Annotated in this window: 57 protein-coding genes and 5 pseudogenes (1 of these 62 only partly in view); 42 read left to right on the forward strand and 20 right to left on the reverse strand. The window is 37.0% G+C overall.

The genetic code is table 11. From position 1 onward, the window contains the following. The 3 genes from ABH959_RS24655 to aceA all read left to right on the forward strand — a co-directional run. A protein-coding gene (locus tag ABH959_RS24655) for an S-layer homology domain-containing protein (protein WP_113937642.1) crosses the window boundary here: on the forward strand, positions 1-443 show its 3' portion. It extends 223 nt beyond the left edge of the window; 443 of the gene's 666 nt are visible here — the last part of the coding sequence; its start codon lies beyond the left edge, outside the window; it ends in the stop codon at positions 441-443. A gap of 186 nt (positions 444-629) precedes the next feature. Next, entirely contained in the window at positions 630-2,219 is a 1,590-nt protein-coding gene (gene aceB / locus ABH959_RS24660; protein ID WP_113937643.1) for a malate synthase A, read from the forward strand. A 25-nt stretch (positions 2,220-2,244) separates the two neighbouring features. Beyond that, positions 2,245-3,522, forward strand: a complete 1,278-nt coding sequence (aceA, locus tag ABH959_RS24665) for an isocitrate lyase (RefSeq protein ID WP_002125874.1) — start codon at positions 2,245-2,247, stop codon at positions 3,520-3,522. Positions 3,523-3,658: 136 nt separating this feature from the next. Here aceA and ABH959_RS24670 read toward each other — a convergent pair whose 3' ends face one another. Further along, a complete protein-coding gene (locus ABH959_RS24670; RefSeq protein WP_404493317.1) occupies positions 3,659-4,153 on the reverse strand; it encodes a DUF6584 family protein in 495 nt (164 codons plus the stop codon). A gap of 279 nt (positions 4,154-4,432) precedes the next feature. Between ABH959_RS24670 and cspA the strand changes: the two genes are divergently transcribed. Both cspA and ABH959_RS24680 read left to right on the forward strand, forming a co-directional pair. After that, complete coding sequence (gene cspA / locus ABH959_RS24675) at positions 4,433-4,636, forward strand: RNA chaperone/antiterminator CspA (RefSeq protein ID WP_002011282.1); 204 nt, start codon at positions 4,433-4,435, stop codon at positions 4,634-4,636. Between the two features lie 26 nt (positions 4,637-4,662). Then, positions 4,663-4,924 (forward strand): annotated as a pseudogene (locus tag ABH959_RS24680) (hypothetical protein). Positions 4,925-4,974: 50 nt separating this feature from the next. Here ABH959_RS24680 and ABH959_RS24685 read toward each other — a convergent pair. Continuing rightward, positions 4,975-5,160 carry a hypothetical protein gene (locus tag ABH959_RS24685; protein WP_219301615.1) on the reverse strand — a complete coding sequence of 62 codons (186 nt, stop codon included), beginning with the start codon at positions 5,158-5,160 and terminating at the stop codon, positions 4,975-4,977. A 302-nt stretch (positions 5,161-5,462) separates the two neighbouring features. Between ABH959_RS24685 and ABH959_RS24690 the strand changes: the two are divergent. The 8 genes and pseudogenes from ABH959_RS24690 to ABH959_RS24725 all read left to right on the forward strand — a co-directional run. After that, positions 5,463-5,540 (forward strand): annotated as a pseudogene (locus tag ABH959_RS24690) (RNA-guided endonuclease TnpB family protein); the annotation flags it as partial. A gap of 49 nt (positions 5,541-5,589) precedes the next feature. Continuing rightward, a complete protein-coding gene (locus tag ABH959_RS24695) occupies positions 5,590-6,171 on the forward strand; it encodes a competence protein ComK (protein WP_002011279.1) in 582 nt (193 codons plus the stop codon). A gap of 316 nt (positions 6,172-6,487) precedes the next feature. Continuing rightward, positions 6,488-7,081, forward strand: a complete 594-nt coding sequence (locus ABH959_RS24700) for a TVP38/TMEM64 family protein (protein WP_002011278.1) — start codon at positions 6,488-6,490, stop codon at positions 7,079-7,081. Between the two features lie 208 nt (positions 7,082-7,289). Beyond that, positions 7,290-7,853, forward strand: a complete 564-nt coding sequence (gene lepB / locus ABH959_RS24705) for a signal peptidase I (RefSeq protein WP_016119804.1) — start codon at positions 7,290-7,292, stop codon at positions 7,851-7,853. A 117-nt stretch (positions 7,854-7,970) separates the two neighbouring features. Further along, positions 7,971-11,486: a helicase-exonuclease AddAB subunit AddB gene (gene addB, locus ABH959_RS24710; RefSeq protein ID WP_016093092.1), complete on the forward strand. Its 3,516-nt coding sequence runs from the start codon at positions 7,971-7,973 to the stop codon at positions 11,484-11,486. Then, entirely contained in the window at positions 11,483-15,208 is a 3,726-nt protein-coding gene (addA, locus tag ABH959_RS24715; RefSeq protein ID WP_404491212.1) for a helicase-exonuclease AddAB subunit AddA, read from the forward strand. The genes addB and addA overlap by 4 nt, the downstream gene beginning before the upstream one ends. Before the next feature lie 23 nt (positions 15,209-15,231). Beyond that, positions 15,232-15,509: pseudogene (locus ABH959_RS24720) on the forward strand (RNA polymerase alpha subunit C-terminal domain-containing protein). 95 nt (positions 15,510-15,604) lie between these two features. Continuing rightward, positions 15,605-16,312 carry a DNA alkylation repair protein gene (locus ABH959_RS24725; protein ID WP_404491211.1) on the forward strand — a complete coding sequence of 236 codons (708 nt, stop codon included), beginning with the start codon at positions 15,605-15,607 and terminating at the stop codon, positions 16,310-16,312. A gap of 55 nt (positions 16,313-16,367) precedes the next feature. Here ABH959_RS24725 and gerPF read toward each other — a convergent pair whose 3' ends face one another. From gerPF to ABH959_RS24760, 7 genes are all read right to left on the reverse strand, one after another. Further along, a complete protein-coding gene (gene gerPF / locus ABH959_RS24730; RefSeq protein ID WP_001141570.1) occupies positions 16,368-16,583 on the reverse strand; it encodes a spore germination protein GerPF in 216 nt (71 codons plus the stop codon). Positions 16,584-16,625: 42 nt separating this feature from the next. Continuing rightward, positions 16,626-17,012: a spore germination protein GerPE gene (locus ABH959_RS24735; protein ID WP_219301620.1), complete on the reverse strand. Its 387-nt coding sequence runs from the start codon at positions 17,010-17,012 to the stop codon at positions 16,626-16,628. 14 nt (positions 17,013-17,026) lie between these two features. Continuing rightward, positions 17,027-17,221, reverse strand: coding sequence for a spore germination protein GerPD (gerPD, locus tag ABH959_RS24740; RefSeq protein WP_001052805.1), 195 nt, complete (start codon positions 17,219-17,221; stop codon positions 17,027-17,029). A gap of 6 nt (positions 17,222-17,227) precedes the next feature. After that, positions 17,228-17,842 (reverse strand): spore germination protein GerPC, encoded by a 615-nt coding sequence (gerPC, locus tag ABH959_RS24745; RefSeq protein WP_002064204.1) that lies wholly within the window; start codon positions 17,840-17,842, stop codon positions 17,228-17,230. A gap of 67 nt (positions 17,843-17,909) precedes the next feature. Continuing rightward, a complete protein-coding gene (gerPB, locus tag ABH959_RS24750; RefSeq protein ID WP_001012506.1) occupies positions 17,910-18,116 on the reverse strand; it encodes a spore germination protein GerPB in 207 nt (68 codons plus the stop codon). A 14-nt stretch (positions 18,117-18,130) separates the two neighbouring features. Then, complete coding sequence (gene gerPA, locus ABH959_RS24755) at positions 18,131-18,352, reverse strand: spore germination protein GerPA (RefSeq protein ID WP_001111190.1); 222 nt, start codon at positions 18,350-18,352, stop codon at positions 18,131-18,133. 96 nt (positions 18,353-18,448) lie between these two features. Then, positions 18,449-18,628, reverse strand: a complete 180-nt coding sequence (locus ABH959_RS24760; protein ID WP_002087032.1) for an aspartyl-phosphate phosphatase Spo0E family protein — start codon at positions 18,626-18,628, stop codon at positions 18,449-18,451. 243 nt (positions 18,629-18,871) lie between these two features. Between ABH959_RS24760 and ABH959_RS24765 the strand changes: the two genes are divergently transcribed. Beyond that, positions 18,872-19,774, forward strand: a complete 903-nt coding sequence (locus ABH959_RS24765) for a fumarylacetoacetate hydrolase family protein (RefSeq protein ID WP_404491210.1) — start codon at positions 18,872-18,874, stop codon at positions 19,772-19,774. A gap of 34 nt (positions 19,775-19,808) precedes the next feature. Here ABH959_RS24765 and ABH959_RS24770 read toward each other — a convergent pair whose 3' ends face one another. Then, positions 19,809-20,093: a hypothetical protein gene (locus tag ABH959_RS24770; RefSeq protein ID WP_404491209.1), complete on the reverse strand. Its 285-nt coding sequence runs from the start codon at positions 20,091-20,093 to the stop codon at positions 19,809-19,811. A 106-nt stretch (positions 20,094-20,199) separates the two neighbouring features. After that, positions 20,200-21,390 carry an ornithine aminotransferase gene (gene rocD, locus ABH959_RS24775; protein WP_219301624.1) on the reverse strand — a complete coding sequence of 397 codons (1,191 nt, stop codon included), beginning with the start codon at positions 21,388-21,390 and terminating at the stop codon, positions 20,200-20,202. 150 nt (positions 21,391-21,540) lie between these two features. Here rocD and ABH959_RS24780 point away from each other — a divergent pair, with 150 nt between their 5' ends. Further along, a complete protein-coding gene (locus ABH959_RS24780) occupies positions 21,541-21,909 on the forward strand; it encodes a YisL family protein (RefSeq protein ID WP_404493318.1) in 369 nt (122 codons plus the stop codon). Between the two features lie 57 nt (positions 21,910-21,966). On the opposite strand, the gene ABH959_RS24785 is transcribed toward ABH959_RS24780, so the two are convergent. Next, the gene (locus ABH959_RS24785) at positions 21,967-22,521 is read right to left on the reverse strand and encodes a DUF2777 domain-containing protein (protein ID WP_242309824.1); all 555 of its coding nucleotides are present in this window, start codon (positions 22,519-22,521) and stop codon (positions 21,967-21,969) included. Between the two features lie 242 nt (positions 22,522-22,763). Here ABH959_RS24785 and asnB point away from each other — a divergent pair, with 242 nt between their 5' ends. The 11 genes and pseudogenes from asnB (at position 22,764) to ABH959_RS24840 (ending at position 35,467) form a co-directional block, all read left to right on the forward strand. Further along, positions 22,764-24,611: an asparagine synthase (glutamine-hydrolyzing) gene (gene asnB / locus ABH959_RS24790; protein WP_404493319.1), complete on the forward strand. Its 1,848-nt coding sequence runs from the start codon at positions 22,764-22,766 to the stop codon at positions 24,609-24,611. A gap of 192 nt (positions 24,612-24,803) precedes the next feature. Further along, positions 24,804-25,243: pseudogene (locus ABH959_RS24795) on the forward strand (ferrochelatase). A gap of 59 nt (positions 25,244-25,302) precedes the next feature. Further along, positions 25,303-26,769 (forward strand): catalase KatB, encoded by a 1,467-nt coding sequence (gene katB / locus ABH959_RS24800; RefSeq protein ID WP_113937656.1) that lies wholly within the window; start codon positions 25,303-25,305, stop codon positions 26,767-26,769. Between the two features lie 97 nt (positions 26,770-26,866). Beyond that, positions 26,867-27,145 (forward strand): hypothetical protein, encoded by a 279-nt coding sequence (locus ABH959_RS24805; protein WP_113937657.1) that lies wholly within the window; start codon positions 26,867-26,869, stop codon positions 27,143-27,145. An 807-nt stretch (positions 27,146-27,952) separates the two neighbouring features. Continuing rightward, positions 27,953-28,303, forward strand: coding sequence for a YtxH domain-containing protein (locus tag ABH959_RS24810; protein ID WP_002087015.1), 351 nt, complete (start codon positions 27,953-27,955; stop codon positions 28,301-28,303). Between the two features lie 56 nt (positions 28,304-28,359). After that, positions 28,360-32,949 (forward strand): cation-translocating P-type ATPase, encoded by a 4,590-nt coding sequence (locus ABH959_RS24815; RefSeq protein ID WP_404493320.1) that lies wholly within the window; start codon positions 28,360-28,362, stop codon positions 32,947-32,949. A gap of 13 nt (positions 32,950-32,962) precedes the next feature. After that, positions 32,963-33,265, forward strand: coding sequence for a hypothetical protein (locus ABH959_RS24820; protein WP_002087012.1), 303 nt, complete (start codon positions 32,963-32,965; stop codon positions 33,263-33,265). Further along, positions 33,255-33,488, forward strand: coding sequence for a hypothetical protein (locus ABH959_RS24825; protein WP_002134941.1), 234 nt, complete (start codon positions 33,255-33,257; stop codon positions 33,486-33,488). Before ABH959_RS24820 ends, ABH959_RS24825 begins: the two co-directional genes overlap by 11 nt. Before the next feature lie 132 nt (positions 33,489-33,620). Beyond that, the gene (ytaF, locus tag ABH959_RS24830; protein ID WP_404493321.1) at positions 33,621-34,238 is read left to right on the forward strand and encodes a sporulation membrane protein YtaF; all 618 of its coding nucleotides are present in this window, start codon (positions 33,621-33,623) and stop codon (positions 34,236-34,238) included. A 126-nt stretch (positions 34,239-34,364) separates the two neighbouring features. Next, positions 34,365-34,601 (forward strand): hypothetical protein, encoded by a 237-nt coding sequence (locus ABH959_RS24835; protein WP_002134945.1) that lies wholly within the window; start codon positions 34,365-34,367, stop codon positions 34,599-34,601. 224 nt (positions 34,602-34,825) lie between these two features. Further along, the gene (locus ABH959_RS24840) at positions 34,826-35,467 is read left to right on the forward strand and encodes a helix-turn-helix domain-containing protein (RefSeq protein ID WP_113937661.1); all 642 of its coding nucleotides are present in this window, start codon (positions 34,826-34,828) and stop codon (positions 35,465-35,467) included. A 132-nt stretch (positions 35,468-35,599) separates the two neighbouring features. On the opposite strand, the gene ABH959_RS24845 is transcribed toward ABH959_RS24840, so the two are convergent. Beyond that, positions 35,600-36,835 (reverse strand): ammonium transporter, encoded by a 1,236-nt coding sequence (locus ABH959_RS24845; RefSeq protein WP_113937662.1) that lies wholly within the window; start codon positions 36,833-36,835, stop codon positions 35,600-35,602. Between the two features lie 157 nt (positions 36,836-36,992). On the opposite strand from ABH959_RS24845, the gene ABH959_RS24850 reads away from it, so the two are divergent. Beyond that, positions 36,993-38,354, forward strand: coding sequence for an alpha-amylase family glycosyl hydrolase (locus ABH959_RS24850; RefSeq protein ID WP_113937663.1), 1,362 nt, complete (start codon positions 36,993-36,995; stop codon positions 38,352-38,354). A gap of 17 nt (positions 38,355-38,371) precedes the next feature. On the opposite strand, the gene ABH959_RS24855 is transcribed toward ABH959_RS24850, so the two are convergent. Beyond that, positions 38,372-38,863 carry a YajQ family cyclic di-GMP-binding protein gene (locus ABH959_RS24855; protein WP_002030284.1) on the reverse strand — a complete coding sequence of 164 codons (492 nt, stop codon included), beginning with the start codon at positions 38,861-38,863 and terminating at the stop codon, positions 38,372-38,374. Between the two features lie 284 nt (positions 38,864-39,147). On the opposite strand from ABH959_RS24855, the gene ABH959_RS24860 reads away from it, so the two are divergent. The 6 genes and pseudogenes from ABH959_RS24860 (at position 39,148) to ABH959_RS24885 (ending at position 44,745) form a co-directional block, all read left to right on the forward strand. After that, entirely contained in the window at positions 39,148-40,002 is an 855-nt protein-coding gene (locus tag ABH959_RS24860) for a CvfB family protein (RefSeq protein ID WP_113937664.1), read from the forward strand. 152 nt (positions 40,003-40,154) lie between these two features. Beyond that, a pseudogene (locus ABH959_RS24865) lies at positions 40,155-41,927 on the forward strand (RHS repeat domain-containing protein); the annotation flags it as partial. 194 nt (positions 41,928-42,121) lie between these two features. Continuing rightward, on the forward strand, positions 42,122-42,475 hold the full coding sequence (locus ABH959_RS24870) for a hypothetical protein (RefSeq protein WP_078184084.1): 354 nt from the start codon (positions 42,122-42,124) through the stop codon (positions 42,473-42,475). Positions 42,476-42,885: 410 nt separating this feature from the next. Then, a complete protein-coding gene (locus tag ABH959_RS24875; RefSeq protein ID WP_113937665.1) occupies positions 42,886-43,329 on the forward strand; it encodes a WapI family immunity protein in 444 nt (147 codons plus the stop codon). Positions 43,330-43,468: 139 nt separating this feature from the next. After that, positions 43,469-43,954: a hypothetical protein gene (locus tag ABH959_RS24880; RefSeq protein WP_113937666.1), complete on the forward strand. Its 486-nt coding sequence runs from the start codon at positions 43,469-43,471 to the stop codon at positions 43,952-43,954. Between the two features lie 86 nt (positions 43,955-44,040). Further along, positions 44,041-44,745 (forward strand): hypothetical protein, encoded by a 705-nt coding sequence (locus ABH959_RS24885; RefSeq protein WP_404493322.1) that lies wholly within the window; start codon positions 44,041-44,043, stop codon positions 44,743-44,745. A gap of 153 nt (positions 44,746-44,898) precedes the next feature. Here ABH959_RS24885 and prsA read toward each other — a convergent pair whose 3' ends face one another. Beyond that, positions 44,899-45,756 carry a peptidylprolyl isomerase PrsA gene (gene prsA / locus ABH959_RS24890; protein ID WP_113937668.1) on the reverse strand — a complete coding sequence of 286 codons (858 nt, stop codon included), beginning with the start codon at positions 45,754-45,756 and terminating at the stop codon, positions 44,899-44,901. A gap of 130 nt (positions 45,757-45,886) precedes the next feature. Continuing rightward, positions 45,887-46,018 carry a DUF3941 domain-containing protein gene (locus tag ABH959_RS24895; protein ID WP_001120851.1) on the reverse strand — a complete coding sequence of 44 codons (132 nt, stop codon included), beginning with the start codon at positions 46,016-46,018 and terminating at the stop codon, positions 45,887-45,889. Between the two features lie 100 nt (positions 46,019-46,118). Between ABH959_RS24895 and ABH959_RS24900 the strand changes: the two genes are divergently transcribed. Further along, entirely contained in the window at positions 46,119-46,976 is an 858-nt protein-coding gene (locus ABH959_RS24900) for a YitT family protein (RefSeq protein ID WP_113937669.1), read from the forward strand. A 26-nt stretch (positions 46,977-47,002) separates the two neighbouring features. On the opposite strand, the gene ABH959_RS24905 is transcribed toward ABH959_RS24900, so the two are convergent. The 3 genes from ABH959_RS24905 to ABH959_RS24915 all read right to left on the reverse strand — a co-directional run bounded on the left by ABH959_RS24905 (position 47,003) and on the right by ABH959_RS24915 (position 48,256). Beyond that, the gene (locus ABH959_RS24905; protein ID WP_002011309.1) at positions 47,003-47,200 is read right to left on the reverse strand and encodes a DUF3813 domain-containing protein; all 198 of its coding nucleotides are present in this window, start codon (positions 47,198-47,200) and stop codon (positions 47,003-47,005) included. Beyond that, positions 47,201-47,341, reverse strand: a complete 141-nt coding sequence (locus ABH959_RS24910) for a hypothetical protein (protein WP_000516816.1) — start codon at positions 47,339-47,341, stop codon at positions 47,201-47,203. A gap of 105 nt (positions 47,342-47,446) precedes the next feature. After that, positions 47,447-48,256 carry a Cof-type HAD-IIB family hydrolase gene (locus tag ABH959_RS24915; protein ID WP_002011310.1) on the reverse strand — a complete coding sequence of 270 codons (810 nt, stop codon included), beginning with the start codon at positions 48,254-48,256 and terminating at the stop codon, positions 47,447-47,449. Positions 48,257-48,746: 490 nt separating this feature from the next. Here ABH959_RS24915 and ABH959_RS24920 point away from each other — a divergent pair, with 490 nt between their 5' ends. Continuing rightward, on the forward strand, positions 48,747-48,926 hold the full coding sequence (locus ABH959_RS24920) for a YjzC family protein (protein ID WP_002086997.1): 180 nt from the start codon (positions 48,747-48,749) through the stop codon (positions 48,924-48,926). 172 nt (positions 48,927-49,098) lie between these two features. Continuing rightward, positions 49,099-51,699, forward strand: a complete 2,601-nt coding sequence (gene clpB / locus ABH959_RS24925; protein ID WP_113937670.1) for an ATP-dependent chaperone ClpB — start codon at positions 49,099-49,101, stop codon at positions 51,697-51,699. Positions 51,700-51,730: 31 nt separating this feature from the next. On the opposite strand, the gene ABH959_RS24930 is transcribed toward clpB, so the two are convergent. After that, positions 51,731-51,913: a YjzD family protein gene (locus tag ABH959_RS24930; RefSeq protein ID WP_001211111.1), complete on the reverse strand. Its 183-nt coding sequence runs from the start codon at positions 51,911-51,913 to the stop codon at positions 51,731-51,733. 156 nt (positions 51,914-52,069) lie between these two features. Between ABH959_RS24930 and ABH959_RS24935 the strand changes: the two genes are divergently transcribed. The 6 genes from ABH959_RS24935 (at position 52,070) to ABH959_RS24960 (ending at position 57,658) form a co-directional block, all read left to right on the forward strand. After that, positions 52,070-52,804 carry a lipase family protein gene (locus ABH959_RS24935; RefSeq protein WP_113937671.1) on the forward strand — a complete coding sequence of 245 codons (735 nt, stop codon included), beginning with the start codon at positions 52,070-52,072 and terminating at the stop codon, positions 52,802-52,804. Between the two features lie 29 nt (positions 52,805-52,833). Continuing rightward, on the forward strand, positions 52,834-53,706 hold the full coding sequence (locus ABH959_RS24940; RefSeq protein WP_113937672.1) for an NAD-dependent epimerase/dehydratase family protein: 873 nt from the start codon (positions 52,834-52,836) through the stop codon (positions 53,704-53,706). A 64-nt stretch (positions 53,707-53,770) separates the two neighbouring features. Then, a complete protein-coding gene (locus ABH959_RS24945; protein ID WP_002011319.1) occupies positions 53,771-53,947 on the forward strand; it encodes a ComZ family protein in 177 nt (58 codons plus the stop codon). Between the two features lie 602 nt (positions 53,948-54,549). Then, positions 54,550-55,482, forward strand: a complete 933-nt coding sequence (gene fabH, locus ABH959_RS24950) for a beta-ketoacyl-ACP synthase III (RefSeq protein WP_001100550.1) — start codon at positions 54,550-54,552, stop codon at positions 55,480-55,482. A gap of 31 nt (positions 55,483-55,513) precedes the next feature. Continuing rightward, on the forward strand, positions 55,514-56,752 hold the full coding sequence (gene fabF / locus ABH959_RS24955) for a beta-ketoacyl-ACP synthase II (protein ID WP_404493323.1): 1,239 nt from the start codon (positions 55,514-55,516) through the stop codon (positions 56,750-56,752). A 114-nt stretch (positions 56,753-56,866) separates the two neighbouring features. Continuing rightward, the gene (locus ABH959_RS24960) at positions 56,867-57,658 is read left to right on the forward strand and encodes a DUF2268 domain-containing putative Zn-dependent protease (protein ID WP_113937674.1); all 792 of its coding nucleotides are present in this window, start codon (positions 56,867-56,869) and stop codon (positions 57,656-57,658) included. Positions 57,659-57,671: the final 13 nt, after the last annotated feature.

The following is a 57,671-nucleotide window of genomic DNA, read 5'->3' on the forward strand; positions in this document are numbered from 1 at the left end:
TCGGTTTTGGACATAACATAACTCGTGAACAAGTAGCTGCTTTAATTTATCGTACTATCGATTTCAGTGAAGTATTCGAGGAAGGCGATATCCTTGAGAATCCATACAAAGATATTAATGAAAAATCAACAATGTTCTTAGAAGAAATTTTAGTATTAACAGAGGTAGGTATCTTTAACGGTGATGGAACTGGAAACTTTAGACCGAAAGATACACTAACACGTGCAGAAATGGCTCAAGTGCTTACAGTAGCATATGAATTAGAAGTAAAAGGAACACAAGGATTTAAAGATGTACCGAAAGGACATTGGGCATACAATGCGATTAATGCAGTAGGTTCAAATGGTATTTCTGTAGGAGATGGAACTGGAAACTTTGCTCCAAACATGAAAGTAACACGTGAACAATATGCGCAGTTCTTATTTAAAACAATTTTTGAATAAATAATAAAAAAGAGTCAGTGTTATATAACACTGACTCTTTTTTTGCTTGAAATCATAATGGATAAACACAGTTTTGTAAAAAAACATTAAATTTTCAAAAAAAACTTCCTTTTCTGAAGATTTGTTATATAATATAAAACATAAAATCAAATCTGTTATAAGACAGTTTAAAAAGGGGATGCTAATATGTCGACGCAAACTTCACGGGTTACACTGGCCGGAGAAATGTTACCAGCGTACAACGAAATATTGACACCTGAGGCGCTTAGTTTTTTAAAGGAACTGCATGAAAATTTTAATGAACGCCGCACGGAACTTTTACAAAAGCGTGTGGAGAAACAAAAAAGAATTGATGCGGGGGAGTTTCCTACGTTTTTAGAAGAGACAAAGCATATACGTGAAGGGGATTGGACAATCGCCCAGCTTCCGAAAGATTTAGAGGATCGCCGCGTGGAGATTACTGGTCCGGTGGATAGAAAGATGGTCATTAACGCTTTAAATTCAGGAGCACATCTTTTTATGGCAGACTTTGAAGATTCGAATGCACCAACTTGGAGAAATGCTGTCGAAGGTCAAATTAACTTACGAGATGCTGCTGTGAGAACGATCTCACATAAAAATGAAAACGGAAAAGAATATCGTTTAAATAGTAAAACAGCTGTATTAATTGTGCGTCCGAGAGGGTGGCATTTAGAAGAAAAGCATATGCAAGTTGACGGCAAGAACATGTCTGGCAGTTTGGTGGATTTTGGATTGTACTTTTTCCATAATGCGAAGACGCTTTTAGCAAAAGGAAGTGGCCCATACTTTTACTTACCGAAAATGGAAAGTTACTTAGAGGCAAGATTATGGAATGACGTTTTCATATTCGCTCAAAAGTATATCGGTATTCCGAATGGAACGATTAAAGCGACTGTGTTAATAGAAACGATTCACGCTTCATTTGAAATGGATGAAATTTTGTATGAACTAAGAGATCATTCTGCTGGTTTAAACTGCGGACGATGGGATTATATATTTAGTTTCTTAAAGAGCTTCCGTAATCATAATGAATTTTTACTTCCGGATAGAGCGCAAGTCACGATGACAGCGCCGTTTATGCGCGCGTATTCTTTGAAAGTTATTCAAACGTGTCATCGTCGTAACGCGCCAGCAATCGGAGGGATGGCGGCGCAAATCCCAATTAAAAATGATCCAGAAGCAAATGAGGCAGCTTTCGAGAAAGTGCGTGCTGATAAAGAGCGCGAAGCTTTAGACGGTCATGATGGGACTTGGGTTGCCCACCCGGGACTTGTACCGGTTGCAATGGAAGTATTTAATCACATAATGAAAACGTCAAATCAAATTTTTAGAAAGCGTGAAGAAATACGTGTAACAGAAAAGGATTTATTAGAAGTACCGATGGGAACGATTACAGAAGGTGGTCTTCGCACGAATATTAACGTCGGTATTCAATATATTGCATCTTGGTTAAGCGGGAGAGGAGCAGCTCCAATTTATAACTTAATGGAAGATGCGGCAACAGCGGAAATATCAAGAGCACAAGTATGGCAGTGGATTCGTCATGAGGGTGGAAAGCTAAGTGATGGCCGTAATATCACTTTTAAATTGATGGAAGAATTGAAAGAAGAAGAACTAGCAAAAATAGAAAGAGAGATTGGTAAGGAAGCATTTAATAAGGGGAGATTTGAAGAGGCTACAAAACTGTTTACAAACCTTGTTCGTAATAACGAGTTCATGCCGTTTTTAACATTACCGGGTTATGAAATTTTATAAGAAACAAGAAAAGGGGATGGAACATATGAAAAACGAAAGAATTGATAAATTGCAGGAAAGCTGGGAATTAGATACGCGCTGGAAAGGGATCACACGTCCATATACAGCTGAAGATGTAATTCGTCTGCGCGGATCGATTGATATTGAACATACGTTAGCGCGCTGCGGTGCAGAGAAGCTTTGGAAATCACTTCATACAGAAGATTATATTAATGCACTTGGGGCATTAACAGGAAACCAAGCGATGCAACAAGTGAAGGCTGGATTAAAAGCAATTTATTTAAGCGGTTGGCAAGTAGCGGCAGATGCGAATCTTTCTGGACATATGTATCCTGACCAAAGCTTATACCCGGCGAACAGTGTGCCAGCTGTTGTAAAACGAATTAACCAAACACTTCAACGTGCTGATCAAATTCAGCATATGGAAGGTAGCGGTGATACAGATTATTTCGTCCCAATTGTGGCGGATGCTGAAGCTGGGTTTGGTGGACAGTTAAACGTATTTGAATTAATGAAAGGGATGATTGAAGCGGGTGCATCTGGCGTGCACTTTGAAGACCAATTATCTTCAGAGAAAAAATGCGGGCATTTAGGCGGAAAAGTATTATTACCGACGCAAACAGCGGTGCGTAATTTAATTTCGGCACGTCTTGCTGCGGATGTAATGGGTGTACCAACAATTATCGTTGCAAGAACAGATGCAGATGCGGCAGATTTAATTACGAGCGATATCGATCCAGTTGATCAAGAGTTTATTACAGGTGAAAGAACGCCAGAAGGGTTTTATCATACGAAAGCAGGTCTTGATCAAGCAATTGCACGTGGTTTAGCGTATGCGCCGTATGCAGATCTCGTTTGGTGTGAAACGTCGGAGCCAAATTTAGAAGATGCAAAACGCTTTGCGGACGCAATTCATAAGAAATATCCAGGGAAGCTACTTGCTTACAACTGTTCCCCTTCTTTTAACTGGAAACAAAAATTAGATGAAAAAACGATTGCAAGCTTCCAAAAAGAAATTGCATCGTACGGTTATAAATTCCAGTTCGTAACGCTTGCTGGATTCCATTCGTTAAATTATGGCATGTTTGAATTAGCGCGTGGTTATAAAGAGCGCGGCATGGCAGCGTACTCTGAATTACAACAAGCAGAGTTCGCAGCAGAGAAATACGGTTACTCAGCAACGCGCCATCAACGCGAAGTAGGAACAGGATACTTTGATGAAGTAGCACAAGTGATTACAGGCGGTACTTCATCAACGACTGCTCTAAAAGGATCCACAGAAGAAGAACAGTTTACGAAATAAAGGTATAAGTAGGTGCCCCCAAAAATTTTTTTGGGGCACTTTTCTTATTTATTATTACGTCGCTGACATTGTTAAACTTTGTCGGAAAGTGGATGTGATTTTATTTGTCGTCGTATTGTGGGACGTTCACTTCTATTTAAAATATCCAATCTAATATATTGAATATACCAATAATAGCAGTAAAAAGAAGGAATGCGAATAATGATAGACAGCCCCATGTAAATAGTTTGTCTTTCCATGTTTCTTCATAATCATCAATTAGTTTCTCTATCACTTTTTTCTGCAATGGCTGTAAGGGACGTTCGGTGTGTAGTCCTGTAATAATGTTACGATCTCCTTTGAATTTTAAAGCACGTACAATATGATAAGAGTCGTTTCCCATCGATTTTTCAAATTGTAGACATGCCGCGTGCATAACATCTGTTTTCTCTTTTTCAAGATACCAATACCGTCCAGCCATTTCTGGGTATTGTAATGTAAAGTAAATGTCACCGAGTTTTTTCCTAATTTCTAATTCATTCGGATAAGTAGCGATTAATCCGTGTAATCTATCTCTTGCTTTTCCAAGGTTGTTATTTTCAATATCTTTTTCAATTCTCTTTAATGTTTTTTTAGGGATTATTTCTGTCATACACGCCTCCTTATTAGAATAGGTGTGGTTATATTTTATAAAAAATACTAAAATTTAGAAACTTTATTTTTAAAAAGGATTGTACATTCTATTTTAAGTATGCTATGATAATACCAGTTGAATAATTAAATTAAGCAATCCATATATTATCAAGTGCCGAAAACAAACGGGGAAAAGTATGTGAGAACTAGTTTATGTTTCGAATTTGATAATGTGTGGATTCTTTTTTTATACATGAAGACTAAATAATAAAATGTATTTTCTTAGGAGGAAATAATTATGACAGTTACAGGACAAGTAAAATGGTTTAACAACGAAAAAGGCTTCGGTTTCATCGAAGTTCCAGGCGAAAACGATGTATTCGTACATTTCTCTGCAATCGAAACTGATGGTTTCAAATCTTTAGAAGAAGGCCAAAAAGTTAGCTTCGAAATCGAAGATGGCAACCGTGGACCTCAAGCTAAAAACGTAATCAAACTATAATTTTATAGTTTATTATAGAAAAAAGGATGGCTTATGCCATCCTTTTTTTTGTTGTTGAGATATACGATATTTATATTAGTAATAAAGACAGCCTAAAAAGTACGATTGAAGGAATAAAGGCGTACTCGAAAACTTATGAAAATGATAAAGTGACGGTAATTGATTTGAGGAAGTCTCATTCTCGTTATTTAGATCAAGAACCATATATAATCATAGTACAGGTTGAAAGAGATACAGAGAATCTTGGAAGAAAAAATAGTAGGTTTTTTTGAGGATGAAGAAGAATGAAGGAAATGGTAATCAGTATGTAAAAAGGCTTTCCTGTAAAGGAAAGCCTTTTAGTGTTCTTTCACAGCTTTTTTCTTTTCACGTTTCTTGCATTCTGGACATTTAGATTTACGAAAAGGCTTCGCGAAGAACAGTAAAATAAAAAATAAACCGAATATAATACTCGCTGAATTTTTTACGATAACAATGCTACTATTTTTCATTTGAATTGTTGGATGATCTTGATTTTCTTCCATGAGAGACCTCCGTATATTTGATCTATATTTTAATTATAGCAAAATTAATTGCTGTAATTATATGAAAAGGGGAGTGTGTTAAACATATTACAAATGATATAAATTCTTTTTTCGTATATAGAATCCTTTTTTTATACAGATTATTCCTTTAATATTCGTATATCATTATTAACATATTTGTATTATATTTGATTTATTATAAGTATTTGTAAAGAATCGTGGAATGTAAACCATTTCCTTTTCGTAGGTGCTACTATAAAAGGGAAATGAAGAAGGGAAATTAAATAGCAATCGAAAATTAAAAAAAGAGAGGTGAAAAATCTGTTACTAACAAAAGAGCGAGTATAGATAAAAGTATTCTTAGCGTGCAAAAACTACATACTCTAAGGATATACATTTGCCTATATTTGTAGTAGCAGACAGTAGACTATGGAAAGTAAAGTAGAACGTTATGTCGAAAACTATGTTGTAAGCAAAAATACAATGGCCTTACTTCCTGTTGTTCTAGGAGAAAAAAAAGTTGTTACGCGAATTGTTGAAATGGAAGATTCTTTTTTCGTATTTCAAAAGCCTCTTGATATTATAGAGAGAAGTTGCCGGAAGCATGGTTCTAGTTTCTTTGGAAGAAAAGAAGGAACGAAGGAGTTAACTCGTATTACACATAAAGCTCCTATCGCAATTAGCCCGACAGATCAACTTTATTTTTTCCCTACGTATTCTTATTCTCGAAAAGAGTGTGCGTGGTTATCTCATTTTCATATTGAAGATAATAAAGAATTAAAAGATGGAAATCTTATTATTAGATTTATAAATGGTTTCGCTGTGAAACTAGAAATGTCAAAAAGTAGCTTTGAAAATCAGCAAAATCGTACAGCGAAATTACGGACAGAGTATGAAGATCGTAAGAAAAAACAAGGAAATCCTTGCTTTAAAGAGATTGATAAAAATGAAGAATCTAAATTAACACCAGCATATGAGAAAGTGTATTTTGTGAAGGAAGGCGAAGTGTGAGAGGGAAAGGATGGGGAGACTCATCCTTTTTATTTGTCTGTTTTTGTCGGAAAGTCGATAAAAATCAAATTGTAGTCGATGTATTCAGAAGATTACCGAAAAAATTATCAAAAAATATTGTTCCTCAAACAACCAAACGTACAACAAACCTTGTCGAATATTGAAAGATTATCATAGCATAATAATGAAGGAATTCTAGCGAATGATATGGAAACTTTAATAAATACATCTCCATATGTCGTATCTACCATTTCCTCTTTCATTTAAGCGATGATACAGTAGAGGTAGTAATTAGAGTAAAGGGGTAAAGTGTAGAATGGATTTTCAAACAATCAAAGAGTATTTTTCACCAGAAAATATGGATCATATTGTTGAAAGTTATCGTGCGTTCGGACCGCTTCTCGGTATTGGCTTACCGATGATAGAGGCGCTTATTCCGGCATTGCCACTCATTGTGTTTGTGTTGGCGAATGCTGTTGCATTTGGTTTTTGGTTCGGTTTTCTTTATTCATGGATTGGGTCAGTAATTGGTGCAATGCTTGTATTTTTCATTATTCGTAGCTTTGGAAGAAGTCGTTTCTTTTCTTTTGTAAATAAGCATGAGAGAGTGCGAAAAGCGATGGGATGGATTGAAAGAAAAGGGTTCGCGCCAATCTTTGTTATATTTTGTTTTCCGTTCACACCATCTGCGCTTATAAATGTTGTAGCTGGTTTGTCTCGCATTAGCGTAAAACAGTTTGGACTAGCATTAGCATTTGGAAAGCTTGTTATGATCTTTATTTTAACGTATATCGGTCATGATTTAGTGTCATTTATTCATAAGCCGGTGAAATCGGTTATTGTGGGCGTTGTTATTTTTATTTTATGGTATGTCGGTAAAAAAATTGAAGTAAAGTTAGAACTACATTAGGAAAAGTCTTCTTTGTCCCGCATTAACGGGCAGTAAAACTCCCACCAAAAAATTCGACTGAAGTAAAGAAGTTAGGTGGGAGATCAAACTGCCCGTAAATGCCCGATTGGTTCAACTAATAATCGGTGGGGGATGAACAAAACCCCCACCGATTAAGTTTCACTTTATAAATACAAGCTTCATCATTAAAGGGCGAGGGGAGAAGCGAATGAAGAAAACTTTGAAAAAAGAAGGGCTAGAGTGGGTAAGAACAATTTTAATTGGTGTACTATTAGCTGTATTTTTTCGAACGTTTTTCTTTTCAACGTACGTTGTAGAGGGGAAGTCAATGATGCCGACATTGCAAGATGGAAATATGCTCGTTGTGAATAAGGTGAGTTATCAAGTAGGGGACTTGAATCGATTTGATGTCGTCGTTTTTCATGCGAATAAAAAAGAGGACTATGTAAAGCGAATTATCGGTTTACCTGGGGATCATATCGAATATAAGCATGATAAATTATATATAAACGGACAATTCGTGGAGGAACCTTATTTAGAGACGTATAAGAAAGAGACGAATGGACGGCAATTAACAGGTGATTTTAAATTAGAAGAATTAACGAAAGAAAAGTTTGTACCACCCGGTTCTATTTTTGTAGTTGGTGACAACCGCCTTGGTAGTTGGGATAGTAGGCACTTCGGCTTTGTGAAAGCTGATACAGTTGTCGGTAAAGTTGATTTACGATATTGGCCGATTCAAGAGGTACAAACGAATTTTTCAAAAGGCTGATATAATAAAATGAAGTATAAGGAAAAGACAAACGAGTATGTTTGTCTTTTTTATCGTCCTATAATACAATTGTGATAGCAAACTAACGTTCGTTATGTAAGTGAAAGGTGGGGTTACATGTCACTTCGATTTGTGATTGGTAGAGCTGGAAGTGGAAAAAGTACACTTTGTTTACACGAAGTGCAAGAAGAGTTAAAACAGCGCCCAAGAGGGAAAACAATATTATATCTTGTGCCAGAACAGATGACATTCCAAACGCAGCAGGCGTTAATTGGGAGTGAAGATGTAAGAGGTTCTATTCGGGCACAAGTTTTTAGTTTTTCGCGATTAGCGTGGAAGGTGCTGCAAGAAGTTGGCGGAGCGAGTCGTCTTCATATTGATGAAGCTGGTGTACATATGTTGCTTCGTAAAATTGTAGAATCTCGTAAAGATGGACTATCTGTGTTTCAAAAAGCAGCGGAGCAAAACGGTTTCTTTGAACATCTTGGTAGTATGATTGCTGAGTTTAAACGTTACAATGTGACGCCGTCTAACGTATATGAAATGTGGCAACAATTAGACACACATAGCAGTAGTGCAGAGCAAAAGCTACTAGCGAATAAAGTGTATGATTTACAGTTACTATATGATGATTTTGAACGTGCTTTAATCGGAAAGTATTTAGATTCAGAAGACTACTTACAATTATTAATTGAGAAGCTTTCAGACTCTGAGTATGTAAAAGGCGCGGAAATTTATATAGATGGATTCCATTCATTTTCTCCTCAAGAGCTAGAAATCGTTAGAGGGCTAATGAGATTAGGGACAAGAGTAACAATAACATTAACGATAGATGAAAAAACGTTAGCGCAGCCAGTGAATGAACTAGATTTATTTTATGAAACGACGTTAACGTATGAAAAAATAAAACAAGTAGCGCGTGAAGAGAAAATAGAAATTGAAAAAACAATTCCACTTATGGAACAACCGCGTTTTCATTCTCCAGCATTAGCTCATTTAGAAACGCATTATGAAGCGCGTCCGAATGAAAAGTATCATGGTGAAGCGAGTGTGACAATTAGTACAGCAGCTAATTTACGAGCTGAAGTAGAAGGTGTAGCTCGTGAAATTAGAAGACTTGTGGCGGATGAAGACTATCGTTACCGAGATATCGCAGTCCTTCTTCGTAACGGAGAAAGTTATTACGACGTAATGCGAACGTTATTTACGGATTATAATATCCCGCATTTCATCGATGAAAAACGCCCAATGTCACATCATCCGCTAGTAGAATGTATTCGTTCTGCACTCGAGATTATTAGCGGGAATTGGCGTTATGATGCAGTATTTCGCTGCGTGAAAACAGAGCTTTTATATCCATTAGATGTAAGAAAAGAAGCGATGCGCGAAGAGATGGATGAGTTTGAAAACTACTGTTTAGCGTACGGTGTACAAGGGAAGAGATGGACTTCTGAAGATCCGTGGATGTATCGTCGGTATCGTTCTCTTGATGATGCGAGCGAAATGATAACAGACAGTGAGCGTGAAATGGAAGAGAAAATAAATCGACTTCGCGACGTTGTAAGAACGCCAGTTATTCGTATGCAAAAAAGACTGAAGCGTGCTGGAACAGTTATGCAAATGTGCGAAGCGGTATATTTATTTTTAGAGGAGCTTGACGTTCCGAAAAAACTAGAAGAATTACGTGTTCGTGCAGAAGAAAATGGAGATTTCTTATTTGCGACAGACCATGAGCAAGTATGGGAAGAAGTGATGAATCTTCTTGATACGTTCGTTGAGATGCTTGGCGAAGAGAAGATGTCCCTTTCAATGTTTACGGAGGTTATGTCGACAGGTCTTGAGGCACTTCAATTTGCGAACATTCCGCCGTCACTAGATCAAGTGTTAGTTGCTAATATTGATCATTCTAGATTATCAGATATTAAAGCGACGTTCATTATTGGAGTAAATGAAGGAGTGATTCCAGCAGCGCCTATGGATGAAGGTATGCTTTCTGATGAGGAAAGAAATGTTCTCACCGCTGCAGGTATCGAATTAGCACCAACGACGAGACAAACTTTATTAGAAGAACAGTTCGTTATGTATCAAATGGTGACGAGAGCATCTGAGAAGTTATACATTTCCTGTCCACTTGCGGATGAAGAAGGAAAGACGTTACTTGCTTCTAGTTTTATTAAAAAAATAAAAAGAATGTTCCCTGATGTGAAAGAATCGTTTATTACGAATGATGTAAATGACTTATCGCGTTCGGAACAAATCTCATATGTAGCAACGCCAGAAGTAACGTTGTCTTATGTCATGCAGCAACTGCAAACGTGGAAGCGATACGGATTTGAAGGGAATTTAGACTTTTGGTGGGACGTATATAACTTCTACGTTACTTCAGATGAATGGAAGCAAAAAAGTAGCCGTGTGTTATCAAGTTTATTCTACCGAAATCGTGCACAGAAACTAAGTACAGATGTAAGTAGGGATTTATATGGAGATACAATTAAGGGAAGCGTTTCTCGTATGGAACTATTTAATCGCTGTGCGTACGCTCATTTTGCCCAGCACGGTTTATCGCTAAGAGAGCGTGATATTTTCAAACTTGATGCGCCAGATATCGGTGAATTATTCCATGCAGCGCTGAAGAGAATTGCAGACAAGCTATTACGTGAAAATCGGACTTGGGCGGATTTATCAATAAAAGAGTGTGAACACCTTTCTGCTTTAGTAATAGAAGAAATTGCACCGTTATTACAAAGACAAATTTTATTAAGTTCGAACCGTCATTTCTATTTAAAGCAAAAACTACAACAAATCATTTTCCGTACGTCACTTATTCTTCGTGAACATGCGAAGTCGAGTGGATTTGTACCAGTTGATTTAGAAGTACCGTTCGGTATGGGCGGGACTGGATCGCTTCCGCCGATGGAATTTGCGTTGCCAAATGGTGTGAAGATGGAAGTAGTTGGCCGTATTGACCGTGTTGATAAGGCGGAAGATGAGAGTGGTACGTTCCTTCGTATTATTGATTATAAATCAAGTTCGAAAGCGTTAGATTTAACAGAAGTGTATTACGGACTCGCACTTCAAATGTTAACGTATTTAGATGTTGTTACTTCAAATGCACATACGTGGATGAAAAAGGGCAGTACTGCATCACCGGCGGGTGTATTGTATTTCCATATTCATAACCCGATTGTTGAGATGAAAGGCGATGCATCTGAAGAAGAAATTGAGAAAGAAATTTTAAAGAAATTTAAAATGAAAGGTCTCGTACTAGGAGATGCTGACGTTGTGCGTTTAATGGATAATAAACTTTCAACAGGAAGCTCTGATATTATTTCTGCTGGTCTGAAAAAAGATGGTAGTTTTAGTGCGCGTTCTAGCATTGCAAGTGAACAAGAGTTTAACGTACTTCAAAAATATGTACACCACTCGTTTGAAAATATCGGAAAAGACATTACAGAAGGTGTTATCGATATTGCTCCTTACAAAAAGGGGAATAAAGCGGCATGTACGTTCTGTAACTTCAAATCTGTTTGTCAATTTGATGAATCACTTGAAGATAACCAATTCCGTACGTTAAAAGATATGAAAGATAGCGAAGCGATGGAGAAAATTAGAGAGGAGGTTGGCGGAGAATGATAGAAAATTGGCCTCAGAAACCAGAAGGTAGTCAATGGACAGATGACCAGTGGAAAGCGGTTGTAGCGAACGGACGTGATATTTTAGTCGCAGCGGCAGCTGGATCAGGGAAAACAGCGGTATTAGTTGAACGTATTATTAAAAAGATTATAAGTGAGGAAAATCCAGTCGATGTCGACCGCCTGCTCGTTGTAACATTTACGAATGCAGCAGCGCAAGAAATGAAAAATCGAATTGGGGAAGCGTTAGAAAAAGTATTAATTGATGGGCCAGGTTCACAGCATATAAGAAAGCAGCTTAGCTTATTAAATAAAGCTTCCATTTCTACAATTCATTCATTTTGTTTACAAGTTATTAGAGGATATTATTACATGCTTGATGTCGATCCTCGTTTTCGTATTGCGAACCAAACAGAAAATGAGTTATTAAAAGAAGAAGTGCTAGATGACATATTAGAAGAAGAATATGGAATCGAAGATAATAGTATTTTCTTTGAACTAGTTGATCGTTATACGAGTGACCGTAGTGACGATGACTTACAACGAATGATTTTAGCGCTTCATACAGAATCAAGAGCGCATCCAAACCCGGAGAAGTGGCTTGATAAATTAGTAGAAGCATACGACGTTGAAGGAAAGACGATTGAAGATTTAGTGTACGCTTCTTACTTATTAGAGGATGTGAAGTTTCAGCTTGAAACAGCGGAAAAGCATATTCGTAAGGCGACTGAACTCGCAATGCTTCCTGATGGTCCAGCGCCTCGCGTTGAAACTTTACAAGCGGATTTAGCTTTACTTGGAACGTTATCCTCAGCAGCGCGTGGATCGTGGACAAGCGTTTATGAAGCGATGCAAAATGTATCGTGGCAAACGTTAAAGCGTATTAAAAAAAGTGATTACAACGAAGATGTTGTAAAACAAGTAGATTCTCTTCGGAATAAAGCGAAAGATGAAGTGAAGAAATTACAAGAAGAGCTATTTAGCCGCAGACCCGAAAGTTTCTTACGAGATTTTCAAGATATGCATCCTGTATTAGAAAAACTCGTGAAGCTTGTAAAAGTATTTACAGAGCGTTTCCAAGCGATTAAGCGAGATAAAGGAATGGTCGATTTCACAGATTTAGAGCATTTCTGTTTGCAAATTTTAAGCGAGCAAAGTGAAGACGGTGAAATGAAGCCGTCAGCAGTAGCACTTCAATATCGTAATAAATTTGCTGAAGTACTAGTTGATGAATATCAAGATACGAACTTCGTACAGGAATCAATTATTAAATTCGTAACGAAAGATTCTGAGAGTGAAGGAAACTTGTTCATGGTTGGTGACGTAAAACAGTCAATCTATCGTTTCCGACTAGCAGAGCCTGGTTTATTCTTAGGAAAATATAAACGTTTCACACAAGAAGGATCGGGCGGCGGAATGAAGATTGACTTAGCGAAAAACTTCCGTAGCCGTCATGAAGTGCTAGCAGGTACGAACTTTATTTTCAAACAAATTATGGGCGAAGAAGTCGGCGAAATCGATTATGATGCTGACGCTGAATTAAAGCTAGGTGCTAGCTATCCAGAAGGTGAAGATGTAGCGGCAGAGCTATTATGTATTCAGCAAACTGAGGAAGAAGTGCAAGACGGTGAAGAAGGTGCCGAAGTAGAAAAAGCGCAGCTTGAAGCTCGTCTTATGGCGCAGCGTATTAAAGCAATGGTCGATTCAGGATATGAAGTGTATGATCGTAAAACCGATAGTATGCGCCCAGTGCAATATCGTGATTTCGTTATTTTACTTCGCTCCATGCCATGGGCGCCGCAAATTATGGAAGAGTTAAAACTACAAGGAATTCCGGTATATGCTGACCTTGCGACTGGTTACTTTGAAGCGACAGAAGTAAATATTATGATGAACGTATTCCGCGTCATTGATAACCCGATGCAAGATATTCCGCTTGCAGCTGTACTTCGTTCACCGATCGTTGGACTAAATGACGAAGAACTTGCGACGCTTCGTGCTCATGGAAAGAAAGGCTCGTTTTATGAAGTGATGAGCTTATTCTTAAAGGGAGCGCCGCTTGAAGAAGAACAAGAACTGCATGATAAATTAGAGTGGTTTTATAACTTACTGCAAGGGTGGCGTGAATTTGCGCGTCAACAATCTCTTTCTGATTTAATTTGGAAAGTGTACGGTGAGACAGGCTATTACGACTTTGTCGGCGGTTTACCAGCCGGAAAGCAAAGGCAGGCAAACTTACGCGTACTTTATGACCGTGCAAGACAATATGAAGCAACATCGTTTAGAGGATTATTCCGCTTCTTACGTTTTATTGAGCGTATTTTAGAACGCGGAGATGATATGGGAACGGCGAGAGCTCTTGGAGAACAAGAAGATGTTGTTCGCATTATGACGATTCATAAAAGTAAAGGGCTAGAGTTCCCAGTCGTATTTGTAGCTGGACTTGGTCGCCGTTTTAATACACAAGATTTAATGAAGCGTTTCTTACTTCATAAAGATTTCGGTTTCGGTTCACAATTTATCGATCCTCGTAAACGAATTAAATATACGACATTATCGCAACTAGCGATTAAGCGTAAAATGAAGATGGAATTAATTGCGGAAGAAATGCGCGTACTATACGTAGCATTAACACGTGCAAAAGAGAAGTTGATTTTAATTGGAACAGTTAAAGATGCAAATAAAGAAATGGAAAAATGGCTCGATGCAAGAGAGCATAGTGAATGGTTATTACCAGACCATATACGCGCTGGAGCGTCTTGCTACTTAGACTGGATTGCACCTTCATTATATAGACACCGTGATAGTGAAATGCTTCTTGAATTAGGACAAGGAAATATTCCAGGCGAAATTTATGAATATAGTGCTAGCTGGAAAGTAGAAGTTGTTGAAGGAAAAGATTTACTTGCACCAGAACCAGTTCAAGAAGAGAAACAAGAGTTATTAGAAGCGCTTCGTGATAAAAAAGCTGTTCCGTTAGAAAGTGAACGGAAAGAAGAAGTGTACGACAGATTGATGTGGGAATACGGGTATGCGGACGCGACATCTCACCGTGCGAAGCAGTCTGTTACAGAAATAAAGAGAAATTATCAATCTGAAGAAGGTAGCGATAACGCCTTTATTAAAAAACTTCGTGCACCAATTAAAACACGTCCGCGCTTTATGGAGAAAAAAGGGCTAACATACGCAGAGCGAGGGACAGCAGTCCATGCCGTTATGCAGCATGTAGATTTGAAGAAACCAATTACGATTGAAGTTCTTCAAGAACAAATTGCAAGAATGGTAAATAAAGAACTATTAACATTTGAACAAGCTGAAGAAATAGCGATTGAAAAGGTAATTTCATTCTTTGACAGTGACTTAGGTAAAAGGGTATTAGCAGCAAAAAGTGTTGAGCGCGAAGTACCATTTACGATGATGCTTTCAGCAGAAGAAGCGTATCAAGATTGGCAAGGGAAGAAAGGCGAATCAATACTTGTCCAAGGGGTTATCGACTGCATGATCGAAGAGGAAGACGGAATTACTTTAATCGACTTTAAAACAGATACGATTGAAGGAAAGTTCCCAGGCGGATTTGATCAAGCGAAACCAATTTTAGAAGACCGATACAAAGTACAGCTTTCACTATATGCAAAAGCACTCGAGAAAAGCTTAAAACATCCTGTGAAAGAGAAATGTTTATATTTCTTTGATGGAAATCATGTTGTAAATATTGAGGAATAGAGCTTAGAAAGGGGTTATGGATTATGGCGACGTTAAGAACTTGTGATCAAGGACACGAGTACTACAAAGTAGCGATTGTCCAACTTGCCCAACCTGTGAGAAAGAGAGAAAGCCAAAAGAAGGCTTTCTTTCTCTTCTTTCAGCACCAGCAAGGCGAGCGTTAGAGCACCATGGAATTCATACTCTAGAAGAACTTTCAAAGTATAGTGAAAAAGAAATTTTGAAACTGCACGGTATAGGGCCAGCATCTTTACCTAAATTAAGAGCGGATTTAGAAGATAAGGGATTATCATTTCAATAAAGAAAAACTAATCATTAGTGAGGAGTGGCATCTTAACTAATGATTAGTTTATATAATCGAATTGATTATAATATTAAGGAAGGAAGTGCAACACTATGGATTTTGAAACAGTAATGCAAGAGCTTGAAACTCTCGGCAAGGAACGAACTAAAAAAATATACATATCCAATGGTGCAAAGGATCCACTTTTTGGCGTAGCTACAGGTGCTATGAAACCAATCGCAAAGAAAATAAAAATAAATCAAAGTTTAGCTGAAGAGCTGTATGCCACAGGTAACTACGATGCAATGTACTTTGCAGGCATTATTGCAGACCCAAAAATTATGAATGAATCGGATTTTGATCGTTGGATGGATGGGGCGTACTTTTATATGCTGTCCGATTATGTGGTGGCAGTAACTTTATCAGAATCAGATTTTGCACAAGACGTTGCTGATAAATGGATTGCAAGTGGTGACGAACTAAGAATGTCCGCGGGCTGGAGTTGCTACTGCTGGCTTTTAGGGAATCGAAAAGACAATGAATTTTCCGAAAGTAAGATTACCAGTATGCTAGAAGTTGTGAAAAATACAATTCACGATGCGCCAGAACGAACGAAATCCGCTATGAATAATTTTCTAAACACTGTGGGGATTTCATATGTGCCGCTACATGAAAAGGCAGTTGAAACTGCAAAGGAAGTAGGCATAGTGGAGCTAAAACGGGACAACAAAAAAAGCAGTTTTCTAAATGCTTACGAAAGTATTCATAAAGAACTTGATAGAGGAAGACTCGGATTCAAACGTAAATATGTAAGATGTTAAAATTAAAAGAAACAGCCCTAGCTCTACACAAAATAGAGCTAGGGCTGTTTCTTTTTTACGCTGTTCCAATTTGATCTTGGTCTGCTACATCAGAATCAAATGTATTCGTTGCGCTAACACCGCTAAAGGTGTTGACGACAAATCCGACATTGGAAGCCCCAGATCCGTTATAAGCTTTCGTATTTTCTTTTGGAGACACGTTATAAAAATCTCCTAAGTTGAAAGAGCCGTTACTGTTTTGAACGACAAGATTTCCTACAACCGAAGGCATACCATCCACCTACTTTACTAAGCTTTTTAATTACTATATGAATTATTTAGAGGAAGGTTCATCAGTAATAAATTGGCGGATTTGTAGCGTGCGAGAATTATTAAAAACATAGTCAACATTGCCGATTTGGAAGCACGCGGAATTTAAAAGCGTTCGCAAGTGAACATCATTTACTTCAATAAAAGGGCACTCATTTACAATATTTAGTTTTACATCTGTTGTTCGCTTTGGAATTGTAATGTGTTCATCTGTAAAGATTTCAAACGCATCAAAACGACCTTCACCTTTTATATAACAAGGGATTTCTCGATGAACGATAAGCGCTCTATTTTTTAATTCTATTTGATTAGCATCCCCGGCCTGGAAGACAGCTGCAACCCCCATAGAAATGATAGAAACATTTTGTACAACTGAAGTATGACGGAGCATAATTTTTCCTCTCCTCAACCTGGAGTCGGAGGGACATCTGTTACTAATGGTACAAATGGTCCCTCTGTAACGGATTCGAATGGCGTATCAAGAATAGAAGAAAGGATGAGAAGGTTAGCATCTCCAATTAAAAATAATGCGGAAGAAGAAACCCCGTTCATTTTAATCTGCCCTACTTTTAACTCGCGGTTCACAACATTTAAATTCATACATACTTACTCCTTTCGGAAATTACCTGGTATGTGTTGAATAAAGGAAAGAAAGGCTTTGTCAATATCTTGTTTCATTGCTTGAATAATGACGTCTCGTAAATAATCGGGATCTGAGGAAATACCCTCATACGATTGAACTTGTGATAAATAATATGGAAGTCTATGTTCCATCTGTTTTTTTATGTCATCCACCATCATTTGTCGATACATCTCATCAAGCGGCGTTCTCTCTTCTTGTTCAAAATGGAGAATTCGACTATATGCTTCTTCATCTAAATAGCGATGCATTTCTTGAAGGATACCTTGATAAAAATCTGGATTTGTTTCTGTTTCAGGATTTACTTTTAATGTTTCTGTATCCACTTGAAAATCTTCAATTTGTTGACCCTTTGATGAAAATGGATTCAAGCCAATATTTAAAGTGCCGTTTAAATTTTCTACTTTTAATTGATCGAATTTATATTCCACTTTTCCTATAGAAGAGGAGGGACGACTTTTTAACTCATTAAGCTCTTCTTGTAGTAGGCGAACTTGCTCTTCAAGGTTTAGAATAGTTTGCTGCTGTATTTGGAGAGCTTGTTGAAGTTGGTGTAGGTAAGTATATATATCTTGATTCATTTGTGAAACCTCCTTTTCAATAGGGAGGGGAAATATATTCCTGCTATATATTTATGACAAGGATACCTTAAGAAGAACTAGTTGATGGTTTGATGGAAATAATTTGTCCTTTCGCCTGTAATGGACGAAGAGGTTCTGTAAATCCGCCGGAATTTGAGAATTTAGAAAGAGCTTTAATACTACCTGCAGTTCCAATTTGAAAAACGGAAGAGGTCGTAATGCTATCGATTTTAATGCTGTTAATGATGATACTTTGGTTCACATAAAAATTCAATGCAATCGCCCCCTTTAGTTCGAACCAATTATTGCTTGATCAATTACATCTGAATCATTGACGGTCGTTGAGCTTTGATAATTGTAGACAGAGACGTTATCCCCAACATTAAATGAACCGGCTCCGGCAAAAGCGCGTGAATAACTAATAGGCCTAATCGCAAATACATCTCCAATATGAAAAATACCACTTGATCCAATGTTAACGATACGAATATGTCCGACCATAGCTGGCATACAAAACACCTTTCGTTTTTAAAATTTTCTTTTCTACTATTGTATGGGCGTTTTCAATAAAATGTGTATTTTTTCGAAATAAAAGAAACACATACGTTATTGCGTATGTGTTTCGAACATTTGAGTATGTGTGCAATCTGTATGTATAGGCCAAACAACATTTAAGAGCCTGTCCAATTCCTGGCTACAATCTACTGTTTTTTGAGAAGTCATTCCGTAGCGTTCAGCAAAATAGATCATTTTTTCGCGTTTTTTTTCGATAGCTTGCTCAAACATTGAAATCGGCTCCATCTCTCAATAAATTTTATGTATATATGTAGTACATATTATACAAAAATCCCATAAAAAAGAAACATCTTCGCTAAAAAAAGTATAATTTCTACATTTTATGTCAAATAACGGATGAGGAACAAATGTAAGAATGGTTGAATATTGTAAAAATTAGCGTGTATAAGAAGGTTTTTTTCTTAAGGATGCGAATACAATTATAGGGTATGAGTTTTAGGATGGAGAGTGGAAATGTTGCGTTTTGTAACGGCGAAGAAAGAAGAAAAAGTATTTGTAGGTATTGTGGATGAAGAGGAAGAAAAGGTATTACATTTAAGAGAAGCGCAAAGACAAAAAGGGGAAAAGGTTACTATCCCAATTACCATGTTAGAGTGTATTGAAAGAGGAAGCGAATGTCTTGAGAAAGTGTACGATATTGTAAATTGGGCGAAGGAAAATGCGGGATCGGCGTATTATCCGTTAGCAGAGGTGAAAATATTAGCACCGATTCCAAGGCCGAGAAAAAATATTCTTTGTGTTGGAAAGAACTATCGTGAGCATGCGGTAGAAATGGGCGGAATAGAGTCTATCCCTGAAAATATAATGATTTTTACAAAGGCGCCAACAACAGTTATCGGAATTGATGAGCAAATTAATGGTCACCCTCACGCGACGAATGAACTTGATTACGAAGGTGAACTAGCAATCGTTATCGGTAAGCGAGGGAAACAAATAAAAATAGAAAAAGCTCTTGATCATGTTTTTGGATATACAGTTATAAATGATGTAACTGCTCGGGATATTCAAAGGAAACATAAACAATTTTTCCTAGGGAAAAGTTTCGATACATTTTGTCCGATGGGACCGTATTTAATTCATAAATCGATGGTTAGAACGCCGAATGCATTACACATTGAAACAGTGGTAAATGGAGAAGTAAGGCAAACTTCAAATACGAGAGAAATGATTTTTTCAGTAGAAGAAATTATTTCAACTATAAGTAAAGGCATGACATTAGAGCCAGGAGATATCATTGCAACAGGGACACCAGCTGGTGTTGGTAAAGGTTTTACACCGCCGAAGTTTTTACATGCTGGTGATGAAGTTGTTATTACAGTAGAAGGAATTGGTACGTTAAGAAATATAGTGAAATGAAAAAAGAGCTATCTTGTGAAAAGATAGCTCTTTTCTATGGGCGTGGATTAATGGAGTAATCTATGATGGCGAAAATATACAATCCGATTAATGCTAAAGTACAAATTCCAATTAGCATAACTGCAAGTGCGCTTCTCTCACGGCCAAAACCGATAATTGTAAGGAAAACAGCAGCCCAAAATGATGTTTTGAGTAGTGTGAATGTATTAGGAGTTGAATAATGACTGAGTAAAGTTGTAGATAATATGAAGCCGATGAATGTCATAGAAATAAAAATTGTAGCTAAATTATTAATGTGTTTACCGTATTTCAATAGCATACAGTTACCCCCTCTTTAACAGAAAACAGAATATTCAATTTTATTTTACGATAAACTACTAAAAAAAGAAAGAGGTTGTCCTATATTTAGGACAACCTCACTATAATTAAGATAGTACAGCTTTAATTTTTTGGAACGCCCACTCTAAATCTTCTTCAGAGATTACTAGAGGTGGTGCAATACGAATTACGTTTTCGTGTGTTTCTTTACATAATAGACCAGCTGCTTTTAGTTGTTCACAGTAAGGACGAGCTGGCTCGTTTAATTCGATACCGATGAATAAACCTTTACCGCGAATGTCAGTAATCATTGGGTTATCAATTTCTTTTAATTGCCCAACTAGTTTTTCTCCTAATTGAAGAGAACGCTCTGTTAATTTTTCTTCTTCTAATACTTCAAGAGCTGCAATAGAAACAGCACATGCAAGTGGGTTACCACCGAATGTAGAACCGTGAGAACCTGGCTCGAATACACCTAAAATGTCGCTGTTTGCTGCAACACAAGAGATTGGGAATACGCCGCCGCCAAGTGCTTTACCAAGTATGTACATGTCAGGAGTTACATTGTCCCAGTCGCAAGCAAATACTTTCCCCGTACGGCCTAAGCCTGTTTGGATTTCATCTGCTACGAATAAAACGTTTTCTTTTTTACATACTTCAAAAGCTTCTGTTAAGAAACCAGCTGGTGGAATGTTAATTCCTGCTTCACCTTGGATTGGCTCTAAAATGAATGCAGCTGTATTTGGTGTAATCGCAGCTTTTAACGCTTCTAAATCACCGTAAGGAATTACAATAATGCCAGGAAGCATTGGACCGAAGCCGCGCTTGTACTCTTCGTTTGATGACATAGAAACAGCACCCATTGTACGTCCGTGGAAGTTATCTTCACAAACGATGATTTCTGCACGGTTTGCCTCTACCTTTTTCACATCATAAGCCCAGCGACGAGCTGTTTTAATTGCAGTTTCAACAGCCTCTGCACCTGTATTCATAGGAAGTACCATATTTTTATTTGTTAGTTTCGCAACTTTTTCGTACCAAGGACCTAATTGATCGCTATGGAAAGCACGAGAAGTTAACGTCACTCGATTAGCTTGGTCAATTAAAGCGTTAATGATTTTTGGATGACGATGACCTTGGTTTACTGCAGAATATGCACTTAATAAGTCCATATAGCGGTTTCCTTCAGGATCTTCTACCCAAACGCCTTCTGCTTTAGAAATAACGATTGGAAGTGGATGGTAGTTATTTGCCCCGTATGTGTCTGTAAGTTCGATAATATCCTTAGTTTGAATCATGATTGTTCCCCCTTTTGTTATTACAAGAAGTTTGTAAATACTCTAAATATTATAGCATTTAAATATAAAAAAGCGAAACATTTCCTGAAAATAAATGAACATGTTATCATATAGAGTGAAAAAGTGTGAAAAAGAGGAGGCAGGGATACGATGGTACATATGCATATTACAGCATGGGCGTTAGGATTAATTTTATTCTTCGTTGCGTATTCACTTTATTCAGCAGGAAGAAAAGGTAAAGGTTTACATATGGGGCTTCGCCTTATGTATATCATCATTATTGTGACAGGTTTCATGTTGTACATGAGTATTGTGAAGACGGCAACAGGTAGCATGCACATGTGGTACGGCATGAAAATGCTAGCTGGTATATTAGTAATCGCTGGAATGGAAATGGTTCTTGTGAAAATGAGCAAGAACAAAGCAACAGGGGCATTTTGGGGATTATTTATTGTTGCACTAGTAGCGGTATTTTACTTAGGACTAAAATTACCGCTTGGCTGGTACGTATTCAAATAAAAATAAAACCACCTTATAATCTCACATGTTTGGGAGATTATAAGGTGGTTTTTTACTTTATGTCGCATCGATATGTAACTCTTCTCCGTTTACTTTCGTAAATCGCAAAATATTTTTATTAGAGGAAGAGTGGCGTACAAAATGATGCTGCAATGTACAAATCATTTCGTCGTTATCGAATAAAAGAATATTTACTCCTTCACCTGCTTCATCTTTCGGCAAGAATGATAAATAATTATGACAATACATGCAATCATATAAAGAGTAATGAAGCGATTGCAATGATTCGGTTAATAATGTAAAGACAGAGTCAGGTAATTCCTCAAGCCATTCATTATAGCTAAGAAGTAATTTTTTTCGAATTCGTATCATTTCCCCGTTTTGGAGAGAATGTTGTTCATTTGCAATTTGTAATATGTCTTGTTCATAAAAACGAGCTGGTAGCCAATTGTTGTTATATAAAATTTCAAAACCATCTTCAGCAATATCTTCTAATAGAAAAGCCTCATCATTTTCATCATCAAAGAATACCCATTCTTTGTTTATATATTCTACATTACCGACTGTATGAGCGCGCGGTTGGTTATACAAAATATGTTTGCGTTGTATCATAGTTCATTTCTCCTTTTATAGAAATAGTTATTCTTGTTATGGACAGTTCGTACGTTCTTTATAACTAGACACACCTAAAGATAGATGGGCATACAATAAAACACGCTTTACACTGTGAAACTGCTATTCCATATATGGATAGTTAGTTATCGTCAAGTTTGTTGTTTTTATGTATCCGCACTCATAGGGTGGGGATTACTGCACGTTCAGAAACAGATATTAGATTAGGAAGGATGATTCTTATGTGCGGGATTACAGGATGGGTGGATTATAAACGCTCATTAGAAGGGGAAAGGGACATCGTGACGAAGATGGCGGAAACGCTAGCGAAACGCGGTCCAGATGATAATAAAGTTTGGATTAAAGGGAACGTCGCATTTGGGCATAAACGGTTAATCGTTGTAGATCCTGAAGGTGGTAAACAACCCATGACTTGTTTAAAAGACGAAACGAGTTATGCGATTTGCTATAACGGAGAGCTCTACAATACAGAAGATATTCGCAAAGAGTTATTAAGAAGAGGTTATACATTTAAAGGGCATTCCGATACAGAAGTACTATTGGCATCTTATATTGAATGGAAAGAAGAATGTGTCGATCATTTAAACGGTATATATGCGTTTGCAGTATGGGATGAGAAAAATGAAAGAGTCTTTATTGCCAGAGATCGATTAGGTGTAAAACCGCTTTTTTATAAATATGATAGCGGACGATTATTATTTGGTTCAGAGTTAAAAGCGATACTAGCGCATCCAGATGTGAAGGCGGAAGTAACGTTAGAAGGGTTGTCAGAAATATTTGGCCTCGGACCATCTAGAACACCTGGTCACGGTATATATGCTGGTATTCAAGAACTGCGTCCGGGTCATGCAATGACGTTCTCAAAAGACGGTTTATGCATATGGAGATATTGGAATGTAGAAAGTAAAAAACATGAAGATTCATTTGAAGAAACAGTAGAGAAAACTCGTTTTTTATTACAAGATGCGATTACGAGACAATTAGTTTCTGACGTACCACTATGCACTTTTTTATCAGGAGGTGTAGATTCAAGTGCTATCACTGCAATTGCCGCAAAAGAATATGAAAGATCAGGAAAAGGGCAATTACACACGTATTCTGTTGACTATGAAGATAACGAAAAATACTTTAAAGCGAATGCATTTCAGCCAAATTCAGATGCTCCATTTATTCATTTAATGACGGAGACGTTTCAAACAATTCATCATCGCTGCGTCATTTCAAATGAACAACTAGCACAGTATTTAACAGAAGCAGTACTCGTTCGTGATTTGCCTGGTATGGCAGATATTGATTCGTCATTATTATGGTTTTGCCGTGAAATAAAACAAGATTTTGTCGTCGGTTTATCTGGAGAATGTGCAGATGAAATATTCGGCGGTTATCCGTGGTTTTATAGAGAAGATGATTTACAATCAAGTGCATTTCCGTGGATGCGATCTACAGAAGCACGTGAACAACTGCTAAAGAAAGAATGGAGAAATAAATTAAATTTACAACAATATGTACAGCAGCGTTATGAAGAATCCATTCAAGAAGTTCCTATTTTAGAGGGAGAAAGCCCAATTGAAGCGAAGAGACGACAACTATTTTACTTGAACATGGTATGGTTTATGACAACATTATTAGACAGAAAAGACCGTATGAGTATGGGGGCAAGCTTAGAAGTACGCGTTCCGTTTGCAGACCACCGACTTGTCGAATATGCGTGGAATATTCCTTGGGAAATGAAAATGTATAAAAACCGCGAAAAAGGTCTATTGCGTAAGGCGTTAGAAGGATTACTTCCAAATGATATATTATATAGAAAGAAAAGTCCGTATCCGAAAACGCATAATCCGCACTATACGAAAGCAGTAACAGTATGGCTCCAAGATTTATTAACGGATAAAGGCTCAATTTTGCACGAGTTATTTGATAAAGAGCAATTGAGCGGATTGATTAAGTCAGGCGGCAGTGCATTTCAATCGCCTTGGTTCGGTCAATTAATGACTGGGCCTCAGCTTTTAGCTCATTTAGCGCAAATTCACGTTTGGTTTAAAGAGTATGGGGTAAATATTAAAGAATAGGAGAAAGGGCGGCTTACAAAACATATGTAAGTCGCTTTTTTATTAAATGAATTGTCATATAAAATTCAAAATTATATTAGAAATAATATTTATTTAGAATTATTATTTTGACGTATTTATTATTACTTGTTATACTTGGAAACAAATGTTTTTGAAAAAGATTCTCATTTCCAAAATTGAGGTGTTATATAGATGACGAAGAAAATAGGTTTGCTTGTGATGGCGTATGGAACGCCGGAGTCATTAGATGATGTACACTCACATTCATCACGGGCGTAAGCCGTCTGAAGAAGCGCTTCAAAATTTAACCGGACGGTATAAAGCGATTGAAGGAATTTCACCGCTTGCGAAAATAACGAAAGAGCAGGCGCATAAATTAACAGATTCAATGAATAAAATGTTTACAGAGTATGAATTTGTTTGTTGCTTAGGTTAAAAACACATTGATTCATTTAGAATTTTTATATGACAACGATTATGAAGATAAAGTTGTAACTGATGAATTAAATGCCGCATATTTTAGACTAAATATGCCCAATTCACAATCTGTATTTATGGATTGTTTAGCTGAAATTGTTTCCAAAAAAATGAAGGAAATAGTTGACAAGGATTTAATTTTGAATAATAATTAGTTTATAATAATTTTAAATAAATAATAATTACTATGAAAAGAAAGAGGAGGATCCCCCTGATGAATCCAAATAATCGCTTAACAACAAACCAAGGTGCTCCAGTTGGAGATAACCAAAACTCTCGTACAGCTGGTCGCCGTGGACCGGTATTGTTAGAAGACTATCATTTAGTAGAAAAACTTGCTCACTTTGATCGTGAACGTATTCCGGAGCGTGTTGTGCATGCACGTGGTGCAGGTGCTCACGGTGTATTCGTAACGAAAAACAGCATGAAGCAATATACGAAAGCAGCGTTTTTACAAAATGAAGGAACTGAAACACCTGTATTCGTTCGTTTCTCAACGGTTATTCATGGTCAAGGTTCTCCAGAGACAGCTCGTGATCCGCGTGGGTTCGCTGTTAAATTCTATACAGAAGAAGGAAACTACGATATCGTAGGTAACCATTTACCAGTTTTCTTCATTCGTGACGCAATTAAATTCCCAGACATGGTGCATTCTTTAAAACCAGCACCTGATACAAATGTCCAAACGCCAGATCGTTACTGGGATTTCATGACGTTAACTCCAGAATCTACACATATGATGACATGGGTATTTTCTGATTATGGTACACCAGCAAACTACCGTGAAATGGAAGGTTTCGGCGTACATTCATTTAAATGGATTAATGCAGAAGGTAAAATTGTTTACATTAAATATCATTGGAAGCCACAGCAAGGTGTGCGTAACTTAAGTGCAAAAGAAGTCGAGCAAGTACAAGGAAAAGACTTCAACCATGCAACTCGTGATTTATTCGATGCAATCGAAAAAGGAAATTATCCAAAGTGGGATTTACACGTACAAGTAATGCAACTAGATGAAACGGACTCTTTAGACTTCGATCCACTAGATCCAACGAAAGTATGGCCAGAAGATCGTTTCCCATTAATTGAAGTAGGGACGATGACGTTAAATCGTAACCCGAAAAACTTCTTCGCAGAAGTAGAGCAAGTGGCGTTCTCTCCAAGTGCAACTGTAAATGGCATCGAACCATCTGAAGATAAATTATTACAAGGGCGTTTATTCTCTTACCCAGATACACAGCGTTATCGCCTTGGTGCAAACTACTTACAAATTCCTGTAAACTGCCCATACGCAGCTGTTCATAACCAACAACGTGATGGTGCAATGCAAGTAAATCAAAACCCATCTACAGTAAACTACGAACCGAGCCGTCATACAGAAAATCCGGTTGAAGATCGGGCTTACCGCGATTCAACTATGAAAGTAGAAGGCTACGTATCTCGTGAAAAAATTGAGAAACCAAATGACTTTAAACAAGCAGGTGAGCGTTACCGTTCATTCTCTAAAGAAGAACAAGACAACTTAATTGCAAACTTAACAAACGACTTAAAAGACGTAAATGAGCGCACGAAATTATTAGCTGTTTGTAACTTCTTCCGTGCAGATCAAGAGTACGGCATGCGTTTAGCTGGGGCGTTAAATGTTGATATTACGCAGTATGTAGGGAATGTTCCGAAGTAAATAGGAAAAGACGACTGTTAAACGGTCGTCTTTTTTTGTGTAAAAGATGTTATACTTTTGTCGAAAAAATTTTACATATAAGAGGTGTATTTTATGAATGTTGCTATTTTTATTCGTAGTATTTGCTATTGTAAAAATGTTTATAACAATCGGGAAACAGGGTGATGAGCGCGCCGCGTTTATAAAAAATAAAGCGATGGCTGAGACGTTTCAAATTGCGATGGGGTTAATGGTACTTGAGATGATACCTTTTATTTATCATCGGTTTAATGAAACGGTAGGGACACCGTTTAATCCAGTTCGCTTTTTAGCTGTAATAGCGATTGCGTTTCTTATTATATTAAGCTTGAACAAAAGTAAGTACGGTGATTCATAAGTTGTGCAGAGGTATTTCTCGTTTGAGTTACGTAGAATTTTGCAGATAAATCGATATGTTGTGTCGAAAAGTCGATATAATAGAAGGAAACGATCGGTATATTTAAAAAATCGTTGATATATTTTCTATAATACTAGATGGGGTATACATGAGCGTAAATGCGAATAAATTATATGTATAAATTTCGCTATATAGCAAAAACGATAAGTGTAATAATTTCCTTTTACTTAGTAAAACTAAGTGGCCTGAGTTCTACATCAATAGGAACTCAGGCTTTTTTATGCGAAAAATTTATGAAGTCTTTTTGGAATAAAACTTAGGACAAGAAAGAGTGCGATTTCACCTAAAATAGCGACAGTAATATTGAATAAGAAGGTGCGGAAATTTACAGTGATGTGATTGAGGATAGCGTATTTCCAGTAGGATAAGCTCATGAAAATCACTCCTTATAGTGTTTTTTATAGTATATAAAAGTTGTTTCGTAAAAGTGCATGTCCTTGTTTATAATTTGTAAAAATACAAAATGAATTCTCAACAAAATCTCAACAATTGAGTAAGAAAAGTTTATGGAATATATTACTTATCCCATTACGTAGAAATAGAAGTATTTACAAAATAATCTTCAGAATTAACATAAAATTTACAAAAAACTAATAAATTGTTGAAATAACACAAACAAAAATATATACTCTTTATATACTTTTTACAAAATAAGGGATGTGATGAAATGGTTTACAAGGTTACTTAATTGTATATGAATTGTTCGTTTTAAAGATTCGAAATAACTTTAAGTGAGGAGAAATGAATATGTTTCGATTTATGAAATCTCCAATTGGTATAGCGATTGGGGTAGCAGCGGTTATATTGGCATCACCAAAAGCAAGGAAAGGATTACGAAAACTAGCAGTAAAAACAGTATCAGCTTTTCTTGGTGCGAAAGAACAAATTCAAAGTGCTGGTTCAGAAATGGAAGAAGCTTTACCAAAAGTGAAAGAAGCGGCACGTAAAGTGGCTGTGAGAACAGTATCACCAATTTTAGGAGCGGTAGAAGCTGTTCCAAATACAATTTCTAAATTCCAGGAAAAATGGGTTTCTCGTGTAAATGCGTATCATTCTGAGCAAAATATAGATTATGAAAATTTGCCCGTCAGTCCTTAAGTACCACATGAGCAATAAACCTTTTTACTTCCTTCAAGACGATAAGGAGGATGATGATGCAAAGTAAATCATTAAAAACGAGATTTATACGATCGTTACCTGGAAGGATTCGAATTGAAATTTACAAGCTAAAATACAACAAGAACATGGCGAACTTGATATTAGACCGATTTAGTCAAGCTGAAGGTATTTATCAAGTAAGTCCCTCAATTTCTACAGGAAGAGCCCTTATTACTTACGATATCAACAAGACCTCTCTACATAACATTTGCAAAATAATTCAACTTATAGAAGAACAAGTGACCAAGCGAAAGAAAACTAGTACAAATAGCAGTGAAGAAAAGAAGGAATTAATAGATTATTCATCTAGTGTAGTTTCTCGTAATAATGACACGGTTCATAGCAAAAAGGATGAAGGTGTGCCGTTACCGTTAGCACTTTCAGTTGTTGGGTTAGGTGCTTTCGGCATAAAACAATTATTTATGGGGAGATCTGCCTTAGCTAGAAGTCCTGGTCTTTTTTATGTATCCGGAGCTTTATCTGTTGTGACGGGTTATCCGTTCTTGAAGCGAGGATTCAAAAAAATGGTTGCTAGCAAAAAGGTGAATTCTGATCTTGTGCTTGGTGTAGGAACACTTGCACTTGCGCTCGCACGGGAGAATATTGTCGTGCTTGCCGGTCTTAGTCTATTAAACTACTTAAACTGGAAGCGTAGTCAAGCAAACATAAACGAAGAAAATGAGGCGTATAAAGAAAATCTCCTTTCCCCGGAGATTAAAGCCTATAGTGAAAAACAATCAAAATGGGGAATGATTTTTGGTGGAGCAACTTGGGCTTTCACTAGAAATCCTTTGCGCGGAATGGCAGTTTTATTAGCTGCTAATCCCAAACCAGCTGTCTCATCGGCAGAATATGCGTGGCGACAAGGTGATCTTGTTGCAAGAGAAAGAGGATATGTCATTCCGAGTGGTGGGTCGTTATCGCAATTATCTCGGACAAAAACGATAGTATTGGATGATACATCTCGTATATTCCAGGTCTCAGCAGAGGGAATGAGTTGTATTTCACAAGATGAAAATGACGGGCAAGTTTGGTGCACAGCCGCTTCTCTTATTGAAAAAAGTGAGCATGTTTGGAAAGAAGAAGTCGTGCAACAGGCGGCGAAAACTGGAAGAACGTTAAGAAAGGCGTTTGAAGTTCAAGTAGAGAATGAAGGGATAAAAGGTGAAATTCAAGGGATAACTTACTTTTTCGGAAGTAAAGATTTTGCCGAGCGAAATGGTGTAGATATAAGTGCGTATGAGCTGGAAGCGAAGAGACTTGAAAAAGAAGGTTTTCAAGTTCAGTTCGTCGCTAAAAATAAAAAATGCTGCGGTCTATTAGTTGGATCGAAGGTTACCATTATTCCTGAACTCAAAGAAGTAGTCAATGGGTTACGTAAAAATAAGTGGAGTATAGGCGTTTTGCAAAATAGTTTACATGTAAATCGTAACATTCTTTCTCAATACGGTGTGGATGATAGCTGGCAGCAGGGTGATGCTACCAAACGGGTGGAATTGCTTCGTTCAAATGGAGAAGAGGTATTATTTGCAACTGATCAAAATACCGATTTTTCGTCTATATCATTTGAAGAAATAAAAAATATCTCTCAATCTACAGCGTATGCAAACCGAATCAATATGTTGGTGAATGAGCATTTCCGCGCAGCGAAAGTGTGGAATGTGGTGGGAGAGATGTTAGCAGTTTGGTCTATATTCACAGCACCTGTAATCGCCTTATTTGCAAATGCTTTATCGTTAACGTTCTTATCTAGGGCGAAAAGAATGAGCGAGAAGATATTTTCTTATGGAGAATTGTCGAAAATGGATTCTTCTCAGTCAAAAGTGATTCCTGCTAAACAAGATCAAATTCCGTGGTATACATTTAATCAAGAAAAAGTGATGAATAGATTACAAGTTGAGAAACAATATGGATTAAGTGATGCACAAGTGAATATGCGAAAAGAAGAATACGGAATGAATCAAATTGAACCGAAACCGTCAGTTCCTTGGATTGCATCATTTATGGGCCAATTTAAAGAATTTACATCGCTTATTTTACTTGGAGCAGCCGGGTTATCTGTTATATCTGGTGGGTGGTTTGATGGATTAGCAATGGGGACAATTCTCGTTGTAAATGCAATAATTGGGACGCTTCAAGAACGGAAGGCGGAAAAGGTAGTTGAGGCTTTAAATCAATTCCGCGCTCCTATTTGTAAAGTAATAAGGGAAGAAGCGGAAATAGAAATATCAAGTAGTGAACTCGTTCCTGGGGATATCGTCTGCCTTAAAGCGGGAGACCGTGTACCTGCTGATCTTCGTGTTGTTAACTCGTGGAACTTAGAAATTAATGAAGCGATGTTAACGGGAGAATCACTTCCAGTTGAAAAGAAAGCTGACACTATGCTAGAAGAATGTTCGTTAGCAGAGCGAAACAATATGCTCTTTATGGGGACGTCTGTAACACGCGGTAAAGTGGTGGCAATCGTAGTGGAAACAGGTATGCGTACAGAGATGGGCTATATGATCTCCTTAATGAAAGGGGAGGAAACAGAGCCTACGCCATTACAGCAAAAGGTGACATCTATTAGTAAAACATTTATTAAAGGGGCATTTGTAGCTGGTGGTCTTGTGCTTGTAGCGGGTCTAATTAGGGGACTGCCAATTGCGCAAATGATTACAACGTCGGTTGCTCTTACTGCTTCTGCTGTTCCAGAAGGCTTGCCAATTATGATTACGATTGCTTTAAGTGCGGGTATATTCCGTATGCAAAAGCAAAATGCGCTCGTTCGGAAGCTTTCAAGTTTAGAAACGCTTGGTAGAACAACGGTTATTTGTTCTGATAAAACGGGAACTCTTACGAAAAATGAAATGACTGTTAAAGTAATTGCTACGCCAAATCGTTTATGGAGTGTAACGGGTAATGGGTATGAACCAGTAGGGACAATTGCGGATGTAACTTCATCTAAAGTTGCTGCTTCTGTAGATATGGATGTAGAAGATGCTATTTATCATGAAACGGAAAGTATGCCGCTAGAAAATCCTGATTTAGCTCGCATTCTTCAAATTGGTGTCCTTTGTAACAATAGTAAATTAGAGCAGGAAGATGACCTATGGGTTGTGAAAGGTGATCCGACTGAAGGGGCTTTATTAAGTTTAGCTTCTAAAGCGGGTGTGCTGCATGAAGATATGGCGTCATTTGAACGCCATCATGAAGAACCGTTTGATTCTGAGACGAAAATTATGAGTGTTGTTTGTAAAGAGAGTAACGACGAAGAGTTGTATAAGTTCTCGAAAGGTTCTGTAGAGGCAATTCTTCCTCGTTGTAAATGGTATCAAGATAACGGTCAAATATATCCGTTATGTGATAAGGAAAAAGAAGTCGTTTTACAACAAAATGAAAAATTTGCGGAACAGGCATTACGAGTATTAGGTTTTGCGTACAGTGCTAACGAAAATGATGATCTTATTTTTGTTGGGTTAGTCGGTATGGTTGATCCGCCAAAACCTGAAGTGGAAGAGAGTATTCATGAAGCGATTGAGTTAGGTGTGAAGCCAGTAATGATTACGGGAGATCATCCGACTACAGCGATTTCTATTGCGAAACAAACTGGGATTTGGAATCGTGAAGATCGTGTTTTAACGGGATTAGAAATTGATAACATGACAGATGAGGAATTAAAAGAAGTTGTAAAAAATACATCTGTTTTTGCTCGTGTGACCCCGGCTCACAAATTACGAATTGTAACTGCATTCCAAGCTGACGGTCAAATCGTCGCTATGACTGGAGATGGTGTAAATGATACACCGGCTATAAAAAAGGCGAATGTTGGTATTGCGATGGGGCAAACCGGAACAGAAGTAACGAAAGAAGTTGCTGATTTAATTTTGAAAAAGGATCATTTCGGTTCAATCGTTGAAGGGGTAAAAGAAGGTAGAACGATCATCGGAAACATTCGCAAAGCAGTTGGTTGTTTATTAACGGGCAATTTGGCGGAAGTATTAGTGACGAGTGCGGCTGTTATTGCAGGAATGCCGATTCCGTTAGTACCAATTCAAATTTTATTAATGAATCTTATTACCGATGCTTTACCAGCGATGATTTTAGCTGTAAACCCTGGAAACAAAACGAAGCAAACGAAACGCCAAGATATTGTTGATAAAGAATTGTATAAAAAAGTTGTGACAAGAGGAGTATTGCTTGGGGTAGGTTCGCTCGCTGTATTTGGTATTAGTTTAGCGGCTGGAGTACCTCTTCCAGTAGCGCAAACATCAGCGTTTGCGGCTTTAGTTGCCGGACAGCTCATTCAAACTTTCTCCTGGAGACAAGAGGGATCAGAAGAAACAATTCGCGATTGGTCAAAAGACCGTTTCTTTATTGCAGCGTTAGGAACGTCTTGGCTCGTATTGTTATCAGCTATATATGTACCGCCGTTAGCTCGTATATTCCATACCGTTCCGTTAACACTGACGCAATGGATACCTGTTCTTCTCGTAGCGGGTACAGTATCTAAAATTTCGAAGCCTATTATTAATTTAGTTTCATATAAGAATAATAATCTAGTAAAGCCGATAGTTTCTGAATCTGCATTATTAAAAACAGTGTAAAGGAGCAATGAAAATGATACGAAAAGTTGTTATTGGATCTACTTTAGCGTTAGCGAGTGCCGCTTTATTACCTGTCGTAAGAAATACACTTCGTCCGCTTGTTGAATCAGGAGCAAGAGGTGTGAAGTCTACTTTTGAAACAATTAAAGAAGAAGTAGAAGATATTATTGTGGAAGCGAAAATGGATAGGATGCAAAAGCAATTTGAAAAAGAACTTTCTTATGTGGAAGATGACACTACTGATGAACAAGAAATTATAGAAGCGGCAGCTGAACAAGCGCAAGATGAAGAGGAGGAGATTAAGCATGATGCATAAAGCTGTAGAAAAAGATGTAGATTATCATTTGGAAAAAGCATTAGAGCATTTTGAGCAGGCGTTAGATTTAAGTGTAAAAGCGGCATCAGAAAATAAAGCGATGCAAAAAGAGGTTGCTACGAAAATGGGATCTTTCACAGGTGAAATTTTTCACTCTGTTCGTGAAAAAGGAAAAGCAAATCGTATGAATATAATGAAATGGTTCACTCTTCCTCGCTTTTAAGGGAGGAGGGGGATTAAGTGGAAGGAATATAGGGAGTTTGTATCTCCCTTATTCATATTCCATACTATGCATGTCGCGTTAATTATCTTAATATTCAGAAATATATTCCGCGCGGAGGAGTGAATGAATTAAATGACAGCATGGATGATGGTATTAGCACTGACATTTTCATCAAGCATTGATAACTTAGGAGTGGGAATTTCTTACGGCATTCGCAACATACGAATTAGTCATTTTTCCAATCTTATCATTTCGGTTATTTGCTTTTTGTTTAGTGTGGCCGGGATTTATTTTGGGTTATGGCTTTCGAAAATTTTGCCTGGGATTATGCCAGTAGTCATTGGTTCTTTCTTATTAGTTGTCATTGGTCTTCGAATTGTATTATTAGCAATTCCTCGTAAGGTGGTAGCTGAAGATGCGGAAGGTGAAGTAGCATCTACAGAAATAAATGGTTTAACGAAAAATATAGGTGAATCTGGAGGAATCGGATTTGTAGAATCCATCTTTCTTGGCATTGGTCTGTCTGCTAATGCATTAACGAACGGATTAGGTGCTGGTTTATTCGGTTGGAATCCGATAGCGATATGTGTTGCTGCGGCAATTGGTAGTTTCATAACAGTTTGGGGCGGAGTTGCATTAGGGAGAAAGATAGCTCACGTTCGTATTGGGAAATTTACTTTAGGGCAATTTGGAACATTGATTAGCGGAACTTTACTATTAATTATTGCGTTTGCTGCGTTTTTTGATTGAGTTATCCAGCTATTTGCGGGTTCATAATCAGCGGGGATGATCAAAACCTCCACTGATTAAAGTTTCACTTTATAGAAAGAGAAAGGAATGATATTTTTAACATCAGATGAATAGAAGGTGAACGAAGTGAGATTACTTTATAAAAGGTTGAAGTACTCTGAACTTGAGGCTGAATTACAATTAGTAGAAAGTGTTTTAAGTTCAGGGTATTTTATTTTATTAGATATATTCTTTTTGTCTTCGTTATTAACAGTGCTAACTTTTTCCTTGCACCATTCATTTCTAGTTGCATTTTTCACTTTTATTAGTTCTTATATTGTTTGTAGTAGCATATTTTTTTTATTGAGAAAGTGGTTGCAATAAGTTGCTCTATTAAACTACGCAGAAAAAGCCGTCTTAAAAAATTTCGATTTTTTAAGATGGCTTTATTTTATGATTCGTAATATATGTTTACAAAATGTAAACATATATTACGAATCCCCACCTTGTAACTTGGCAAAAAAATTTGTTAATATAATTGTATAGAAGTTGTAGTTATCTTGCATGTGACAACTATGATTATTCTCATGAATAGAGGGGAATGGAATATGTCTGAAGGAACTGAAAGAAGTAATCTTGGGTTGTTATTAAAAGAATTACTGAAGGGAAAATCTTTATCGATGCGAAAACTGAGCGCGCTTACTGGAATTGATACTGCTACTATTTCAATGATTATAAATGGTAAGCGAAAAGCAAATCCAAAGCATTTGCAAAAGTTTGCAGATTGCCTCGGTGTTCCGATCGCAGATTTGTTTGTGGCGGCAGGTTATTCTATTGAAACAAAGCAGGAAGAACAATCTGATATTCAAGTATCCATTAATAGCATTGAACATTTACTTGAATCTTCACAGTTATATGATCAAAAGTTTAGTATCGCGAATGTAGAGCAACAATTGGCTAATTACGAGCAATATTCGCAAACAGAAGAAGGAAAAGAAACGATTGAAAAGGGGTTTCTTGAAAAAATTCAAAAGGTAAGTAGTATTGGTCCATTTATTAATGATTTAAAAGAATTGTATGAGAGATTTACGAAGAAGAAGGGGACAGTTGCAGAACTTGCCTTAATGGGAAGTGCGTTGATCTACTTTATATTATCAGTCGATGTGATTCCAGATTACATCTTTCCTATCGGTTATTTAGATGACGCTGTTGCTGTGCAACTTGTTTTAAATTCGCTATTGAAAAGATAAGATACTTATATGAATAGATAGATAAAGATATTTATATACCGATAGTTTGGAATATTTGTGTTGTTATGAATATACGAAAAAGGTGTACCCCGTGTTAGAACGGAGTACACCTTTTTCGTATGTTTGTAAGTTTTAGTTCACAGATCTCTCTGTATACTCATAAGCTTTCTCCCCGTGCATCGAAATATCAAGCCCCATTTGTTCTTCGTGCTCATCGACGCGAACAGGGAGGAAGAAGTTAATCGCTTTAATGATGGCGTACGTCATTATGATTGTGAATGCATATGTTGCGCCGATTGCTACAAGTTGTTTGAAAAGGAGAGATGCGTTTCCGTAAAATAATCCGTTAGCGCCATCACCGTTTACAGTAGTAGTTGCAAATAGTCCAGTTGCAATACCGCCCCAAGTTCCTCCGATGCCGTGGCATCCAAATGCATCAAGTGTATCGTCGTACCCGAATTTGTTTTTTAAGAAGAAGACAGCACCAAAACATAATATACCGCCAATTGCTCCGATAAGAAGAGCGGAGAAAGGTGTAACGAATCCGCAAGCTGGCGTAATTGCGACTAAACCAGAAACAACCCCGCAAGCAGCTCCCATCGCAGTCGGCTTCGATTGGAAGAACCATTCAGAAAGCATCCAAGTTAAAGCGGCGGCAGCGGCGGCTATATTTGTATTAATAAATGCAGTTAAAGCTACGTCATTTAAAGATAATGCACTACCGACGTTAAAACCGAACCAGCCGAACCAGAGTAAGCCTGCGCCTAACATTGTAAATGGTAAATGATGAGGAGAGGTACCGCTTATGTTTTTTCGTTTTCCTAGGAAAATAGCTAATACGAGACCAGCAACTCCAGATGTGATGTGAACGACGTTACCGCCAGCAAAGTCTAGCGCACCAAGTTCTCTCAGCCATCCGCCAACGCCCCACACCCAATGAGCGACAGGATTGTAAACGATTGTTGTCCAAAGCAGGATAAAAATAAGAAAGGCAGAAAATCGCATTCTTTCGGCGAATGCACCTGAAATTAAAGCGGGAGTTAAAATAGCGAACATGAGTTGGAACATCATAAATAAATTGTGAGGAATAGTAGATGAGTAGTCTGGGTTTGGTGCGTAGGTAACTCCGTTTAGAGCGAACCAATCGAGATTGCCGATAAGTCCGTGCCAATCTGGTCCGAATGATAAAGAATAACCGATAACAATCCATTGAATCGAAACGATAGCCATTGCGCTATAACTGTGCATTGTCGTGCTGAGTACGTTTTTACTGCGAACCATACCCCCATAAAAAAGTGCCAATCCTGGTGTCATCAACATGACCATTACTGTCGTTACAAAAATAAAAACTGTATCCCCCGTATTCATTCTCTCTCCTCCTATGATGTTAGAAAAAATAACATCTATATGTTATGTTTCATATCATATTCGAAATAAAAAGAAAAATCAACTAAAAATTCAGAAAACTTTTTAGTTAATGTTAGAAAACCTGACATGATGTATTTTGAAGGGATAAAATCAACGTATGCGATTTGCTCTAAAAATTGGTATAATATTCTTACAATTGGAAGTTTGGGGGATGCGTGTGAAAAAAATATGGACTAAGGAACTATTCATTTGTTTTTGTTTAGCTGTTATTTTGTTTGTACCAGTACATACTTTTGCGGAAGAAAAAAGGGAATGGCGAGATGAAGTTATATATTCCATTATGATTGATCGCTTTAATAACGGAGAATCGAAAAATGACAAACAGTTAGACGTTGGTAATTTAGAAGGGTATCAGGGCGGAGATATACGTGGGATTATAAAAAGATTGGACTACATAAAAGAAATGGGATTTACTACTGTTATGCTTTCGCCGCTTTTTGAAAGTGAAAAGTATGATGGATTAAGCGTTCGAAACTTTCAAAAAGTAAATGAACATTTCGGAACAGAAAATGATGTGAAAGAACTTGTAAATGAGGCTCACAAAAAAGGAATGAAAGTTGTCTTTCAATTTCCGTATGAAGAAAATGAACAACAATTAATTGACTCGATGAAATGGTGGATAAAAGAAGTCGATTTAGACGGAAGTTATGTGATACATAGTGAAAAAAAGCCGCGTGCTTTTTGGGATGAAGTACAAAAGGATTTGCAGAAGGTAAAGAAAGATTTTCACATTATGACAAAGGAAGATAATGAGTACTATAAAAAAATAGTAGAGTCATTTTCAAAAGCAGATATGTCTGTGAAACCTTTATATGATGTGAGTGGAAAAGAAGAGGAATTCGCTACGTTTTTAGATAATCAAGAAACAAAGCGATTTGCACGTATTGCAAAAGAAAATATGTATTACCCGCCGTCTCGTTTAAAACTAGCGATCACTTACTTATTAACATCCCCGGGGATACCGAATTTTTATTACGGAACTGAAATCGCATTAGATGGGGGAGATGCTCCAGATAATAGACGATTAATGGATTTCAAATCTGATGAAAAGTTTATGCAGCACATAACGAAGCTAGGTGAACTTAGACAAACGAGACCATCTTTACGACGTGGTACGTTTGAACTTCTATATGATAAAGATGGAATGAGTATACTAAAAAGAAAGTATAAAGATGAAGTAACACTAGTAGCGATTAATAATACGAAAAAAACGCAAAAGGTTTCCTTACCTGTAAGTGCAATTGGTGAAAAACAAGAGTTAAGAGGATTGTTAGAAGACGAAATTATAAGAGAAGAAAACGGAAAGTTTTATCTTGTTTTAAAGCGTGAAGAGTCGAATGTGTATAAAGTTAGCGAAGAAACAGGTGTGAATTGGTTGTTTATCTCCTTAATAGTCGGTGTGAACGTATTATTTATTGCTTTTTTAATTGCGGTTAAAAAGAAAAGATCCTCTGTATAGATAGAGGATCTTTTTTCTTAGCGATAGTTAATGAATTGTACGTCGATTGGTAAGTCAACGCTGCGAACGGCTGCAATTACTGCTTGTAAGTCATCACGGCTTTTCGCTGTTACACGTACTTGGTCATCTTGTACTTGTGTTTTCACTTTTAATTTCATTTCTTTAATGATGTTGTTGATTTTTTTCGCGTTATCTTTATCGATACCTTGTTGCAGAGTTGCACGTTGGCGAACAGTATTACCAGATGCAGTTTCAACTTTTCCATAGTCCAAGTTTTTAATTGGAACGTTACGTTTTACAAGTTTAGAAATTAGAACGTCTTTTACTTGGTCTAATTTGAACTCGTCATCAGAAGTTAAAACAAGTACTTCTTTTTCTAATTTAATATCACTTTTACTACCTTTAAAGTCATATCGGTTTTGGATTTCCTTTAATGCGATGTTAATTGCGTTTGTTACTTCAGGTAATTCTACTTTCGAAACGATGTCAAAAGAACTCTCTTTTGCCATAGTTAGCACCTCCAAATAAATTTCTATCTTTTCATGCACCTAAATAGGCTATGTAATATACATATTAAAGTATAGCGGAAAATACATCGATTAGATAGAGTGTTGCAACTTAAGTGTTTTGACGGATCATCCGTAGGGGAATATAGTCCTATAGATACAGTCTTTATTTAATTATAGTGAATTTTGGGCAGTTGGACAAATAAAGGAAAAATCGTGTTATAATTAACTTTTGTTTGGAATGATAAAAAAGATAATTTTATATATATAGAAGGGAATTAAAAAATATGTATTTGCAATTAGGATCGATTGAACAGGTAACTGTTTTACGCGAAACGGAAATCGGATATATGGTTGGAAACGAAGAGGAAGAAATCTTCCTACATAAAAACGAATTAGCTGGAGAAATTGCAGAAGGCGATACGATTGATGTATTCTTATACCTTGATCACCAAAATCGTATTTCAGCAACAATGAAGGAACCAATTATTACAACACATGATTGGAATTGGGTAAAGGTTGTAGAAGTTATTCCTAGTTTAGGTGTGTTTGTTGATATTGGTGTATCAAAAGATATACTAATTCCACTTGATGAGTTTCCAATTTATATGCCAGTATGGCCTGTGGAAGGCGACGAATTATATTGTACGTTAAAATTAACGAATCGTGATCGTTTAATTGCTCTTCCGGCAAGAGACAGTGATATGCAAGAAATTATCGTAGATGCAACGCCATCTATGCGTAATAAAAACGTAAATGGACGTGTATATCGCTCACTTCAAGTTGGTTCATTCATACTAACTGACGAGCATTTCCGTGCTTTCTTACACCATACAGAAAGAAAAGAACAAGTCCGCATCGGTGAGCGCGTAACAGGCCGTATCATTGATGTGAAAGACGATGGTACAATCAATATTTCACTTCTTCCTCGTAAAGAAGAAGGAATGGAAGATGATGCAGCAGTACTTTATGCATATATGGAAGAACGAGGCGGAGCGATGCCGTTTTGGGATAAGAGCAACCCAGAAGACATTAAAGAACGTTTCAATATGAGTAAGGCTGCATTTAAGCGTGCACTTGGTAAACTGATGAAAGAAGAAAAGATTTACCAAGAAGAAGGTTGGACTTACTTTAAGAAATAAAGTGAATGAAAAAGATCTATTTTTCTCTAGTTTGTTAGGGAATGGGTCTTTTTTGTTTTGCCATTTTCTAAAAAATACGATAAATTAATTGAATATTCATGTTATTATTTATTATTATTGATGTTTAAAATGTTAGGGGATTATTTTTTTAAGGAAATACAACAGAGAAATCTGTCATGTTTGATGGGAAAACGCAAACACACAAATTTGAATATGATGTAGATAATAAAAATACAGTGTATGTCGATGCGTTAAATCGTCGTATTGAACACACATATGATGAAAGTGCAAACAAGATTAAAACAAAAATGCCAAACGGCTCGATTTTAGAATCTGTTTATGATTCAGCAGACCGCGTCATTGGCGAAAAGAGAAATGGAAAAGATTCATTTACATTTGAACGTGATGAGAATGGACAAGTTACGAAAGTAAAAGACCATGTCAATGGTGTAGAACGTACAAAAACATACGATAAGGCAGATCGCGCCACAAGTGCAACGGATAGCCGAGGCGGAAAAGTTGACTGGGCATATCACGACAAAGCAAACAGTAAGACAGAAAAATTAAAAGAACAAACAGTAACGCAAGGTGGATACACAAATAAAGTATCGTATGACTACAACACGTTAGATCAAAACATCCGTGTGACAGACGGTTCTCAAACGTATCGATTTGATTATGATGATCAAGGAAATATTCGTACGTATACAGCCGGAAATGGTTCAGGTTCTACCTTCAACTATGATCATACGAACAAAATTAAAGATTTAGTAGTAGGTACGTCAAACAGTATTCTTCTTTTTGAACGATATGAATATGATCAAGCGGGGAACCGTACGAAGATTAAACATGAAGGTGCAGGCGGAAAAGTAACAGAAACAAACTTTATATATGACCCGATTAACCAACTATTAAACGAGACATTACCAAACGGAACAAGTAAATCTTACACATATGACTGATTTGGAAATCGTACGAGTGTGAAAGTTGTAGAGAATGGAAAAGAAGCAAAGTCTATAGCCGCAACGTTTAATGAAGGAAATCAGCTTGTGAAATTCGGAAACGAATCGTTAACGTATGATGCGAATGGCAATCGTACATCTGACGGGAAGTACAAGTATGCATGGAATGAAGATGACCAGATTGTAGCGATTACGAAACAGGATGAGAGTAATCCATTTGCAACTTATAAATACGATGAAAATAATCGTCGTATTGAAAAGAATATAAGTGGAACAGTAACACGCTACTTCTATGATGGAGATAGTATCAATCCATTGTATGAAACAGATGGAAGTGGAACTGTACTTCGTCAATATGTATATTCTACAAGTGGTACACGTCTAGCAATGAAATCGCAAGGACAAACAGTATACTACCACTACAACCCTCGTGGTGATGTAGTCGCGATGACAGATCAAAATAGAGAAGTTGTCGCAACGTATGAATATGATTCGTGGGGTAACGTATTAAAGAGTGAAGTAAAAGGTATCGCAGCAGACAATCCATTTGGATATGCGGGATACATGTATGATAAAGAAATTGGCACGTATTATCTGATGGCACGTTATTATAATCCAGATCATGGTGTGTTCTTATCGGTGGATCCTGATCCAGGTGATGAAGATGATCCGATTACAATGAATGGGTATACGTATGGTGATAATAATCCGGTGATGATGGTGGATCCTGATGGGCATGCTCCATGGTGGGTTGCAAGTGCAGCAATGGGTGCTGGTTTTGGATTAGCTTCTTATTTATACAAAAACAGGAAGAGTGGATATAGTTGGACAGGTGCTTTAAAAGCCACAGGGACAGGTGCTTTACGTGATTTGGCTTTCGGAGGAGTAGGGAGAGTTTTAGGTTTTATAACTCCTATGAAAGGGGGGCAAGACTTCTGGGGAAAACTATCCAAGGAAGAGTGACTGTCCCGTTTAAACAGGTGGGTCGTAATGTATCCCGATTGGCTAAAAATCCGAAAAAACATTTTGGAAGGCTTCCAGGAGCGAGGTTAGAGAGTATAGCTAAAGCGAAGAAGAATTCTGCAAAAGCAAAGTTAATGCGTATTTCTAATGCGATAGGAAAGCGTAAATAAATTTAAAGAAGGAGAACTGAAGAATTGATAGCGGTTTTGGAATTTATTGTGATTCTTGTTTTAAATATTTTAATAGCGTCTGTTATTCTTTTGCAAGATTACTATGCGGGTAGTATAAAACTATTTTATTATCAAAAAATCGCTGCTGCGGTTATAGTTATACGTTCATTTTTGAGTATATGGATTACCTATTCTATGATAGCTACACTATTGGGGACATTAAAAATCTTAGTAGTTCAATCAGTTATATTACTTTGCCTTTGGGGGCTTATGCAGTATGTAAAGAAGTGCGGGGGAAAGTGGTATATTACAATGATTGCACTTATTATTTATGGTCTTAGCTGTTATTTTCATATTATGTATGCTATGACAGTGTAGAAGAAGTTTGTAAAATGTAGAAAATATGGGTGTATATAATGTTGGTTTAATTGCAGTTGTATTAGCGATTATGTTAAAAAAGACAATATAAAGTGGTAACGGTGTTAGTAGTGAGTCTAATATATGCCATTTTAATAAGTTTTACTTCCTATATGTCGCTCTTGAGTTGCAAAATTAACATATTGATATTCATTTTTCTAGGAATTAGTTTGTTCTTAGCTGGTATTTTTGAAAAAGAAAAGTAAAGTCGATTCGGTGTATCTCAAAATCTAAACAAATAGTTTAATTTTGGGATGCACTTTTTTGATACAAAGTAATCCGCTATACGAAACAGATGGAGAAGGAAATGTGATTGCAAGTTACGAATATGAGGCTATTACTCTAAGGTATTGTTCGCAGAAGGATAAACAATGGAAGAAGGTCATATGGTGGAAAGAAGAAAAGAACTTGAGATGGTATTTTTAGGGGGCGAAAAAAAGATAACTATTGCATCATTTGGATATTTGTATCCAAATGATGATGAGCTGTATTTACGTGATTTACAACTGAATTTCTTAGCTATATCCACAAATAATTTCCATTATGAGTATAAAGGGCCCATGTTTTTAATAAGTGAAATAATTGGGTTTGGGAAAAAACTAGAAGCATTACTGCGAAAAGAAAGTAAGGAAGCTGTATTGAGTGCCGATGAAGAGGAAATGGAGCTTAAAGTGAAGCTCAAAAGAAATCGATTTTTCGTATACTTTACTTTTTCTAAAAATGATTTAAAGAGTGAAAAATGGGAGTATGAAGTATCATTTGAAGCGGATGTAAAAAGTATAGAAGAGGTATGTTATAACATCAAAAAGTTATAGGATTAACTATTCTATACTTTTTAGAAGGTAGGAAAGTTTTAGTATTAAAACTAAAAATGGTGAAAAATTAGGGGAGCCAATCAAATAATCGAAATGAACCTTCCTTCTTTAGGAAATATGAAGTAATGAGGCTGATAATATGCATATTTGGACGCTGACGAATTGGGAAGAATATTATAATTTAGAAGAGGAGAGTCACCGTACTGGATTACGATTGAAATTTGATACAGATGTTGATCCTGAAGTAAGAAGAGCCATTAAGGAATTTTGTAAATGGCTGCGCCAAGAATACTTTTTCCCAATTAGAGTACCTATTTATGTGAAAACTTCATATAAAATAAAGGCAATGGATGGAGAGCTAGTCTATGGTACTTTCTTTGGGCCGTTTGATCGAAATGTTGAGCCGTATATTCGTATTTCGACAGGGGATTATTATGATACGGTGCAGAAAAATGGAAAAGATAACGCTTTAGGGTGCTATCTGGTTACTATTGCGCATGAGCTAACGCATTATTTCCAATGGATTAATGATATAAAACTAACGAGAATTGGATATGAGAGGCAGGCTACTGCTTATTCAGGATATATTATTGATGAGTATAAAGAAACTAGAGAGCATCCGTAAAGTAGAAACTGTATAGCTAACCGGAAGTATGAGGATTCCACATTTGTAATGAATGTTTAGCAACCCTTTGAAAAGGAGATATGCATATGAAATTTTATAACGCCGGATACCTCATAATTTCCTACGATAGGGAACTTATCTATAAAGAATGCAATATTGAGGGACTATCACAAACGATTTTAACGATATGTAATGGGATTCGACCTACATTTCCGGGTTATTGGTTTTTCACTTGGTGTAATTCAAATAAAAATGATCCTATTGCTCAGATGATAAATGGAAGATTGAAGATTAGTAAAGAGGAACATGAAAGTGGACAATCTTTTTTAGATACACTAATGGAAGAAGAAAAGTTCTCGTGGCCGAATGCTTTTAAAAATTTAGAAGATGCGAGATTCTTTAAGCGAAATTATTTAAAAGGGATAGAAAATTTAGAGATTATTAGTTTGCATCTTTCAGAAGAGTATCGGACGGATTTTTTAATGAATGAGCGAGAAGAAAATGACTTTAAAGTTTCTATATATGACTTTCTCGAAAGTTCATTACCTGCTGATGTTAAAAATGATGAAATATTAGGATTTGATATATGCGGCTACGAGCCCGATTGGTTTTACTCATTTATTTATAATAATTTGCAAGTGGACTTTAAAGCGTTTGGCAAGAAATTAAATGAATTATCACTTGTTGATAAGTATGAAGATGCAAAGCAGATTATCCATTTAATTGATGATGGGGAAATTGAGGCAGAAGAGGTATTGTGGTATCCGTGGTTAATTTTGAAATGCATATAATCTTTTAAAGAAAGAGGTATAAGCACCGGATTAAAATGGAGATAGAACTAGATCACATCAATTGGCATTATAAAAGCTTGAAGAAAAAGCTGAAAGTATTAATGAAAGAATAAAAGCACGACCTTATTTGAAAAAATAAGATCGTGCTTTATTTTAGTTCCCTTTCCCGAAAAGATGAGAAAATGTATCTTTCAAATCACTATCATTTATTTTAATATCCGCCTTTTTTAATTCATCTTGTAATAATTTTTGACCGAAGGAAGGGTCGGCAAGACGTTCTTCTTCTAAGTCTTTACGTATAGAGTCTTTCACTTTATCGTAAGGTTGTAAATCTTTTTTATCAGTTAGTTTAATAATGTGATAGCCGTTTGGTGATTTTACGGGATTGCTAATTTGGCCGGGCTTTAATTTGTAGGCAGCTTTTTCAAATTCAGGTGTCATTTTGCCTGCCCCGAAGTATCCGAGGTCTCCGCCATTATCTTTTGATGCTAAATCTTGAGATTCTTGTTTTGCTAATTCTTCAAATGAAGTGCCGGTATCTAATTTCTTCTTTATCTCTTTCGCTTCATTTTCGTTACTTACTAAAATGTGACTAGCTTTAATTTCTGGTTTATAGTGGTCTTTCACATCTTTTTCTGTAACGCTTTGTTTAATCGCTTCATTCAATGCAAGTTTGAATTTAATTTGATTTTTGAAATCTTCCTCATCTTTTAAACGATTATTTTCTAGTGTTGCTTTGAATTGTTCTCCATATTGATCTTTTGCTTTTTCTACTTCTTTATCTACTGCATCATTAGATACTTTATATTTTTTAGTAATAACATCTTGTGCTACCATTTCGTATAGCGTGTCTTTTCCGTATCGATCTTTCAATTGTTTTTCGAAATCGCTCTTCGTAATGGTTGAGTTTGTTGTTGTAGCGATTGTGGCCGAGTCATTTTTTTGTCCGCAAGCAGATAGTATTAATATACTTATTAGTGCAGTGATAATGAATGTACTTTTTCCTTTCATGCTAACACCTCATCCGAATATGTTATCGCTATTGTAGAATATAGAAGTGAACATGAAGTGAATTTTTAATGTTTTTTCCCTGTAAAATGTAAAAAAAGTACATCAACATTAAAGTTGATGTACGATGTAATCAAAGGTGATCGGTTTTCTTAGAATATGCACGTTTTCCTTGCTGAATATTTTTTTGCTCTTGTTCATTTTTTTGAGTGCGCTTTGCATTATTGTCGCGTGCTTTTTTGTCGTTATCGCTAGTATGTGGCATATGTATCAACTCCATTTCTAAACGTTGTATGTTTATCATTTCCTTTTTCGTAAAGACTATGTATAGCGGTGCATTCATGAATACTAAAGGTGGATTAGAAATGGATTTGAAGCTGAATTATACTGAACTTATTAAGAAGTTAGTCGTTGTAATTATTGCGGGTTTATTAAATGCGATTGGGATGAATTTATTTTTAACACCAGCGAAAGTGTATGCGAGTGGTTTTGCTGGATTGTCTCAATTATTGTCACAAATATTAGGTGACTTTTTATCTATTCATATATCTACGGGGGTATTGTTTAGTTTGTTTAATATTCCTGTCGTTATTTTAGCGTGGAAAAAGGTTGGGAAGGCCTTTACATTTTTTAGTTTTCTTTGCGTTGTATTTATGACTTTGTTTTTAGAAATTATCCCAGTTAGAGCGGTTTCGCACGATATTATATTGAATGCAATTTTTGGTGGTATTATTTCAGCGATTGGGGTAGGGGTTGCTTTAAAGTGGGGGGCTTCTACAGGTGGTCTAGATATTATTGCTATGATTTTATCAAAAATAAAAGATAAGCCTGTCGGCACGTATTTTTTCTTCTTTAATGCACTTATCATTATCGCTGCTGGCTACGTATATGGATGGGAAAAGGCATTATATACTTTAGTCACTTTGTATGTATCAACGAGAATTATTGATGCGATTCATACCCGTCATGTGAAGATTACGGCATTAATTGTTACAAAGAACGGGGCAGATGTGCGAAAAGCGATTCACTCTCGCTTAGTGAGAGGGATTACAACTATACCAGCAACAGGTGCTTATACAAATGAAAATAAAGAAATGTTAATGATTGTTATTACTCGTTACGAGTTGTACGAATTAGAGAGGGTTATTAAACAAGTGGACCCAAGTGCATTTACAAATATACTGCAAACGGTCGGTGTGTTTGGATTGTTTAGAAAAGATTAAGGAGGACCAAAGCTGGTCCTCCTTTTTTAATGCGAATTCGTAATGTTTTGCAATTGCTCCTGCATTTCACGTAGCTGAACTTTTTCAGCAGTTGAAGAGTTTGCATAAGCAGAGTGCAAAGAGTTTTTTGCTCTATAAACGAGTTCCTGTTGTTCAGCGCCACTTGAACAAGAAACGGCACTTGAAACAGCGTCTCTAGCTTGTTGGAATAGTAAGTTCCCCATTTAAACCCCTCCAAATGAAGAGTTACTTCTCGCTTTTTCTGCCTCAGCTAATGTACCTCTGTACGGGAATCTTGCATCATGCTTCATAACAGCATCGGCTCCTTGCTGGATAAAACGTTTTGATTTGTTCTTTTTACCCATTCGAAAAACCCCCTTTATTTAGCTGAAAACAATTGACGCGCTGACTTTTGCGTCTAATAATAGTATGAGCGTTTGGCGAGAAACTATAAGCAGGGAATTTTTAGATTACAATCCAAGAACCTCTTCTAAATATAGAGCGATACCATCTTCTTCATTCGTTAATGTCGTATGATTTGCGAGTGATTTTAATTCAGGAATTGCATTACCCATTGCGATTCCATGACCAGCAAATTCGATCATTTCAAAGTCGTTATCCTCATCACCAAAAGCGATAATTCGCTCTTTAGGAATATTATAATGGCCTGAAATTTTTTGTAATCCGACAGCTTTATTTAATCCGCTTTTTACAATTTCAATAATTGGCCAAGGCGCACCCCATTTTCTATGGTCGATGACTTCAGCATGCATATCTGTTAAATGTTGGCGAATTGCAGCAGAATGCTCGTCATGTGCATCGATTAATAAGCAAGTTGGATGGTCGTTTAAAATATTTAATAAATCTCCTGTGAAAATCCTTGGAGAACCGAATTCAAAAATATGTTTTTTATCTTCATCAATTTCACGGACATACACATCATCGATGACTTCAGCGTAGACATTTTTCACGCCGAAATCAAAGCAAGCTCGGACGATTTCCTGCGCTGTTGAAAGTTCAAGAGGAGAGTGATGTGTTCCCCAACTTGAATCAAGAGGGTGATGCACGTAAGCTCCATTAAAGTTTACGATTGGTGTGTTAAGGCTAAGTTCTTTATAATAATCGTAACTAGCGCGGAATGGACGTCCTGTTGAAATAACGACAATATGTCCTTGTTCTTTTGCTTTTGCAATTGTGTTTTTCGTTCTTGGAGAAATTATTTTGTTGTCTGTTAATAAAGTTCCGTCTAAGTCTAATGCGATTAAATGTTGTTTGTTCATAATTTCACCTCTTATAATAAATTTTTTGATTCTATCTGTATTTCCGTTTTTAATATGCAGAAATAAGAGGTTAGACTGGGTGAAACTACTGTAAATGAAAGTTTCACTATATATCCATCTTACGTCGCGAAGCGCTGTGGTGTCTACTATTTCTCGTTGGAAATTAGGAAAAGTCAATATCTTTTTAGAAAGTTCAAACAATGTTTCTTTCATTATGTACAATTTGTGAAAAGGGTTACATTGTTTGAATGATGCGACTTATAATGAACATGTAATCTTCTCGTATATGTTTGACTCTCCTTTGAAACTGGCCTAAAGTAGGTTGGTTTCTTTTTTTTCAACAAATATGCCAATAATTCCTGCTTAAGCTTGTGTAATTATATATATGTACATGGGTAAACGGTAGTACTTGTTTCCTAAACATGACAGAAAGGCTTTCTTTTAAAATGGATATACTAATGAGGCAAGACGTCATGGAAGGAGAATGAAAATGGGACAAAATCGCAGGTTTCGTTCAGGGCAAAAAGCGCCAAATGATGGCATTTACGTAGAAATTGGTGAAACGGGAAGTATGGTGAAAAATCCGCAAATGGTACAATTAACTGCCGGTGAAAAGTTTCCAGAGAACGCAAATCATAACCGTCAGTGGACATATAAAAGAAAACCGTAACAGAAGCCGCAATCATTATTGCGGCTTTTTTGATTAGGAAAATGAATGTTACTTTTTTCTTTTTCCAATAATAAGTTTGAACTACATAAGCAAAATTATTGTATAAAAAAGTCAGTTGGCGTATAATCAAATCAAAGGTCAAAGAAAGTCAAACGTTTGGAGGGCTGTAAAGATGGACTTAAATCAAATGACAACGAAAACACAGGAAGCGATTATGAGTGCTCAATCTTTAGCGGTATCTCATCATCATCAAGAAGTAGATACTGTTCATCTATTGCTTACGTTATTAGAGCAACAAGACGGATTAACGGTACGTATTTTTCAAAAAATGAATGTCGATATAGAAGCGTTAAAGCAAGGCGCCGAAAGTTTAATTAAGAAAAAGCCTTCTGTAACTGGAAGCGGGGCAGAGGCAGGGAAATTATATGTAACAGGTGCTTTGCAACAACTGCTTGTAAAAGCGGGAAAAGAAGCGGAGAAATTGCAAGATGACTACATTTCAATCGAACATGTATTACTTGCTTTTTCTGAAGAGAAAGGCGATATAAATCGATTATTTGAAAAATTTTATATTACGAAAGATAACTTATTACAGTCTTTAATGACAGTTCGGGGGAATCAAAGAGTGACTAGTCAAAATCCAGAAGTAACTTATGAAGCGTTAGAAAAATATGGCCGTGATTTAGTGGCTGAAGTAAGAGCGGGGAAAATTGATCCTGTAATTGGCAGAGATAGTGAAATTCGCCGCGTGATCCGCATTCTTTCACGCAAAACGAAAAATAACCCCGTTTTAATCGGAGAGCCAGGTGTTGGTAAAACAGCAATCGTTGAAGGATTAGCGCAGCGTATTGTGAAAAAAGATGTCCCAGAAGGATTAAAAGATAGAACAATTTTCGCTTTAGATATGAGTGCACTTGTGGCCGGAGCAAAATTCCGCGGTGAGTTTGAAGAACGTCTGCAAGCTGTATTAAATGAAATTAAAAAGAGTGAAGGCCGTATTTTATTATTCATTGATGAACTTCATACAATCGTCGGCGCTGGTAAAACAGAAGGAGCGATGGATGCGGGAAATATGTTAAAACCAATGCTAGCGCGTGGTGAACTGCATTGTATCGGGGCAACGACATTAGATGAATACCGTAAATATATTGAGAAAGATCCAGCGTTAGAAAGACGTTTCCAACAAGTGTTAGCAGAAGAGCCAACTGTTGAGGATACAATTTCCATTTTACGTGGTTTAAAAGAGCGTTTTGAAATTTATCACGGTGTAAATATTCATGACCGGGCGATTGTAGCGGCATCTGTTTTATCAGATCGATATATTTCAGATCGTTTCTTGCCCGATAAAGCAATTGATCTTGTTGATGAAGCTTGTGCAACAATTCGAACAGAAATTGATTCTATGCCAACAGAATTAGATGAAGTAACGCGCCGCATTATGCAGCTGGAAATTGAAGAAGCTGCTCTTGGGAAAGAAAAAGATTTAGGTAGTCAAGAGCGCCTAAAAACATTGCAACGTGAATTATCGGATTTAAAAGAAGTTGCAAGTAGTATGAGAGCGAAATGGGAGAAAGAAAAAGAAGACATTCACAAAGTGCGTGACTTACGTGAGCATTTAGAGCGCTTGCGCCGTGAGTTAGAAGAAGCAGAAGGAAATTACGATTTAAATAAAGCAGCTGAGCTTCGCCACGGGAAAATTCCAGCTATCGAAAAAGAGTTAAAAGAAGCGGAAGAGATGGGTGCACATAATAAACAAGAGAATCGCTTATTACGCGAGGAAGTAAGTGAAGAAGAAATTGCAGACATTGTTTCAAGGTGGACTGGTATTCCTGTCGCAAAACTTGTTGAAGGTGAACGTGAGAAATTATTACGTCTTGAACAAATTTTATCAGAGCGTGTTATCGGTCAAGAGGAAGCGGTAAGCCTTGTATCAGACGCAGTTCTTCGTGCGCGCGCTGGCATTAAAGATCCGAATCGTCCAATTGGTTCATTCATTTTCTTAGGCCCTACAGGTGTTGGTAAAACTGAGCTTGCAAAAACGCTAGCACAAACGTTATTTGACAGTGAAGAGCAAATGATTCGTATCGATATGTCTGAGTATATGGAGAAACACGCAGTGTCACGCTTAATTGGTGCGCCTCCTGGATATGTTGGATATGAAGAAGGCGGACAATTAACAGAAGCAGTAAGACGTAAACCATATTCAGTTATTTTGTTAGACGAAATCGAAAAAGCACATCCAGAAGTATTCAACATTTTATTACAAATGTTAGACGATGGACGCATTACAGATTCGCAAGGACGTACAGTAGACTTTAAAAACACGGTTATTATTATGACTTCAAATATTGGATCTGCTCACTTATTAGAAGGGCTAGAAGAAGATGGTTCTATTAAAGAAGAGTCAAGAGAACTTGTAATGGGACAATTAAGAGGACATTTCCGACCAGAATTCTTAAACCGTGTCGATGAAATTATTTTATTCAAACCTCTTACAAGGAATGAAATTAAAGGTATTGTTGATAAGATTGTACAAGAATTGCAAGGGCGTTTAGCAGATCGCCACATATCATTAGAATTGACGGAATCTGCAAAAGAATTTGTTGTAGAAGCTGGATTCGATCCGCTGTACGGAGCTCGTCCGTTAAAACGATACGTACAGCGTCAAGTTGAGACGAAATTAGCGAGAGAATTAATTGCAGGAACGATTACTGACAATAGTCACGTAGTGGTTGATGTAGAAAATAACGAATTAGTCGTTCATGTAAAGTAAAAAAAGAGTTCGGATAAAATCCGGACTCTTTTTAGTGTTGTTCTACTGGCTCGTTTGGAATCGCAGCTGCAATCGCTAATACTAATACCGCAAGAACAACTGAGAAAATAGACGCTTGGTTAAAATCGTATGTACCGCCAGTCATAGAGCCGATTACGTAGCTCATCATATGTACAAGCGCGAACGACCAAATTAATGCCCAAATGAAACGCATATTTTACACCTCTATTCGTTCAATCTGTCCTTATTGTAACACAATTGAAAAAAGAATATAGAAAAATATTTGTAGATTTTTCAACGCAAATTTGCATTCTGTTCATACATTATAAAAGAGTACTTTTATACGTTTAGAAAATAAGGCGGGAGAAAAATGAGTATTACGGAACGTTTTTTTTACTTAGAAAAAGAACCATGTGTAATTTATTTACCGGAAAAGCCAAATGGATTTTCTGTTATGCTCCTAGGAGATTATAACTATTTTATTGAGAATGGTACAAGTTTATGGACACAGCATGCAGGGAGAGCTTATTTTTTACAGGGCCTTATTGAAAAAGGCTATACGGTCTTTTCATCTAACTTATATGGAAGGCATTGGGGGAACGACCGAGCTGTTCGTCTTGCAAAACGTTTGTATGATGTCGTTCTAAGAAAAGAGACATTGAATGCGAAAATGCACATTATGGCAGATGGTATGGGAGCGCTTGTAGCGCTGGAGATGATGAACAAATACCCTGAATGTATACGTTCTGTCGTTATGTTAAATCCGTGTTTAGATTTACCAGAATATGTGGATTTTGAGAAAGAGCATAAGTTTTTTTACAAAAGATTAGTGAAGGAATTAAGTTTGGCGTATGATTCCAAAGAAGAAGAATTAGAATCAAAAATAAATCAGAAATCATTTGCGCTGCTGCCGTCTTGTGTACCTGTTAAAATTTTTGTCTCAACACAGGAAAAAAGAGGAAGAAAACAATTGTTACGTAAATACGAGAAAATGAGGCAATTCAATCAATGCGATACTTCTGTTTTATTCCATCTGCAAGATGTGAAATATAAAATGGTTAGACAAACGACTGATTTCTTTAAAAAATATGAAGAAGAATTGTGAAGCTCCCATATACATAAATGAGGAGCTATTTGTTTCAAGGGGAAAGGGTTGGTGGTATGAAACGCGTGCTGATTATAGGTGCACTTACGTTTGTAGGTTATCACCTTGTGAATAAAATGATTGCAGAAGAAGTAGAAGTATATGGTCTTGATTTTGATGAATTTGATAGTATGACAAAAATTAATGAAGAGAAATTATTGCTGATTGGGCGGAATGCGTTATTTACGTACTATTCTATAAGGGATGAAGACGGATGGCGATCGGTAGAGGAAGAGAGTTTCGATACAGTTTATTTTTGCTTGTATGAGCCGAATCAGCAAAGTGGATTTCGGAATGAAAGGGTCATATTACAATATTTAAAACGAATCGTAAGGATGTGTGAAAAAAATAAAGTAAAGTTAAATCTAATTTCTTCTATTGAAATAGGAAGCACTGAAGAATCCGAAAACAAACATCTATTTTCGAAAGTGGAAGAAGGGTTGAAAAAAGGCGAATTACAATATAGTGCATATCGAGTTCCTACATTATATGGGCCGTGGCAACCGTCGTTTATGATGTATCATCAGCTTATTTTATCAGAACTTGATGAAAAAGAGTGCCTTTGTATAAATGGAGAAAAAGGAAGTGATTTACTTTACGTTGAAGATGTATGTGAATATTTATGGGAAAATGGAATGAATGTAAAACACCTCGGTATATATAATTTACTTAGTGGAAAAGAAGAGTTATGGGAAAAAGGTATGACCTTGCTGCATGCAGATGATAAAGTAAATAAAAAAAATGTGGAAGTAAGAGATGAAGCTGTAGAGGTTATTTCTATTCAAAAAAATACACCAGTAGAATTCGGTTTAAATAAACAATTGGCACATATGAAAAAATATAAAGAGTTATACGAAGGGTAGCACGCGTGTTACACTATTGTATGGATAATTGATTGAAAAGCTTTAATGGAGAGGAAGAGATTACATGAACGAAAAAAGTATGCAATTTTTACAAATCGCAATGAAGCATTTACCAGAAGCAAAGGCAATTTTAGATTCTAATGGAATTGCACTTGATATGGAGAAAGCACAGCCGGTGTTAGAGCTATTGATGAAAGTAATGGGCGAAGCATATGAGCTTGGGAAAGCGGATAAAGAATAAAACCAAACAAAACCCTTCTTTTTTGATGGGAGAGAGGCTCGAACCGTGGATAGAAGCGGTAAGGGCCTTTTTTTGTTTCGAGCGGAGTGAAACCAGAGTGATGAGGTAGTTAAGGGAGAATGTTATGAGGAGAAGGTCTTAGTTTTGAAGGGAAAGCAGATAAAGAATAAAACCACCCCCTTCTTTTTTGATGGGAGAGAGGCTCGAGCCGTGGATAGAAGCGGTTGGGCCTTTTTTTGTTTCGAGCGGAGTGAAACCAGAGAGATGATGAGGCTAAAGGGGAAGGTTATGAGGAGAAGGTCTTAGTTTTGAAGGGAAAGCAGATAAAGAATAAAAAAAACTTCTTTTTTGATGGGAGAGAGGCTCGAGCTGTGGATAGAAGCGGTTAGGGCCTTTTTTTGCTTCGAGCGGAGTAAGGTCAAAAGTATTGGGAAGTTTATCTTTTGAAAGGATAGGAATTTTTCTGTTTCTTTTAATGAAAAATAAAGTTCGTAATACGCTGTCTTATTTTTTTAGCTGAAATATATTCTAGACAAAAGTACATTTATGTTTTAAAATTAGTACCAAGTCATAATAATTGATATAAAACGGAGGGCTGCGATGTGAACGTGGGCATTTTAGGGATCGGAAGGTATGTGCCAGAAAAAGTAGTCACAAATCACGATTTAGAGAAAATCGTAGATACATCTGATGAATGGATTCGTACGAGAACGGGAATTGCAGAAAGACGCATTGCCGATGATACAATAGATACTTCATATATGGCGGTAGAGGCTTCTAAAAAAGCACTTGAAGATGCCGGGATTAGCGGAGAGGATATCGATCTTATTTTAGTGGCAACAGTAACGCCAGATCGCGCATTCCCAGCAGTAGCTTGTGTAATCCAAGAAGCAATTGGCGCAAAACACGCAGCCGCAATGGATTTAAGTGCAGCGTGTGCTGGCTTTATGTACGGAATGATTACAGCGCAGCAATTTATTCAAACGGGAACTTATAAAAATGTATTAGTAGTTGGTAGTGACAAACTATCTAAAATTGTAGACTGGAACGATCGAAATACAGCAGTACTATTTGGGGACGGAGCAGGTGCTATCGTAATGGGAGCTGTTTCGGAAGGGAAAGGTGTACTTTCTTTTGAATTAGGAGCGGACGGAAGTGGCGGTAAGCATCTTTATCAAGACGAGTATGTTATGATGAACGGCAGAGAAGTCTTTAAATTTGCTGTTCGCCAACTTGGTGATTCCTGTCTTCGCGTGTTAGAAAAAGCGGGACTTACGAAAGAGGATGTGGACTTCTTAGTACCACATCAAGCGAATATTCGTATTATGGAATCTGCAAGAGAAAGATTAAATTTACCGAAAGAAAAAATGAGTATGACAATTGAAAAGTTCGGTAATACATCGGCTTCTTCAATTCCAATTGCAATGGTAGAGGAATTGCAAAATGGACGTATTCAAGATGGTGATTTAATTATACTAGTCGGTTTTGGCGGCGGGTTAACATGGGGAGCAGTAGCTCTTCGTTGGGGTAAATAAGGACTGAGAGAAAAAAAGGAGTGTATTTTGTATGGAAAAAAAGAGGGTCGTAATTACAGGGCTAGGAGCTGTTACACCGATCGGAACAGATGTTGAAACAGCTTGGGAAAACATTAAAAACGGTGTATCCGGAATCGGACGACTTACAAGAATAGATTCAGAACAAATTCCTGCAAAAGTAGCAGCAGAAATTAACGACTTTGAAGTCGAAAAATATATAGATAAAAAAGAAGCGCGCCGTATGGACCGCTTTACGCAATATGCAGTAGCAGCAGCGAAAATGGCAGTTGCGGATGCGAAGCTTGAAATTACAGAAGAAAATGCACCACGCATTGGTGTATGGGTTGGTTCTGGTATTGGTGGTATGGAAACATACGAAGAACAATTTAAGATTTTTACTGAAAAAGGTCCGCGCCGCGTGAGTCCATTCTTCGTACCAATGATGATTCCAGATATGGCAGCAGGTCAAGTGTCAATCGCTACAGGAGCGAAAGGAATTAATACTTGCTCTGTAACAGCTTGTGCATCTGGAGCAAACTCAATTGGTGATGCGTTTAAAGTAATCCAGCGCGGTGATGCTGATGCGATGATAACAGGCGGAGCAGAAGCACCATTAACAAGTATGGCATTCGCTGGGTTTAGCTCAGCGAAAGCATTAACATTCAATGAAGATCCAGCAACGGCTTGCCGCCCATTCGATAAAAATCGTAGCGGTTTCGTAATGGGTGAAGGATCAGGAATTCTTATTCTTGAAGAATTAGAGCATGCGTTAGCGCGTGGTGCTCATATTTACGCGGAAATTGTCGGCTATGGTGCAACTGGTGATGCATTCCATATTACAATGCCTGCTCCTGGTGGTGAAGGTGGAGTTCGTGCGATGCGTCAAGCTTTAGCTGATGCAGATCTAGAGCCAGAAGATATTGATTACATTAATGCGCATGGTACAAGTACAGATGCAAATGAAAAGTATGAAACGATGGCAATTAAAGAAACGTTTGGTGAGCATGCATATAAAGTAGCAATTAGCTCGACGAAATCAATGACAGGTCACTTATTAGGAGCAGCTGGTGCTGTTGAAGCGATCTTCTCTATTAAATCAATCACAGACGGAGTAATTCCTCCGACGATTAACTATGAAACACCAGATCCAGAATGTGATTTAGATTACGTACCAAATACAGCGAGACATCAAGAAGTGCGAGCTGTATTAAGTAATTCATTAGGATTCGGTGGTCATAACGCAGTATTAGTATTTAAAGCATATAAATAATATGTACAATAAGGTGTCTTTTCGTAAAGTACTACGAAAAGACACCTTATTTATTTTTTATCACCTTTACGTTCCATTCTTTTTTGCATATACATAAGAAAAGGAGGGATGAAGGTGGGGGTTATTGAAACGGCAGAATGGTTACATCTGTATTATGGACGTCCAGAGAAGCTTTGTGAGAAATTTACAAAGTATATTCCATTGCCAAAAGAGAGACTGTATCGCTTTTTAATCTCTAAAGGTATGTATCGCCCAGTAATGCGGGGGGAGCAGGAAATTAAAGAGTTAGAGAAGAAAGAAATTTGGAAAGAACTTAGCATGGAGTATGAAAAATTGAAAGGTTGGCTAAAAGGTCCAGATGTCCCTATCTTTATTTTATTATCAGATTCATACAATCGAACTGTACAAGAGGAATATAACGGGAAGGCTGGCTTATCTATGCGTCACGTTATTTTCTTATTCGTATGTGGACGTAATTCAGTAGAGGAACTAAAAGCTTTATTAACGCATGAATACCATCATATATGTAGGCTACATCAAATTGAGACGAAAGAAACAGAGTATACATTACTTGATACGATGATTATGGAAGGGTTAGCTGAGCAAGCTGTGTATGAAAGGTATACAGAAAAAAGATGTGCACCGTGGACTACTTACATTTCAAAAGAAGATGCTATTTATTATTGGAGGAATTCAATACAAGAACGAATAGGCGTAAAGAGAGGTACGAGGGAGCATGATGTTTTATTAAATGGACTGCACTCGTATCCGAAAATGCTTGGCTATGCACTTGGATTTCATATTGTGAAAGATTGTGTAGCATTTGAAGGAGAAAATACACTTTCTTTATTATCTATAGATGCGAAAGAAATATTGAATAAAGCAAATACATTTCATGTTTCATGAAAAACAGGGGAGC

Source organism: Bacillus sp. RC51 (assembly GCF_044908115.1).
GTDB lineage: Bacteria > Bacillota > Bacilli > Bacillales > Bacillaceae_G > Bacillus_A > Bacillus_A mycoides.

Coding starts and splice junctions, on each gene's coding strand:
- aceB (WP_113937643.1), top strand. CDS start 630: ATGTCGACGCAAACTTCACGGGTTACACTGGCCGGAGAAATGTTACCA.
- aceA (WP_002125874.1), top strand. CDS start 2,245: ATGAAAAACGAAAGAATTGATAAATTGCAGGAAAGCTGGGAATTAGAT.
- ABH959_RS24670 (WP_404493317.1), bottom strand. CDS start 4,153: ATGACAGAAATAATCCCTAAAAAAACATTAAAGAGAATTGAAAAAGAT.
- cspA (WP_002011282.1), top strand. CDS start 4,433: ATGACAGTTACAGGACAAGTAAAATGGTTTAACAACGAAAAAGGCTTC.
- ABH959_RS24685 (WP_219301615.1), bottom strand. CDS start 5,160: ATGGAAGAAAATCAAGATCATCCAACAATTCAAATGAAAAATAGTAGC.
- ABH959_RS24695 (WP_002011279.1), top strand. CDS start 5,590: ATGGAAAGTAAAGTAGAACGTTATGTCGAAAACTATGTTGTAAGCAAA.
- ABH959_RS24700 (WP_002011278.1), top strand. CDS start 6,488: ATGGATTTTCAAACAATCAAAGAGTATTTTTCACCAGAAAATATGGAT.
- lepB (WP_016119804.1), top strand. CDS start 7,290: ATGAAGAAAACTTTGAAAAAAGAAGGGCTAGAGTGGGTAAGAACAATT.
- addB (WP_016093092.1), top strand. CDS start 7,971: ATGTCACTTCGATTTGTGATTGGTAGAGCTGGAAGTGGAAAAAGTACA.
- addA (WP_404491212.1), top strand. CDS start 11,483: ATGATAGAAAATTGGCCTCAGAAACCAGAAGGTAGTCAATGGACAGAT.
- ABH959_RS24725 (WP_404491211.1), top strand. CDS start 15,605: ATGGATTTTGAAACAGTAATGCAAGAGCTTGAAACTCTCGGCAAGGAA.
- gerPF (WP_001141570.1), bottom strand. CDS start 16,583: ATGCCTTCGGTTGTAGGAAATCTTGTCGTTCAAAACAGTAACGGCTCT.
- ABH959_RS24735 (WP_219301620.1), bottom strand. CDS start 17,012: ATGCTCCGTCATACTTCAGTTGTACAAAATGTTTCTATCATTTCTATG.
- gerPD (WP_001052805.1), bottom strand. CDS start 17,221: ATGAATTTAAATGTTGTGAACCGCGAGTTAAAAGTAGGGCAGATTAAA.
- gerPC (WP_002064204.1), bottom strand. CDS start 17,842: ATGAATCAAGATATATATACTTACCTACACCAACTTCAACAAGCTCTC.
- gerPA (WP_001111190.1), bottom strand. CDS start 18,352: ATGCCAGCTATGGTCGGACATATTCGTATCGTTAACATTGGATCAAGT.
- ABH959_RS24760 (WP_002087032.1), bottom strand. CDS start 18,628: ATGTTTGAGCAAGCTATCGAAAAAAAACGCGAAAAAATGATCTATTTT.
- ABH959_RS24765 (WP_404491210.1), top strand. CDS start 18,872: ATGTTGCGTTTTGTAACGGCGAAGAAAGAAGAAAAAGTATTTGTAGGT.
- ABH959_RS24770 (WP_404491209.1), bottom strand. CDS start 20,093: ATGCTATTGAAATACGGTAAACACATTAATAATTTAGCTACAATTTTT.
- rocD (WP_219301624.1), bottom strand. CDS start 21,390: ATGATTCAAACTAAGGATATTATCGAACTTACAGACACATACGGGGCA.
- ABH959_RS24780 (WP_404493318.1), top strand. CDS start 21,541: ATGGTACATATGCATATTACAGCATGGGCGTTAGGATTAATTTTATTC.
- ABH959_RS24785 (WP_242309824.1), bottom strand. CDS start 22,521: ATGATACAACGCAAACATATTTTGTATAACCAACCGCGCGCTCATACA.
- asnB (WP_404493319.1), top strand. CDS start 22,764: ATGTGCGGGATTACAGGATGGGTGGATTATAAACGCTCATTAGAAGGG.
- katB (WP_113937656.1), top strand. CDS start 25,303: ATGAATCCAAATAATCGCTTAACAACAAACCAAGGTGCTCCAGTTGGA.
- ABH959_RS24805 (WP_113937657.1), top strand. CDS start 26,867: ATGTTGCTATTTTTATTCGTAGTATTTGCTATTGTAAAAATGTTTATA.
- ABH959_RS24810 (WP_002087015.1), top strand. CDS start 27,953: ATGTTTCGATTTATGAAATCTCCAATTGGTATAGCGATTGGGGTAGCA.
- ABH959_RS24815 (WP_404493320.1), top strand. CDS start 28,360: ATGCAAAGTAAATCATTAAAAACGAGATTTATACGATCGTTACCTGGA.
- ABH959_RS24820 (WP_002087012.1), top strand. CDS start 32,963: ATGATACGAAAAGTTGTTATTGGATCTACTTTAGCGTTAGCGAGTGCC.
- ABH959_RS24825 (WP_002134941.1), top strand. CDS start 33,255: ATGATGCATAAAGCTGTAGAAAAAGATGTAGATTATCATTTGGAAAAA.
- ytaF (WP_404493321.1), top strand. CDS start 33,621: ATGACAGCATGGATGATGGTATTAGCACTGACATTTTCATCAAGCATT.
- ABH959_RS24840 (WP_113937661.1), top strand. CDS start 34,826: ATGTCTGAAGGAACTGAAAGAAGTAATCTTGGGTTGTTATTAAAAGAA.
- ABH959_RS24845 (WP_113937662.1), bottom strand. CDS start 36,835: ATGAATACGGGGGATACAGTTTTTATTTTTGTAACGACAGTAATGGTC.
- ABH959_RS24850 (WP_113937663.1), top strand. CDS start 36,993: ATGCGATTTGCTCTAAAAATTGGTATAATATTCTTACAATTGGAAGTT.
- ABH959_RS24855 (WP_002030284.1), bottom strand. CDS start 38,863: ATGGCAAAAGAGAGTTCTTTTGACATCGTTTCGAAAGTAGAATTACCT.
- ABH959_RS24860 (WP_113937664.1), top strand. CDS start 39,148: ATGTATTTGCAATTAGGATCGATTGAACAGGTAACTGTTTTACGCGAA.
- ABH959_RS24875 (WP_113937665.1), top strand. CDS start 42,886: ATGGAAGAAGGTCATATGGTGGAAAGAAGAAAAGAACTTGAGATGGTA.
- ABH959_RS24880 (WP_113937666.1), top strand. CDS start 43,469: ATGCATATTTGGACGCTGACGAATTGGGAAGAATATTATAATTTAGAA.
- ABH959_RS24885 (WP_404493322.1), top strand. CDS start 44,041: ATGAAATTTTATAACGCCGGATACCTCATAATTTCCTACGATAGGGAA.
- prsA (WP_113937668.1), bottom strand. CDS start 45,756: ATGAAAGGAAAAAGTACATTCATTATCACTGCACTAATAAGTATATTA.
- ABH959_RS24895 (WP_001120851.1), bottom strand. CDS start 46,018: ATGCCACATACTAGCGATAACGACAAAAAAGCACGCGACAATAATGCA.
- ABH959_RS24900 (WP_113937669.1), top strand. CDS start 46,119: ATGGATTTGAAGCTGAATTATACTGAACTTATTAAGAAGTTAGTCGTT.
- ABH959_RS24905 (WP_002011309.1), bottom strand. CDS start 47,200: ATGGGGAACTTACTATTCCAACAAGCTAGAGACGCTGTTTCAAGTGCC.
- ABH959_RS24910 (WP_000516816.1), bottom strand. CDS start 47,341: ATGGGTAAAAAGAACAAATCAAAACGTTTTATCCAGCAAGGAGCCGAT.
- ABH959_RS24915 (WP_002011310.1), bottom strand. CDS start 48,256: ATGAACAAACAACATTTAATCGCATTAGACTTAGACGGAACTTTATTA.
- ABH959_RS24920 (WP_002086997.1), top strand. CDS start 48,747: ATGGGACAAAATCGCAGGTTTCGTTCAGGGCAAAAAGCGCCAAATGAT.
- clpB (WP_113937670.1), top strand. CDS start 49,099: ATGGACTTAAATCAAATGACAACGAAAACACAGGAAGCGATTATGAGT.
- ABH959_RS24930 (WP_001211111.1), bottom strand. CDS start 51,913: ATGCGTTTCATTTGGGCATTAATTTGGTCGTTCGCGCTTGTACATATG.
- ABH959_RS24935 (WP_113937671.1), top strand. CDS start 52,070: ATGAGTATTACGGAACGTTTTTTTTACTTAGAAAAAGAACCATGTGTA.
- ABH959_RS24945 (WP_002011319.1), top strand. CDS start 53,771: ATGAACGAAAAAAGTATGCAATTTTTACAAATCGCAATGAAGCATTTA.
- fabF (WP_404493323.1), top strand. CDS start 55,514: ATGGAAAAAAAGAGGGTCGTAATTACAGGGCTAGGAGCTGTTACACCG.